The sequence below is a fragment of the Providencia sp. PROV141 genome (assembly GCF_028481645.1).
Taxonomy (GTDB): Bacteria; Pseudomonadota; Gammaproteobacteria; order Enterobacterales; family Enterobacteriaceae; genus Providencia; species Providencia rettgeri.
In genome coordinates this window covers 1-57,671 of sequence record NZ_JAMPPR010000005.1, presented here as the reverse complement: position 1 = coordinate 57,671, position 57,671 = coordinate 1, and the positions used below count along the sequence as shown (strand labels likewise).

General features: G+C 42.4%; 50 protein-coding genes and 8 tRNA genes (1 of these 58 running past the window's edge). 33 read left to right on the top strand and 25 right to left on the bottom strand.

From position 1 onward, the window contains the following. Positions 1-123 carry the beginning of an NUDIX hydrolase gene (locus PSF09_RS03915; RefSeq protein WP_272666439.1) on the bottom strand. The gene continues 591 nt to the left of window position 1, outside the view, so the window shows 123 of its 714 coding nt (coding positions 1-123); it begins with the start codon at positions 121-123; its stop codon lies beyond the left edge, outside the window. A 150-nt stretch (positions 124-273) separates the two neighbouring features. Here PSF09_RS03915 and PSF09_RS03910 point away from each other — a divergent pair, with 150 nt between their 5' ends. Further along, positions 274-1,287, top strand: a complete 1,014-nt coding sequence (locus tag PSF09_RS03910; protein ID WP_272666440.1) for an SPFH domain-containing protein — start codon at positions 274-276, stop codon at positions 1,285-1,287. Positions 1,288-1,291: 4 nt separating this feature from the next. Then, positions 1,292-2,215 carry a sugar kinase gene (locus PSF09_RS03905; RefSeq protein ID WP_272666441.1) on the top strand — a complete coding sequence of 308 codons (924 nt, stop codon included), beginning with the start codon at positions 1,292-1,294 and terminating at the stop codon, positions 2,213-2,215. Positions 2,216-2,262: 47 nt separating this feature from the next. Here the strand turns inward: PSF09_RS03905 and lnt are convergent, their stop codons facing one another. The 5 genes from lnt to miaB all read right to left on the bottom strand — a co-directional run bounded on the left by lnt (position 2,263) and on the right by miaB (position 8,033). Next, the gene (gene lnt / locus PSF09_RS03900) at positions 2,263-3,792 is read right to left on the bottom strand and encodes an apolipoprotein N-acyltransferase (protein WP_272666442.1); all 1,530 of its coding nucleotides are present in this window, start codon (positions 3,790-3,792) and stop codon (positions 2,263-2,265) included. Beyond that, entirely contained in the window at positions 3,792-4,676 is an 885-nt protein-coding gene (gene corC / locus PSF09_RS03895; RefSeq protein WP_004908986.1) for a CNNM family magnesium/cobalt transport protein CorC, read from the bottom strand. Before corC ends, lnt begins: the two co-directional genes overlap by 1 nt. 366 nt (positions 4,677-5,042) lie before the next feature. Continuing rightward, a complete protein-coding gene (gene ybeY / locus PSF09_RS03890) occupies positions 5,043-5,510 on the bottom strand; it encodes an rRNA maturation RNase YbeY (protein ID WP_210837069.1) in 468 nt (155 codons plus the stop codon). Then, positions 5,511-6,563 (bottom strand): PhoH family protein, encoded by a 1,053-nt coding sequence (locus PSF09_RS03885; protein WP_004908988.1) that lies wholly within the window; start codon positions 6,561-6,563, stop codon positions 5,511-5,513. Positions 6,564-6,602: 39 nt separating this feature from the next. Further along, a complete protein-coding gene (gene miaB / locus PSF09_RS03880; RefSeq protein ID WP_210837068.1) occupies positions 6,603-8,033 on the bottom strand; it encodes a tRNA (N6-isopentenyl adenosine(37)-C2)-methylthiotransferase MiaB in 1,431 nt (476 codons plus the stop codon). 460 nt (positions 8,034-8,493) lie between these two features. On the opposite strand from miaB, the gene ubiF reads away from it, so the two are divergent. Further along, positions 8,494-9,681, top strand: coding sequence for a 3-demethoxyubiquinol 3-hydroxylase (gene ubiF, locus PSF09_RS03875; protein WP_272683514.1), 1,188 nt, complete (start codon positions 8,494-8,496; stop codon positions 9,679-9,681). A 69-nt stretch (positions 9,682-9,750) separates the two neighbouring features. Here the strand turns inward: ubiF and PSF09_RS03870 are convergent, their stop codons facing one another. The 10 genes from PSF09_RS03870 to nagB all read right to left on the bottom strand — a co-directional run bounded on the left by PSF09_RS03870 (position 9,751) and on the right by nagB (position 15,891). Then, positions 9,751-11,094, bottom strand: a complete 1,344-nt coding sequence (locus PSF09_RS03870) for a dicarboxylate/amino acid:cation symporter (protein WP_210837094.1) — start codon at positions 11,092-11,094, stop codon at positions 9,751-9,753. Positions 11,095-11,651: 557 nt separating this feature from the next. Further along, positions 11,652-11,726 (bottom strand) — tRNA-Gln (locus tag PSF09_RS03865). A gap of 10 nt (positions 11,727-11,736) precedes the next feature. Continuing rightward, positions 11,737-11,813: transfer RNA gene (locus PSF09_RS03860), tRNA-Met, on the bottom strand. 50 nt (positions 11,814-11,863) lie between these two features. After that, positions 11,864-11,938 (bottom strand) — tRNA-Gln (locus PSF09_RS03855). 31 nt (positions 11,939-11,969) lie between these two features. Further along, positions 11,970-12,044: transfer RNA gene (locus PSF09_RS03850), tRNA-Gln, on the bottom strand. Between the two features lie 31 nt (positions 12,045-12,075). Further along, positions 12,076-12,160, bottom strand: a tRNA-Leu gene (locus PSF09_RS03845). 7 nt (positions 12,161-12,167) lie between these two features. Then, positions 12,168-12,244: transfer RNA gene (locus tag PSF09_RS03840), tRNA-Met, on the bottom strand. A gap of 369 nt (positions 12,245-12,613) precedes the next feature. Then, positions 12,614-13,837: a DNA-binding transcriptional regulator NagC gene (gene nagC / locus PSF09_RS03835; protein WP_272666444.1), complete on the bottom strand. Its 1,224-nt coding sequence runs from the start codon at positions 13,835-13,837 to the stop codon at positions 12,614-12,616. An 11-nt stretch (positions 13,838-13,848) separates the two neighbouring features. Next, complete coding sequence (nagA, locus tag PSF09_RS03830) at positions 13,849-15,012, bottom strand: N-acetylglucosamine-6-phosphate deacetylase (RefSeq protein ID WP_210840382.1); 1,164 nt, start codon at positions 15,010-15,012, stop codon at positions 13,849-13,851. A 75-nt stretch (positions 15,013-15,087) separates the two neighbouring features. Then, entirely contained in the window at positions 15,088-15,891 is an 804-nt protein-coding gene (gene nagB / locus PSF09_RS03825; RefSeq protein WP_272666445.1) for a glucosamine-6-phosphate deaminase, read from the bottom strand. 457 nt (positions 15,892-16,348) lie between these two features. Here nagB and nagE point away from each other — a divergent pair, with 457 nt between their 5' ends. From nagE to glnS, 6 genes are all read left to right on the top strand, one after another. After that, complete coding sequence (nagE, locus tag PSF09_RS03820) at positions 16,349-18,334, top strand: N-acetylglucosamine-specific PTS transporter subunit IIBC (RefSeq protein ID WP_371031506.1); 1,986 nt, start codon at positions 16,349-16,351, stop codon at positions 18,332-18,334. 207 nt (positions 18,335-18,541) lie between these two features. Then, entirely contained in the window at positions 18,542-19,213 is a 672-nt protein-coding gene (locus PSF09_RS03815; protein ID WP_272683513.1) for a hypothetical protein, read from the top strand. A 177-nt stretch (positions 19,214-19,390) separates the two neighbouring features. Continuing rightward, positions 19,391-19,900, top strand: coding sequence for a colicin E3/pyocin S6 family cytotoxin (locus PSF09_RS20425; protein WP_442959304.1), 510 nt, complete (start codon positions 19,391-19,393; stop codon positions 19,898-19,900). A gap of 13 nt (positions 19,901-19,913) precedes the next feature. Next, complete coding sequence (locus tag PSF09_RS03805) at positions 19,914-20,171, top strand: colicin E3-like toxin immunity protein (RefSeq protein ID WP_115167737.1); 258 nt, start codon at positions 19,914-19,916, stop codon at positions 20,169-20,171. 179 nt (positions 20,172-20,350) lie between these two features. Beyond that, on the top strand, positions 20,351-21,166 hold the full coding sequence (locus PSF09_RS03800) for a sulfite exporter TauE/SafE family protein (RefSeq protein ID WP_272666449.1): 816 nt from the start codon (positions 20,351-20,353) through the stop codon (positions 21,164-21,166). A 169-nt stretch (positions 21,167-21,335) separates the two neighbouring features. Continuing rightward, on the top strand, positions 21,336-23,003 hold the full coding sequence (gene glnS / locus PSF09_RS03795) for a glutamine--tRNA ligase (RefSeq protein ID WP_272666450.1): 1,668 nt from the start codon (positions 21,336-21,338) through the stop codon (positions 23,001-23,003). 207 nt (positions 23,004-23,210) lie between these two features. Here glnS and PSF09_RS03790 read toward each other — a convergent pair whose 3' ends face one another. The 7 genes from PSF09_RS03790 to kdpF form a co-directional block, all read right to left on the bottom strand. Next, on the bottom strand, positions 23,211-23,606 hold the full coding sequence (locus PSF09_RS03790; RefSeq protein ID WP_209101162.1) for a DUF5329 family protein: 396 nt from the start codon (positions 23,604-23,606) through the stop codon (positions 23,211-23,213). A 96-nt stretch (positions 23,607-23,702) separates the two neighbouring features. Further along, positions 23,703-24,389 (bottom strand): two-component system response regulator KdpE, encoded by a 687-nt coding sequence (gene kdpE / locus PSF09_RS03785; RefSeq protein WP_004909034.1) that lies wholly within the window; start codon positions 24,387-24,389, stop codon positions 23,703-23,705. Between the two features lie 16 nt (positions 24,390-24,405). Continuing rightward, complete coding sequence (gene kdpD, locus PSF09_RS03780; RefSeq protein WP_272666451.1) at positions 24,406-27,093, bottom strand: two-component system sensor histidine kinase KdpD; 2,688 nt, start codon at positions 27,091-27,093, stop codon at positions 24,406-24,408. An 8-nt stretch (positions 27,094-27,101) separates the two neighbouring features. Beyond that, on the bottom strand, positions 27,102-27,695 hold the full coding sequence (gene kdpC, locus PSF09_RS03775) for a potassium-transporting ATPase subunit KdpC (protein WP_272666452.1): 594 nt from the start codon (positions 27,693-27,695) through the stop codon (positions 27,102-27,104). Positions 27,696-27,705: 10 nt separating this feature from the next. Continuing rightward, positions 27,706-29,769 (bottom strand): potassium-transporting ATPase subunit KdpB, encoded by a 2,064-nt coding sequence (gene kdpB / locus PSF09_RS03770; RefSeq protein WP_210839361.1) that lies wholly within the window; start codon positions 29,767-29,769, stop codon positions 27,706-27,708. Between the two features lie 13 nt (positions 29,770-29,782). Then, positions 29,783-31,486, bottom strand: coding sequence for a potassium-transporting ATPase subunit KdpA (gene kdpA / locus PSF09_RS03765; protein WP_272683512.1), 1,704 nt, complete (start codon positions 31,484-31,486; stop codon positions 29,783-29,785). A 1-nt stretch (position 31,487) separates the two neighbouring features. After that, a complete protein-coding gene (kdpF, locus tag PSF09_RS20420; protein ID WP_071524535.1) occupies positions 31,488-31,577 on the bottom strand; it encodes a K(+)-transporting ATPase subunit F in 90 nt (29 codons plus the stop codon). 452 nt (positions 31,578-32,029) lie between these two features. Between kdpF and PSF09_RS03760 the strand changes: the two genes are divergently transcribed. Beyond that, positions 32,030-32,236 carry a YbfA family protein gene (locus tag PSF09_RS03760; RefSeq protein WP_036957942.1) on the top strand — a complete coding sequence of 69 codons (207 nt, stop codon included), beginning with the start codon at positions 32,030-32,032 and terminating at the stop codon, positions 32,234-32,236. Positions 32,237-32,435: 199 nt separating this feature from the next. Further along, the gene (locus PSF09_RS03755; protein WP_210837835.1) at positions 32,436-33,179 is read left to right on the top strand and encodes a type 2 GTP cyclohydrolase I; all 744 of its coding nucleotides are present in this window, start codon (positions 32,436-32,438) and stop codon (positions 33,177-33,179) included. Between the two features lie 297 nt (positions 33,180-33,476). On the opposite strand, the gene PSF09_RS03750 is transcribed toward PSF09_RS03755, so the two are convergent. After that, on the bottom strand, positions 33,477-34,604 hold the full coding sequence (locus PSF09_RS03750) for a multidrug effflux MFS transporter (RefSeq protein WP_272666454.1): 1,128 nt from the start codon (positions 34,602-34,604) through the stop codon (positions 33,477-33,479). 132 nt (positions 34,605-34,736) lie between these two features. On the opposite strand from PSF09_RS03750, the gene PSF09_RS03745 reads away from it, so the two are divergent. Further along, positions 34,737-35,495 (top strand): AraC family transcriptional regulator, encoded by a 759-nt coding sequence (locus PSF09_RS03745; RefSeq protein WP_272683511.1) that lies wholly within the window; start codon positions 34,737-34,739, stop codon positions 35,493-35,495. 76 nt (positions 35,496-35,571) lie between these two features. Here the strand turns inward: PSF09_RS03745 and PSF09_RS03740 are convergent, their stop codons facing one another. Continuing rightward, complete coding sequence (locus PSF09_RS03740) at positions 35,572-36,858, bottom strand: citrate synthase (protein ID WP_272666455.1); 1,287 nt, start codon at positions 36,856-36,858, stop codon at positions 35,572-35,574. A 670-nt stretch (positions 36,859-37,528) separates the two neighbouring features. On the opposite strand from PSF09_RS03740, the gene sdhC reads away from it, so the two are divergent. From sdhC to PSF09_RS03635, 21 genes are all read left to right on the top strand, one after another. Then, entirely contained in the window at positions 37,529-37,918 is a 390-nt protein-coding gene (sdhC, locus tag PSF09_RS03735; protein WP_004909059.1) for a succinate dehydrogenase cytochrome b556 subunit, read from the top strand. Then, positions 37,912-38,256, top strand: a complete 345-nt coding sequence (gene sdhD, locus PSF09_RS03730) for a succinate dehydrogenase membrane anchor subunit (protein WP_004909064.1) — start codon at positions 37,912-37,914, stop codon at positions 38,254-38,256. The genes sdhC and sdhD overlap by 7 nt, the downstream gene beginning before the upstream one ends. Next, the gene (gene sdhA, locus PSF09_RS03725; RefSeq protein ID WP_210837829.1) at positions 38,257-40,023 is read left to right on the top strand and encodes a succinate dehydrogenase flavoprotein subunit; all 1,767 of its coding nucleotides are present in this window, start codon (positions 38,257-38,259) and stop codon (positions 40,021-40,023) included. Between the two features lie 35 nt (positions 40,024-40,058). Then, positions 40,059-40,775, top strand: coding sequence for a succinate dehydrogenase iron-sulfur subunit (locus PSF09_RS03720; protein ID WP_004256824.1), 717 nt, complete (start codon positions 40,059-40,061; stop codon positions 40,773-40,775). 496 nt (positions 40,776-41,271) lie between these two features. Next, on the top strand, positions 41,272-44,085 hold the full coding sequence (gene sucA, locus PSF09_RS03715; RefSeq protein ID WP_272683510.1) for a 2-oxoglutarate dehydrogenase E1 component: 2,814 nt from the start codon (positions 41,272-41,274) through the stop codon (positions 44,083-44,085). Between the two features lie 14 nt (positions 44,086-44,099). Further along, complete coding sequence (gene odhB / locus PSF09_RS03710) at positions 44,100-45,311, top strand: 2-oxoglutarate dehydrogenase complex dihydrolipoyllysine-residue succinyltransferase (protein ID WP_004909074.1); 1,212 nt, start codon at positions 44,100-44,102, stop codon at positions 45,309-45,311. A 132-nt stretch (positions 45,312-45,443) separates the two neighbouring features. Next, positions 45,444-46,610, top strand: coding sequence for an ADP-forming succinate--CoA ligase subunit beta (gene sucC, locus PSF09_RS03705; RefSeq protein ID WP_272683509.1), 1,167 nt, complete (start codon positions 45,444-45,446; stop codon positions 46,608-46,610). Next, positions 46,610-47,482 carry a succinate--CoA ligase subunit alpha gene (gene sucD, locus PSF09_RS03700; RefSeq protein WP_004256808.1) on the top strand — a complete coding sequence of 291 codons (873 nt, stop codon included), beginning with the start codon at positions 46,610-46,612 and terminating at the stop codon, positions 47,480-47,482. The genes sucC and sucD overlap by 1 nt, the downstream gene beginning before the upstream one ends. An 842-nt stretch (positions 47,483-48,324) precedes the next feature. Beyond that, the gene (gene cydA, locus PSF09_RS03695) at positions 48,325-49,893 is read left to right on the top strand and encodes a cytochrome ubiquinol oxidase subunit I (protein ID WP_004256799.1); all 1,569 of its coding nucleotides are present in this window, start codon (positions 48,325-48,327) and stop codon (positions 49,891-49,893) included. Between the two features lie 14 nt (positions 49,894-49,907). Next, positions 49,908-51,047: a cytochrome d ubiquinol oxidase subunit II gene (cydB, locus tag PSF09_RS03690; protein ID WP_123382153.1), complete on the top strand. Its 1,140-nt coding sequence runs from the start codon at positions 49,908-49,910 to the stop codon at positions 51,045-51,047. Positions 51,048-51,058: 11 nt separating this feature from the next. Then, the gene (cydX, locus tag PSF09_RS03685) at positions 51,059-51,172 is read left to right on the top strand and encodes a cytochrome bd-I oxidase subunit CydX (RefSeq protein ID WP_004909083.1); all 114 of its coding nucleotides are present in this window, start codon (positions 51,059-51,061) and stop codon (positions 51,170-51,172) included. Between the two features lie 5 nt (positions 51,173-51,177). Next, a complete protein-coding gene (gene ybgE / locus PSF09_RS03680; protein ID WP_004256791.1) occupies positions 51,178-51,465 on the top strand; it encodes a cyd operon protein YbgE in 288 nt (95 codons plus the stop codon). Positions 51,466-51,599: 134 nt separating this feature from the next. Further along, the gene (ybgC, locus tag PSF09_RS03675) at positions 51,600-51,995 is read left to right on the top strand and encodes a tol-pal system-associated acyl-CoA thioesterase (RefSeq protein WP_004256789.1); all 396 of its coding nucleotides are present in this window, start codon (positions 51,600-51,602) and stop codon (positions 51,993-51,995) included. Next, the gene (gene tolQ, locus PSF09_RS03670; protein ID WP_004256787.1) at positions 51,992-52,675 is read left to right on the top strand and encodes a Tol-Pal system protein TolQ; all 684 of its coding nucleotides are present in this window, start codon (positions 51,992-51,994) and stop codon (positions 52,673-52,675) included. The genes ybgC and tolQ overlap by 4 nt, the downstream gene beginning before the upstream one ends. A 17-nt stretch (positions 52,676-52,692) precedes the next feature. Beyond that, positions 52,693-53,115: a colicin uptake protein TolR gene (gene tolR / locus PSF09_RS03665; protein WP_102138335.1), complete on the top strand. Its 423-nt coding sequence runs from the start codon at positions 52,693-52,695 to the stop codon at positions 53,113-53,115. Between the two features lie 51 nt (positions 53,116-53,166). Then, entirely contained in the window at positions 53,167-54,285 is a 1,119-nt protein-coding gene (tolA, locus tag PSF09_RS03660) for a cell envelope integrity protein TolA (RefSeq protein WP_198641779.1), read from the top strand. 146 nt (positions 54,286-54,431) lie between these two features. Beyond that, on the top strand, positions 54,432-55,724 hold the full coding sequence (gene tolB, locus PSF09_RS03655; RefSeq protein WP_004256782.1) for a Tol-Pal system beta propeller repeat protein TolB: 1,293 nt from the start codon (positions 54,432-54,434) through the stop codon (positions 55,722-55,724). A gap of 44 nt (positions 55,725-55,768) precedes the next feature. Further along, a complete protein-coding gene (gene pal, locus PSF09_RS03650; RefSeq protein ID WP_004909091.1) occupies positions 55,769-56,266 on the top strand; it encodes a peptidoglycan-associated lipoprotein Pal in 498 nt (165 codons plus the stop codon). A gap of 22 nt (positions 56,267-56,288) precedes the next feature. Next, entirely contained in the window at positions 56,289-57,080 is a 792-nt protein-coding gene (gene cpoB / locus PSF09_RS03645; RefSeq protein WP_272683508.1) for a cell division protein CpoB, read from the top strand. 184 nt (positions 57,081-57,264) lie between these two features. Then, a tRNA-Lys gene (locus PSF09_RS03640) sits at positions 57,265-57,340 on the top strand. Positions 57,341-57,377: 37 nt separating this feature from the next. Next, a tRNA-Lys gene (locus PSF09_RS03635) sits at positions 57,378-57,453 on the top strand. Positions 57,454-57,671: the final 218 nt, after the last annotated feature.

The window sequence follows — 57,671 nt, the reverse complement described above, 5'->3', positions numbered from 1 at the left end:
TCGTTCAACCAGTAATACCTTCAACGTGTTTTCATGGTAAGCAAACAAAACGGCATCGACAGTCAGTAAAGGCGATAAATAATCTTTTCTGTCATAGCTAGCAAGAAATTCTTTTTCATTCATATTGTTACCACTCAAATCAAAGATGAAGTTTAGGGGTAAATCATACAGATAAAAATAGTTATTGTCATTAAGACATTTAGCCCTTGACTTGTTTGTGTCTATAAGACAATAATTATTTAAGGTCTTAAAGACATTAACAAGGAATACACTATGTTTAACTTTAAATATTTCAAAGCAGACTCATCAACTTTTGTTATTCAATCAGTGAATGGAAAAGTGCGTAAACAAGGTAAAGGGCTCAGTTTTTGGTATAACTCGGACAAAACCTCCATTGCGGCGCTTCCATTGAATGCACAAGAAGCCCCCTTTATTTTTAATTTACAAACTTCTGATTTCCAAAGTTTACGTATTCAGGGACAAATTTCTTTTCAGGTGGTCGCCGCCGAAAAAACGGCGGATGTTTTAAACTTTAACTTAACTAAAGATGGAAAAAGTTATGCATCTGAAGATCCACTTAAACTGAGCGACAGGGTAGTGCGTGCAGCTCAAACAATTATCCAAGCTAAGGTACAAACTACTTCATTACGAGATGCATTATTGATTAGCCAATCATTGGTGACGTTAGTCAGCAAGCAACTTGCAGAACAAGCTGCAATAGAGTCATTAGGCATCGCTATTTTAGATGTTTCCATTGCGGCAATTGCACCTTCACCTGAAACCCTCAAAGCATTAGAAGCACAAGCGAGAGAATCCATTTTGAAAGAAGCGGATGATGCTATTTATGCCAGACGAAAGTTTTCTGTCGAACAAGAAAGGACGATTAAAGAAGCTGAGCTAGAAACGGACTTATCTGTGCAGGCCAAAGAGCAGCAAATTGAAGAAGCTCGCCTTGATAATGAGCGTAAGTTGTTACGTGAACGTGCAGAGATTAAGCAAGAAGAATTAACAGCACAGGTGAGTGCGGAAGCAAAACGTAATGAGCTGGTGGCACTTAGCGTGGAAAACCAACGGATCCAATCTGATGCAGATGCCTATGCGATTGAATCTAAAATGAAAGCTTATAGCCAATTACCAGTGGAGAACTTAAAAGCGCTTGCGTTAGCGAAAATGGGACCAGAGCAATTGATGGCAATGGCATTTGAATCATTAGCACAAAATGCAGGAAAAATTGGCGAGTTAAATATTTCCCCTGACTTATTTGGCCAGTTAATGAAAAAGGGGTGAAATAATGAATAAGATTGATGATGCTCGATTCATTCTCGTGATACGTAAAACTCGCTTACAGGAGCTCATTGAACGCTTCAATACATGGCCTCAGGCAAAATTTTATTTGGAACATAATCATGTGGAAGTCGATGATTACCTGAATGAACATGATTTATATCAGCGGCAATTAGTCCAAGCTGAATCAATTTTGAAGTCTTTAGGCCGATTTCAATTATTGGAAAGAAAATTATTACCAAGCTACCAATTTTCTAAGCAGGACATTATCGTTGTGATTGGGCAGGATGGCTTAGTGGCTAATACGTTAAAGTATTTAAAAGGTCAGCCCGTTATTGCGATTAACCCAGATCCTGCAAGGTGGGATGGAAAATTACTGCCATTTGAAATTAGTCAATTACAGGAGGTGGTAACGAAAACATTGAAAGGTCAGGCTGAGCAAAAATCAGTGACTTTTGCGCAGGCAACAACCAATGACGGGCAATCACTACTGGCGGTGAACGATTTATTTATTGGCCCGAAAAGCCACACATCGGCACGTTATTTATTGAACTGGAATGGAGAACAAGAGTTTCAGTCTTCTTCGGGGATCATTATATCGACAGGGTTAGGTTCAACGGGGTGGTTTCAATCTATCTTAGCAGGAGCGCAAGCCATTACAGGGGCAACGTCACATCCGCTTTCTAATGGATTCGGCTGGGGAGAAAGCAAACTACAGTTTAGTGTTAGGGAGCCATTTTTAAGTAAAACGACAGGAACCAGATGGGTATTTGGCACGATAGAGCCGAGTAACCCGTTAGCGGTTGAGTCATTAATGCCTGATAACGGCGTTATTTTTTCCGATGGTATTGAAGATGATTTCTTACAATTCAATGCAGGTTGTATTGTGACAGTGAAAATTGCAGATGTACGAGGGTTATTAGTTGCTTAGTCAATTTCCCCACCTCATTTATAGCTCTCGAGGTGGGGTTAACATCGTTACTTTTGACGTCTATTCATAGCAAAACCGAGAATACCAAATATAACGACCACTCCCCACATCGGATAATTACTCCAACGTGCGTAAGGAGTCAGCCCTGTTGTTGGGGTGACTTCGGTGGCAAGCGCCGCTGTTTTAAATTGTGGCAGCATATCTTGAATAGAGCCATCTGCACTGATCACTGCGGTGATACCATTATTGGTTGAGCGCAACAGTGGGCGACCTAACTCCAAGGAACGCATCCGTGCCATTTGGAAGTGTTGCCAAGGGCCTATAGATTTTCCAAACCACGCATCATTTGAAACAGTAAGTAAGTAGTCGCTATCAGGTTTAAAGTTATCTCTGACCTGTGTACCTAAAATAATTTCATAGCAAATAGCAGCAGTGAGATGAATATTACCAACTGCTAATTGCATTTGCTCATAATCGCCACGGCTAAAACCTGACATAGGCAAATTAAAGAACGGTGCGATAGGGCGCAGTAAATCTTCTAAAGGTACATATTCACCAAATGGCACTAAATGGTGTTTGTTATAGCGGTTTTTAGATGGATATAAATACGGTTTTTTATCTCCTAATACAATGATTGTATTATAAAAAGTGTATTCACCATCCATCGGGCGCGCATCCACAATACCCGTAATTAACTGAGTGTTCGACTCTGCCAGTAATTGGTCGAGAGATTTAAGCCATGCTTGGTTGTCGAGCTCAACGGAAGGTACTGCTGATTCAGGCCAAATAATCAAAGACGCTTTACCGATATAAGGGCGAGAGAGCTCCATATAGGTGTCTTTGGTTTGTTGTAAAAAGCTGGCTTCCCACTTCATTGATTGGGGAATATTGCCTTGAACCAGTGCGACTTCCATTTTCTTACCTTCAAGGGGGGTAAACCATTGTACATTTTTGGCAATTAATGGCGCAAAAATTAAGGCAGCAGCAACAGCGAGCGCGATAAAGCTGCGGCGTAGGATAGCGAGTACTAGCAGACCACTGATGCTAAATAATAGCAACGTAATCATTTCCACCCCAAATATAGGCGCGAATGCTTTCATCGGCCCATCAATTTGGCTATAACCAAATTGCAGCCATGGAAAACCAGTGAGAACCCAACCACGTAAAAACTCAGTAACCTGCCACAGCGCCGGGGCAAAAAAGACTAAACGCCAAATATTGGCATATGGGGCAAATTTGGCCATCAATGCGCCAAAAAGCCCGGTATAAAGAGAAAGGTATGCCGCTAAAAGAATAACAATAAATACGTTAACAGGGCCTGGCATGCCGCCAAAATCTGCAATGCTGACGTAAACCCAGTTAACGCCACTACCGAATAAGCCAAATCCCCAAGCAAAGCCGATAGCAAAAGATTGCTTGACCGTGCGCTGCAAGGTCAGTAATTGGAGGAAAAGGATAGAAAGTAGTGCGGCAGGCCAGATGTCAAAAGGCGAAAAAGCCAGCGTTCCACTGGCTCCGAAAATTAAAGCCAGCAGTAACCGCAACCGCTGACTTTGATAAATAGACGTTGAGTTCATTAAGTCTTTTCTTCTTCCAAAGTTGGAACTGGCGCGTCGTCTGGGATTTTTACGTGAAGCAGAAGGATCCGGCGACTATCTGCCATCGCAACTTTAAACTGATAGTTGTCTATGGTTATAGTTTCACCACGAGAAGGCAGATGACCAAAGGCTTGCATAACGAGGCCACCGACCGTATCAACTTCTTCATCACTAAAATGAGTCCCAAAGGCTTCATTGAAATCTTCAATCTGCGTAAGGGCGCGGACAGAATAAGAATGGCGGCTAAGCTGGCGAACATCAACATCGTCTTGGTCGTCATACTCGTCTTCGATTTCGCCTACGATGAGCTCTAAAATATCTTCAATGGTCACTAGACCAGAAACACCACCAAACTCATCAATAACGATAGCCATATGATAGCGTTGAGAGCGGAATTCTTTGAGTAGTCTGTCTACTCGTTTACTTTCAGGCACAACAACCGCTTGGCGTAATACCTTATCGATACTAAAAGGTTCTGCGTCGGTACGCATAAATGGCAGTAAATCTTTTGCCATCAATAACCCTTCGATATGGTCTTTGTCTTCACTAATAACAGGGAAGCGTGAGTGAGCAGAGTCAATAATGACATCAAGGCACTCATCAAGCGTTTGATTACGTTTTAAGGTAACAATTTGGGAACGCGGGATCATAATGTCGCGCACGCGTTGATCCGCGATATCCATTACCCCTTCAAGCATTTCGCGAGTATCAGGGTCAATCAAATCGTTTTGTTCAGAGTCGCGGATTAATTCGACCAAATCATCACGATTTTTAGGTTCACCATGGAATAGGTGATTTAACAGTGCAAAGAACCCTTTCTTAGGACCAGGGTTATCGCTACTCGAAGAGTTATCGTCGCTCATGGCGGTTAATTTTTTTTTCCTCAAAAAATACTCGTCATACATCGAACCGCAGCGTTGTTGGCTGCACTCGGCTACTCGAATCACATACTTATGTATGCTCATCGAGATATCCTCGCTGGCCGCCTAGCTGCAATTCGAATTATTTAGAGTATTCACTCGTCGTATTATCGAACCGCAGCGTTGTTGGCTGCACTTGGTACAAAAAGTAGCCCAAGTCAAAGTATTTGGAGATTAGGTTAGTTAATAAAAACAGTTTACTACATTCTTTTTTAGCACAAAACTGACGGTTTATCTGCAAAATAACCGTCAGTTTTTTGTAAAATAATGCTTTCTTTGAGAAAGATATCTCAAAAAATTATAGTAAGGTCACTCTTTTTCTGCAAGATATGGGTCTTCGTAGCCTAATTCAGCCAGAATTTCGGTTTCTAAACTTTCCATTTCTTCTGCTTCATCATCTTCAATATGGTCATAGCCTAAAAGATGAAGGCAACCATGAACAACCATATGAGCCCAGTGTTCTTCTGCTGTTTTTTGTTGCTCGATAGCTTCTTGTTCAACGACTTGGCGACAGATAATTAAATCACCAAGCAAAGGCAGCTCAATTTCTGGTGGAGCCTCAAAGGGGAATGACAACACGTTGGTTGGTTTGTCTTTGCCACGATAGGTTAAGTTTAAGTGATGGCTTTCTGGTTCATCAACCACTCGAATAGTGACTTCACTTTGCGCTTGAAATTTAGGTAAAACAGCGGTTAACCAACGCTGAAATTCGGCTTCAGAAGGTAAGCCTTCAGGGTTTTCGCACGCAATTTGTAAGTCGAGAATAATGTCACTCATTTATAGATTTTCCTGCTTTTCAAATTGCTTTTGCTGTTCTTTTTCTTCACGTAACTGTTGGCGACGTTTATTATCTTGTTCTTCCCATGCTTCATAAGCCATGACGACTTTTGCAACAACAGGATGGCGAACCACATCTTCACTGTGGAAGAAATTGAAGCTTAAATCATCGACTTCGGAAAGCACTTCAATGGCATGACGTAGGCCTGATTTACTACCGCGAGGCAAGTCAACCTGAGTAATATCTCCCGTCACAACCGCTTTAGAGTTAAAGCCAATACGTGTTAAAAACATCTTCATCTGTTCTATGGTGGTGTTTTGGCTCTCATCTAAAATAATAAAAGCATCATTCAACGTACGACCTCGCATATAGGCCAGCGGTGCGACTTCGATAACATTACGCTCAATCAGTTTTTCAACTTTTTCAAAGCCTAACATTTCGAATAGCGCATCATAAAGTGGGCGCAGGTAAGGGTCGACTTTTTGGCTGAGATCTCCTGGTAAAAAACCAAGTTTCTCACCGGCTTCAACAGCAGGGCGTGTAAGCAGAATGCGGCGAACTTCTTGGCGTTCTAAGGCATCAACTGCCGCGGCTACCGCTAAATAGGTTTTCCCAGTTCCTGCTGGGCCAATGCCAAACGTAATATCATGGTCTAAAATATTGGCGATATATTGCGCTTGGTTTGGGGTACGTGGTTTGATCACACCACGTTTAGTCTTAATATTCACCGCTTTACCGTAGTCAGGAACGCTATCGGCAGATTGCTCTAAAACACGGCTATCCAGAATGGCTAAGTGAATATTTTCAGGGTCGATATCAGGGATAACACCGCGCACAGGTGCGGTATCAACATACAGTTGACGCAAAATTTTGCTGGCCGCTTGAACATTCAGCGGCTTACCCGATAACTTAAAACGGTTATCACGGCGATTAATTTCGATAGCAAGGCGGCGTTCTAGCTGCTTGATATTATCGTCAAATGGCCCGCAGAGGCTCATTAAACGTTGGTTATCTGCGGGTTCTAGAAAGATTTCTTGTGTTGCGATTTGCAAATTTTTTGTCTCGGTCACTGAATATCCTATGGTTGTGGCTTAGGGCTGAAAACTACCAACACCTAGCTCATCTTCTTTACGGGTGCGTGCAATAACAGACTCTGGTGATTCATGAACGCGAAGACCCATTTGGTCTTCTGTACGAATGACTTTACCGCGTAATGAGTTGGTATAGACATCTACAATTTCGACATCCACAAATTTACCAATCATATCCGGTGTGCCTTCAAAGTTCACGACACGGTTATTTTCAGTACGTCCAGACAGCTCCATAACGTTTTTACGTGATGTTCCTTCAACTAAGATACGTTGAATGGTTCCCACCATTTGGCGGCTGAAGCTTAATGCCTGCTGATTAATACGCTGTTGCAGTAAGTATAGACGCTGTTTTTTTTCATCTTCCGTTACGTCGTCAGGTAAATCTGCAGCTGGCGTACCAGGACGCGCGGAATAAACAAAGCTGTAGCTCATGTCAAAATTCACGTCAGCAATCAGTTTCATGGTTTTTTCGAAGTCTTCGGTTGTTTCACCGGGGAAGCCCACGATAAAGTCTGAACTAATAAGAATACCAGGGCGTGCTTCGCGTAGTTTACGAATAATGGCTTTGTATTCAAGTGCCGTATGAGCACGTTTCATCATCGTTAGAACGCGGTCTGAGCCACTTTGCACAGGTAGATGCAAGAAGCTGACTAATTCTGGAGTATCGCGGTAAACTTCGATGATATCGTCAGTAAATTCAATTGGGTGGCTAGTGGTAAAGCGAACACGGTCTATACCATCAATAGCGGCGACTAAACGCAGTAATTCTGCAAATGAGCAAATTTCACCATCAAAAGTTGCGCCACGGTAGGCATTCACATTTTGACCCAGTAAGTTAACTTCACGTACACCTTGTGCAGCTAACTGTGCGATTTCAAATAGAATATCATCACAAGGGCGGCTAACTTCTTCACCACGGGTATAAGGCACTACGCAGAAGGTGCAATACTTGTTACAGCCTTCCATAATCGAAACGAAAGCCGTTGGCCCTTCGGCACGAGGTTCAGGTAAACGGTCAAACTTTTCAATTTCAGGGAAGCTGATATCAATAACTGGGCTGCGGGTACCTTGAACTTGATTAATCATCTCAGGCAAACGGTGCAAAGTTTGCGGGCCGAAAACGATGTCAACGCTTGGCGCACGTTGGCGAATAAAATCCCCTTCTTGTGAAGCGACACAGCCGCCTACACCAATAATAATGTCAGGGTTTTTGTCTTTAAAAAACTTCCAACGACCAAGTTGATGGAAGACTTTTTCTTGTGCTTTTTCACGAATTGAACAGGTATTAAGCAGTAATAAATCGGCTTCTTCTGCAATTTCAGTGAGTTGATAACCATGGGTATTTTCTAATAAAGAAACCATTTTGGATGAGTCATACTCATTCATCTGGCAACCCCAAGTTTTAATGTATAGCTTTTTATTCGTCGACATGTCGTATATCCGGTGTTTTCGAAGCGGCTAGTGTAATGGACTCCGAAACGCGTTGTAAATCCAAAGTCCTACCCCTTATATTTGGGAACTCGCATGCATTTTGATTAAGGACATCATTGTATGATGGGATAAATGCAAAGATATTTAAAATAATATCACCACACGAAATCTAAGGGCAGGCAATTTGCCTATTGTTTTAAAATTAGCACGTATTGTATTCATTTGCGGCATCAGTGACCAGAGGATGTTGCAAAATTGTGGTTATTTTTTGTGCGAATTAAAGTATTTTCAGCAAAATACACTGTTTGTAAGGTTATAAAGATGAAGGACGCGAATAACCTCTAAGCCTTCAATGTCTTATTTCCTGTGAGAATCATCATTTTTCGGTACAATACCTTTATCAACGTGGTCACTGTTATCAAACAACAACCTTTATTAAACAATAAATAGTAGCGAACGTATGAATAAATTAATCGAATCTTATGATGTTGTCGTCGTTGGCGCAGGTATGACTGGCGCGGCAGCAGCATTGGGCTTTGCTCAAGAAGGCATGCGAGTCGCTTTGCTTGAAAAAGCACAACCTGCGGCCTTTGACCCACAAAGTGCTCCAGATGTTCGTATTTCTGCGATTAGCCGTGCTTCTGTTGAATTGTTGGAGCAATTAGGGGCTTGGCAACATGTTAAGGCAATGCGAAGTGCTCCATATCGCCAGTTAGAAACATGGGAAGAGCCAGAGAGCAATGTGGTTTTTGATGCTCAGAGTCTTGGGTTGCCTGAACTTGGGTTTATGGTAGAAAACCGTGTGTTACAACTTGCATTATGGCAGGAATGTGAAAAATACAGCAATCTAGACCTTGTCTGCCCTGTGAGACTTATCAATTTATACCAACCTAAGTCGCAAGAAGAGTGGATATTAGCATTAGATGATGGCCGAACTCTGCAAGCTAAGCTTGTTATTGGAGCTGATGGCGCGAATTCGCAGGTCCGCAAAATGGCAGGAATTGGTAGCCGTGGCTGGCAGTATCGCCAATCATGTATGTTGATTAGCATTCAAACACAGCAGTCTCAGCAAGATAAAACATGGCAGCAGTTTTTTCCATCAGGGCCTAGGGCATTTTTACCGTTGTATGATAATTGGGCTTCATTAGTCTGGTATGACAGCCCTGCAAAGATTAGGCGTTTACAAGGCATGTCAATGGAACAGTTGACGGGAGCGATTTCTGAAGCTTTTCCTGAACGTTTAGGGCCTGTTACCGCAATTGCAGCAGGGGCATTTCCACTGACTCGTCATCATGCACGTCGCTATGTGATAGATGGATTAGCATTGATTGGTGATGCTGCTCATACCATTAACCCATTAGCGGGGCAGGGAGTGAATTTAGGCTACCGAGATGTTGATGCTTTGTTGAAAGAAGTGATTTACGCTCGTGAATATATACAGCCTTGGCATTCTCTTGATGTATTGAAACGTTATCAACGCCGTCGTTTGCCTGATAATTTAATTATGCAAGCTGGAATGGACGTATTTTATATGGCATTTAGTGAAAAGTTACCGGGATTGAAAATAGTTAGGAATCTCGGGTTGATGGCGGCACAACGCGCCGGAGAAGCGAAAAAACTGGCGTTGAAGTATGCTTTAGGGTTATAGAACTTATCTTAGATATATAAATAGGCCGCTAATTAGCGGCCTATTTATTATTAAGTGAAGAAGTTATTGTTATTTATTATTGGCTAAATCAATCGGTTGAATGTGATTTGTATCCGTATTGCTGTTGTCATCTTCAGTAATCACTGAATCTAATGTTTCATTTTTTGCTGAAAATGCATGAGCCAGTTTTTCTGTGTCGAGTTCTTTTTCCCAACGCGCAACAACGATACACGCACATGCGTTACCAACTAAGTTAGTTAATGCACGGCACTCAGACATAAAACGGTCGATACCTAAAATAAGCGCCATACCTGCTACAGGAACGCTTGGCACCACCATCAGTGTGGCTGCTAAGGTAATAAACCCTGCACCCGTCACACCCGCTGCACCTTTTGAGCTTATCATCGCAACCAACAGCAACGAAATTTGTTGCCAAATAGTGAGCTCAATATTAGTGGCTTGGGCAATAAATAATGCGGCCATCGTCATATAGATGTTAGTACCGTCAAGGTTGAAAGAATAGCCTGTAGGGATCACTAACCCGACAACCGATTTTTCACACCCAGCATGCTCCATTTTGCGCATTAAGCTTGGCAGTGCCGCTTCGGAAGAAGAGGTACCTAAAACTAACCATAGCTCGTCTTTGATATATTTAATTAGCGCAATGATTGAGAAGCCGTTGTATTTAGCAACTGCACCCAGAACAAGTAAGACGAACAACAGTGAGGTAATATAGAACGTCATTATCAGCATCATTAAGTTGCCAATAGATGAAATTCCATATTTACCAATGGTAAATGCCATTGCCCCAAATGCCCCAATAGGTGCGAGTTTCATGAGCATCGCAACCATTTTGAACACAGGTTCAGAAAAGTTTTGCAGTAGCTTAACAATAGGCTCGCCGTGTTTACCTGTTGCCGCCAATGCTAATCCGAAAATGACAGCAATAAATAGAACTTGCAGAATGTTGCCGTTTACTAATGGACTAATGACGGTATCAGGGATGATATTCATCAAGAAGCCAACTATCGAAGATTCGTGTGCTTTTTCAACGTAGGTGGCAACTTTAGTGCTATCAAGGGTTGCCGGATCAATGTTAAGGCCTGATCCTGGGCGAATGATATTTGCGACGATAAGACCGATGATGAGAGCGATGGTCGAGAAAGTGATGAAGTAGAGCATCGCTTTACCTGCGACGCTACCAACGGCCTTCATGTTTGACATGCCTGATATACCAGTGACTACAGTTAAGAAGATAACTGGCGCGATAATCATTTTAACGATTTTGATGAATGCATCACCAAGCGGTTTTAATGACTCTCCAATGTCTGGAAAAAAGTGGCCAAGTGCGATACCCAGAACGATGGCTACGATTACCTGAACATATAAGATCTTATATATTGGTTGCTTTATCATGTTTCGCATAAATTTTCTCTGTAAAAATGTTGCGTTTGGCAATTTATAATTATTAGGTTTAAAACTTTTATTAGAGTTTCTGAGAACTAATTTAGTTGGAATGGAAGAAGGGGCTGAATTTATTAGTACCAGAGGTTGATAATAATTTAACTGGTAATAATCATACCTAACTACAATTCGAGCGCAGGTTAACACTTTCAGCGGTTATAGAGAAATGATTGAAGTCACATATTTGATAGAAAAGTTATGCAAACGTAAATTTTATGAGCTAAATGTTGCTTTAACATCACTTTAAACGATTAAGCTATTGGTTAATCGGTAATATTGGGATTAAATAAATAAGTAAATCACTAAAAAGTCATCATTTAAGCTAAAAATAGGGATGGAAATATAGAAAACAGTAGAGATGAAGCCTCAACTTATTAAAAAATAGAGTTATCTGCTATTTTTTTATTTTTCATTTAATTTATCAATAAAATCGATAAGCAAAATTAAGATAGTTTAGGCAGAGAAAGAGAGAATAGGAGTTAATTTAAGTGATATTGAAAAGAGAATGGCTGGGGTACCAGGATTCGAACCTGGGGATGCCAGGATCAAAACCTGGTGCCTTACCGCTTGGCGATACCCCAACAAAAGAAATGGTAGCTACGACGGGATTCGAACCTGTGACCCCAACATTATGAGTGTTGTGCTCTAACCAACTGAGCTACATAGCCATATATAATTTCTTTGAAATGAATTGTGCAACTCTAGGTAGGATAGTAGATGGCTGGGGTACCAGGATTCGAACCTGGGAATGCCAGGATCAAAACCTGGTGCCTTACCGCTTGGCGATACCCCATCCGGGAATTCTACTATTGATTGTTTTAAGATGGCTGGGGTACCAGGATTCGAACCTGGGAATGCCAGGATCAAAACCTGGTGCCTTACCGCTTGGCGATACCCCAATCTTAAATTCAATGCTACCGAGAAGGAAAATGGTGCGGGAGACAAGACTTGAACTTGCACACCTTGCGGCGCCAGAACCTAAATCTGGTGCGTCTACCAATTTCGCCACTCCCGCAAAATAATGGTGGCTATGACGGGATTCGAACCTGTGACCCCAACATTATGAGTGTTGTGCTCTAACCAGCTGAGCTACATAGCCATCTTTTTTTGCATAACCTTCGTCGGCGTTGCGGGGCGCATTATGCTAATTACAGACCCGACAGTCAACAGCTTTTTGCACTATTTTTCAGAAAACGTGACTGTTTGTTTGTTGAATAATCATTTTGTCGATAAAGCCAGCAAAAAACAAGCCCGTATTTGAAAAAAATCACTTTTTGTCTTAGACGCTAGATAAATGTAATTTGTTAAGGGGAGGAAATAATACAGCGAAAGAGCTCAAAAATTTGTGCGGGGAACAACGTGGAGGAATGGGGAGTATGCTAAAAATGATATATGAAATGAAAATATTCAGTTTATAGACAATAAAAAAGCAGGTGTCTCTACCTGCTTTAAAAAAACACGCCAAAAATTAGCTTTCAAACAGTTTTTGCAATAATTCACCATTGAGCATCGCGCGTTTAGTGAGTGCGAAAGCGCCTATTGCCGAGTTATGAACCAACTGCGATGTGACGATGGGGAGATTCTCCCTAAATCCTTTTAAGGCTTGTGTGTCAATGCAGCTTTGAATCGCGGGTAACAGAATGTGTTCTGCTTCCGTGATATCGCCTGCAATAACGACTTTTTCAGGGTTAAATAAGTTTATAGAGATAGCTATCGCTTTACCGATTTGCCGGCCAACGTGCTGGATAACTTCCGTAGCAAGTGGATCTCCCTTATTAGCGGCTTGGCAAATATGGGAAATCGTACAAGTTTCCAATGTAAGGGAGCTCGAATAGCCTTGTTCTAAACGTTGTTTTACACGGGCTTCAATCGCTTGGTTTGAGGCAATGGTTTCTAAACAACCAAAATTACCACAATGGCAAAGTTCGCCAAGAGGGTCAACTTGGATATGGCCGATTTCCCCGAGGTTACCTCGATGGTTGAGCAATATCTCTTTATTGATGACTAAACCCGCCCCTGCGCCTCTGTGGATGCGTACTAGCAGAGAGTCTTCGCAATCACGAGTAGCACCAAAATAGCTCTCAGCAAGGGCTAGGCTGCGAATATCATGCCCTGCATAACAGGTAATTTTAAAGTGTGCTTGTAAATTATCGATGAGATGCCAATTGTCGACCTTGATATGTGGCATGTAGTAAACAATCCCACTATTTGGGTTAACTAACCCAGGGAGAATAATAGAAATCGCAATCAGCTCTTTTAAGCGCTTATGATTGTGCTCAATAAAATCATCTATAGCGGCAATCAATTTTTGTTCTATGGCTTGCTGAGAAGGCTCTGTGATAGGGTAATGAGCATCAACAATCATTTTGCCACCTAAGTCGTATAAGGCGATGGTGGCATCATAGCGCCCTAAGCGGACGCCAATCGTGTGAAAATTTTTGTGTTCAGAAACAATAGATATGGCACGACGGCCTCCAGTAGAGGCCTGTTGGTCAACTTCTTTAATTAAACCACGTTCGAGTAACTGGCGAGTGATTTTAGTCACACTGGCTGGGGCAAGTTGGCTTTGCTCCGCGATTTGAATTCTTGATATCGGGCCATGTTGGTCAATTAAACTATAGACGACAGCGCTATTTAGTTGTTTGACGAGATCAATATTACCAATTTGCTTCAGCGAGTGGCTTTGATTCATTAGCTAGTTACTCATTTTTTGTAGACTTCTGCTCCGTTCACATAGGTTGCAAGGACGTCGAAGTCGTGGTTAAACGCGGTTAAATTCGCAATTTTACCCGGAGCAATAGACCCTAAAGTCTCATCAACTCCAATGGCTCTTGCGGGGTAGAGCGTTGCCATTCTCAGTGTTTCATCTAATGGAATACCCACGTACTCTACACTGTTTCTCACGGCTTCTATCATGGTGAGTGATGAGCCGCTGAGTGTGCCATTTTCATCTACACATAATCCATCGCGGTAGTATATGGTTTTACCCGCGAAGATAAAATGATCCATTTCACCAGTTTGAGGATCTATTCCTGCCGGCGCTGTGGCATCAGTCACTAAAATTAATTTATCACCTTTTAAGTGCTTACTATTACGGATATTTGCCCACTGAACATGTAAGCCATCAGCGATAATTCCCGCATACACTTCAGGAGTGTCATAAATAGCACCAACTAAACCCGGGCCACGGCCTGAAATATATGGCATGGCGTTGAAAAGATGCGTTGAAAAGCGAATTCCGGCTTTAAAGCCCAGTTTGGCCTCTTCATACGTTGCATTTGAATGCCCTGCAGAAATAACAATGCCGGAATCTTTCAGTTGGTGAATGTAATCTAGTTCAACCATTTCAGGCGCTAAAGTGATTTTAGTGATGGAGTCTGCATGAGCAGCTAAATAATCAATCATCTGCGCGGATGGTTGGCGGATAAATTCAGGGTTATGTGTGCCTTTTTTAATAACATTAATATATGGGCCTTCTAAATGAAGCCCGAGAGCTTGGTTCTTGTGGTCTTTTAAGTACTCCGTCATGACCTCAATACCATGCTTCATCAATTCGTCAGAGCACGTAATCAGCGTTGGCAGGTAACTGGTACATCCTGTACGCTCATTGGCTTTTTGCATGATATCCAAATTCTTTAATGTGACATTTTCTTTATTATCATTGAATTGGACACCACCACAGCCGTTGACTTGCAGGTCAATAAACCCTGCAGATAACGTCGCACCTTGTAGGTCATGTTGTGGAATATCGGAAGGTAATTCAGAGACAGGACAAACATCTTTGATGATTTCACCATCAATGACGACCGCATGGTTATCCAGTCTTTCATGACCTGTATAAATAATGCAATTTGTTAATGCATACATGGCTTAAAACTCCTGACCTCTGGAAGGTGGGTCACCGATCAGCCTTCGCTGATCGGGTGATTGATAAATATAATCTTAGTTAAACTTTTCAATAATTTCAGATTCTAGCTGTTTGAAATATTTAAGCGTTTTAACTTTTAATTCGAGTGTTGCTGGTTCATCACAGACAACCAGTGCTTTTGGGTGCATTTGCACGCAGCTCACTGTCCACATATGGTTAATTGAACCTTCAACTGCGGCATGAACTGCGTTTGCTTTATTCGCACCTGTTGCAAGTACCATTAACTCTTCAGCATCCATTAATGTGGCGACACCGACAGTTAAAGCAAATTTTGGTACTTGATTGATATCGTTATCAAAGAAACGTGAGTTAGCTTGGCGCGTTTCTGGTGTTAATGTTTTAATGCGGGTCCGCGAGTTCAGTGAAGAACCGGGTTCATTAAAAGCAATGTGACCGTCGTTACCAACGCCGCCCATAAATAAATTAATTTTGCCGTAAGATTTAATTTTATCTTCATAACGTTGGCATTCCGCATCAACATCTGGGGCATTACCATTCAGTAAATTAATATTTTGCGCTTGAATGTCGATGTAGTTAAAGAAATTTTCATGCATAAATGTGTGATAGCTTTGAGGATGATTAGCTGGAATACCAATATATTCATCCATATTAAATGTTACCACATGCTTAAAACTGACTTTTCCTGCATTATATAAAGCAATCAGTGCTTTATAAGTCGCAAGAGGGGTACCGCCTGTTGGTAACCCAAGAACGAAAGGGCGATCAGCTGTAGGGTTGAATGCGTTGATTTTGTCAGCGATATACTGTGCGGACCAAATGCCGACATCATGCGCATTGTTAAGTGGAATTAGCCTCATGTCTCAATTACCTCTAATAAGTCTGTGAAATCTTTCATGTATATATGTATCCCCGATGTTATTTATTAGATATAGGAATACTCGTTATACTTCAAATTTATTGTGCATTATCACTTGGTTGACATGCTGTTTTTTTTCAGGACATGCACTCAAGTGTGCTGAGAATATACAGGTTAATAGTACAAATAAGTTATTTTTAATCATAAAATAAGTTTTCATTAATAGCTAGTAATTTAGTCATATCAGTAACTCTTTCGTTGACATTTATCACAAATCGAACCTATTTATTTTGCATCGCGAAACAATTAATTTAGACTATGAAATTGATACTCTCAATAACCTAAATTATGATTTAGGTGTGTGAACAATAAGATCCCGTAAATGGGGCAAAAATAGGGCGATAAAGGGGGAGTTTGTGAATATTCTTAGCTACTTACAGCGGATTGGTAGGGCACTTATGGTGCCAGTTGCTGTACTACCAGCCGCAGCAATCCTGATGGGGATTGGCTATTGGATTGATCCAGATGGTTGGGGAGCCAATAGTGCAATCGCGGCGTTACTGATTAAATCGGGTGCGGCCATTATTGATAATATGTCCGTACTGTTTGCTATTGGTGTTGCTTATGGAATGTCAAAAGATAAGGACGGTGCGGCTGCGCTGACCGGTTTTGTTGGCTTTTTAGTGGTGACAACACTGTGTTCTCCTGCATCTTATTCCATGATCATGAATGTTCCGTTGGAAAGCGTTCCTGCGGCATTCGGTAAAATAAATAACCAGTTTGTGGGTATCTTAGTTGGGGTATTGTCTGCTGAATTGTACAACCGCTACAGTGGCGTAGAGCTACCAAAAGCGTTGTCTTTCTTTAGCGGTCGTCGCCTCGTGCCGATTTTGACATCGTTCTTAATGATCATTTTAGCCTTCATTCTGATGTATGTTTGGCCGGTGGTTTACAACGGTTTAGTCTCTTTCGGTGAAAGTATTAAAGATTTAGGCTCTGTGGGAGCGGGTATCTACGCATTCTTCAACCGTTTATTAATTCCAGTTGGTTTGCACCACGCGCTCAACTCGGTATTCTGGTTTGACGTTGCGGGTATCAATGATATTCCAAACTTCTTAGGCGGTGCTAAGTCTATTGAAGCAGGTCTGGCGACAGTGGGTATCACTGGTCGTTACCAAGCTGGTTTCTTCCCAATCATGATGTTTGGTTTGCCAGGTGCGGCATTAGCAATTTACCACTGCGCTCGCCCGGAAAATAAAGCCAAAGTGGCTGGTATTATGATTGCCGGTGCGTTTGCGGCATTCTTCACCGGTATCACTGAACCACTTGAATTCTCATTCATGTTCGTGGCTCCGATTCTGTATGTGATCCACGCATTGTTAACAGGTATTTCGGTTTATATCGCAGCAACAATGGAATGGATTTCAGGGTTCGGTTTCAGCGCAGGTTTAGTCGATATGTTATTGCAATCACGTAACCCATTAGCCGTTCAGTGGTATATGTTGATTGTTCAAGGCTTAGTCTTCTTCTGCATTTACTATGTCATTTTCCGTTTTATGATCCGTAAATTCAACCTGTTAACACCAGGCCGTGAAGAGAGCGCAGGTGATGAAACGATTGATGGTTATGACGAAAGCATTAGCCCTGCCGATAACAGTGACAGCGATATTCAAAAAGAAGCTCGCCAATATGTTGCAGCGGTTGGTGGTAGTGAAAATATCGTCAGTATTGATGCCTGTATTACACGTTTACGTTTAGGCGTTAAAGATTCCGCGGTTGTTAACGATGCGATGACTAAACGTTTAGGCGCTTCAGGTGTTATCCGCTTAAGCAAACAAAATGTGCAAGTGATTGTCGGTACACGTGCTGAATTGGTCGCAAAAGCAATGACTGAAGTAATTGCAAAAGGCCCTATTGCCGGTTCTGCACCAGTTGCAGTAGCAGAAGAGAAAAAAGCCGCAGAGCCAGCGAAAGCAAAAGGTAATGTGATTTTATCTCTGGTTGCGCCAGTCAGCGGCCAAGTGTTCTCCCTTGACGATGTGCCAGATGAAGCGTTTTCTAGCCGCATTGTGGGCGATGGTATTGCCATCAAACCAACAAGCAGCGAAGTGTTAGCGCCGGCATCAGGTACGGTGGTGAAAATTTTTGAAACTAACCACGCATTCTGCCTTGAAACAGAAAACGGTGTCGAACTCATTGTTCATATGGGGATCGATACGGTTGCACTGAAAGGGGAAGGTTGTGCACGTTTAGTGGAAGAAGGGGCGGGAGTGACTGCTGGTACACCAATCCTGAACTTAGACCTCGCGTTCCTTGAAGCCAATGCTAAATCAATGATTAGCCCTGTCATCATCAGCAATATTGATGATTTTGCTGGCATCGAAATTTTAGTTGAAGGTGACGTGAAAGCAGGTGAAACCGTTATTTATAATGTTCTGAAATAATTCAGTTTAATATTATAAGTGAGTAAGAGGGGGGCTTAGGCCACCCTCTTTGTTTATGCAGTTTAAATAAGAAAAAGATAATCATATAGGGCATAACAAATAATGATAATCAGTATCAACTGAGTCCAGTGTATAAAGAAAATATAATTAATTGTTAGCTTTGTGGGCAGTGTTTGGGATAACACACTCTTTTGATAAGGAACATCCATGCAGCAAAATGATGATATCATGAACATATTGAAGTGTAACCTTTGCCCTAGGTGTGGGGAACAAGATTGCCCTTTTCTGACATATGATAAGCGTGCTAAACAGATGATGGATGCATTTAGGCGAGGTGATTTTTTAGAAGCACAAAAAATATATATAAAAACATTTGCACAAACACTATCTATGCTCAGGGAGGATTTTAAAAGTAAAATCAAAATATATGAGTCAGTAACAGACAGCCTAAGATATAAAATTTTTGATAATCAAGCAGTAACAATTCCTCCTGCACTAACTTCAGCATTAAATGCTTCTTTATCAACCTTAAAACCGTCCCCTCTAATAATCAGCCATGCTGCACCAGTCAGTACTTTCAAACTCGGTGTCACCCCTCTTTCTAACAGTGACCCTCTAGGTATTGTTATTGGGCGGTCGGTGGGATTAGGTATTGGATTACTAACATATTCGCCACCAGCGGGTGCACCCGGAATAGATACATTACATGGCTTTTCAAAACATGATTTTGATTATTTAACAAGGAATACAAATACAGCAAGGACACCCGTTGGGGAACAATTAAGAGTACCAGAGGAACGAATATTAAGAGAGGTGAGTCGTAACAAGGGCATTGTTGAAACTTATGCCGTTCCTACAGAGCATATAAGTAATGGATAAAAAATTATTGAATTAACACCAACAAATTCACCAGTCGAGACTCAAGTTATACCAACAATCCCCACTGAACAAAAAGGGCTTTTTAGTTATTCACTGCCAAATGAACAAAAAGATAGATATATACAGATAGGAAAACCTGAGGTTTTCACAGGTACTCCCTTACCTAACCCGAAGAGATTGAAATCGTTACCTGGTGAAATATATGATATTCAACGGCCTTCAGGCATCCCGATTAATTCACCTTCTTTTCCAACTTCCGTTATAAATTCAAGTTCTAACCCGCAATCTCCTTTTATTATTGTTTTTTCTGAGAACATCGGTGTCAAGCCAATTTATATTGCGGCAAGTAAAGGCGGTAAGAAAAATAAAGGGAAGGGAAAAGATGATGAAAGAAAAGGTGTTAAAGAAAAAGGTCATTCTTATCATCCTGCACCTAAAGTTGATGAAATAAAAGGCTTAGGTGAATTAAAGCCAGTGCAAGGAAAAACGCCAAAACAAGGTGGTGGGGGACGGCGTAATCGGTGGGTTGGTGACAAAGGGCGTAAAATCTATGAGTGGGATTCTCAACATGGAGAATTGGAGGGATATAGAGGTAGTGATGGGCAGCATATAGGTGCATTCGATCCAAAAAGTGGTAAACAATTGAAACCAGCAGATCCTAAACGTAATATAAAAAAATATCTATGAAGAGGAATAAACAATGGGATTAAAACTACATACTCAATGGTTTGATAAGCAAACTGGTGAATTTATGGGTGAAGAATATTCAGAAGATTTTGGAGATGATGATTTTCTGATAGATAAAACAATTGATCCTAAAGATGAAAATATTATTAACAACGGAGTATTTGATTTGCAAAAAGAATGGGTAATTGAAATTCAAAGTCATGTCATTCATCAAATTGATTTAGATAAATTTGTGTATCAAGTTTCATTTGATTATCGGGACGAATGGTAATTATTATTCATGTTTGAATGATGTTAAATAAAGGGAGTTGAGCTCCCTTTATTTGTATTCATCAATTTGCATTTATTAATAACATTGGCGAAATCTCAAACAAGGTTGTCAAATCTGCATAAGCAAGGCGCTTTTTTCATCGATAAGATATTTTCTCAATGACTGATGAGGAATTTTCTGTGGAACTGCTTCTGTGCTTATTTGGCTTTATTTCGGGGATCACCACCGCACTATTTGGTTTTGGCGGTGGGTTTATCACGGTTCCACTGTTGTATGCGTTAATTACCTTAGTATGGGGGCCGCAAAGCGATGCAGGAACTGTGGCGATGCAAATCGCGGTGGCAACATCCACTTGCGTGATGATTTTTTCATCAACATTATCAAGTCGCGCTCATTATTTAAAAGGAAATCTCAGCTGGCCAATTATAAAGCCATTTATTATCCCTATTTCAGTGGGGGGGATATTTGGGGCGATTGTGGCGTTATCAGTAGATAGTGCATTAATTCGTTGGATATTTATTGGTTATCTCATCATCACTATTTTAGATTGCTTTATTCGCCCTGGTTTTATGAAGATAGAATCTACGGGGATACAATCCTCTCATGGCGGTATTTTTGCAGATACTCCGATTGGTGTGGTGATTGGCGCGGTAGCGGCATTTTTAGGGGTTGGCGGCAGTGTGATGACGGTTCCACTAATGCGACGCCGTGGTGCCAGTATGATCCAAGCTGCTGCCTTTGCGAACCCATTGACATTACCAATGGCGATCACGGGTACATTAACCTATTTTTATTTCGCTATTGATAAACACATTGACCTCGGAGCGGGCTTTCTGGGGATGATCTATATCAAAGGGGCATTAATTTTAATTGTGACATCGTGGCTAGGGATCCGTTTTGCTTCATTATTAATGCCTTACCTTAGCGATAAACGTCATGCCCAAAGTTATCCACTACTGTTACTCGTGGTTTTAGCTGTTATGTTGCTGGTTTAAAATCGCGTATTTCGGTGGGCAAAAATGAGGTTTTTGCCCTAAATTCCTTCTGTTCATCGCTTTTGCCGCACTTGGCGCAATCAAACGGTTGTTTCCTGATTGATTATGGTAGAATATATTTAGTTACTACACGCTTTTAGCGCGCTTTTGGCATTGAGGAATGATGACAATGAATGAGGCAGATGCTCGCCCAACAAATTTTATCCGTCAGATCATAGATGAAGATCTGGCGACCGGGAAACACACGTCAGTGCATACGCGTTTTCCACCTGAACCGAATGGCTATTTACATATTGGTCATGCGAAATCAATCTGCTTGAATTTTGGCATTGCCAAGGACTATCAAGGCCAATGTAATTTGCGTTTTGATGATACAAACCCGGTAAAAGAAGATGTCGAATACGTTAACTCGATTCAAGAAGATGTTAAATGGCTTGGTTTTGAGTGGAGCGGCAATGTTCGTTATTCCTCTGACTATTTTGATACCTTGTATCAATATGCAATTGAGCTGATCAAAAAAGGCTTAGCTTACGTTGACGAGCTCAGCCCAGATGAAATTCGCGAATATCGTGGAACATTGAAAGAGCCGGGTAAAAATAGCCCATACCGTGAGCGCCTTATTGAAGATAACTTAGCATTATTCGAAAAAATGCGTGCGGGTGGCTTCGAAGAAGGAAAAGCGTGTTTACGTGCGAAAATCGATATGGCATCCCCATTTATGGTGATGCGCGATCCGGTTTTATATCGCATTAAATTTGCGGAACATCACCAATCTGGCAATAAATGGTGCATTTACCCAATGTATGACTTCACGCATTGTATTTCTGATGCATTAGAAGGTATTACACACTCTTTATGTACCTTAGAATTCCAAGACAACCGTCGTTTATATGATTGGGTATTAGATAATATCACCATCGATTGCCATCCACGTCAGTACGAGTTCTCTCGTCTGAATTTGGAATACACGGTGATGTCTAAGCGTAAACTGAACCAATTAGTCACCGAAAAACACGTCAATGGTTGGGATGATCCACGTATGTTAACCATTTCGGGTTTACGTCGTCGTGGTTATACTGCGGCATCTATTCGTGAATTTTGCCAACGTATTGGTGTGACAAAACAAGACAACAACGTTGAAATGGCCTCTTTAGAGTCCTGTATTCGTGATGACCTAAATGAGTCGGCACCACGTGCTATGGCGGTTATCGACCCAGTTCGTATTGTCATTGAAAACATGCCCGCTGGCGAAGAAATTTTAACGGCGCCAAACCATCCAAATAAACCGGAGATGGGAACTCGCCAAGTGCCATTTAGCAACGAAATTTATATTGACCGTGCAGATTTCCGTGAAGAAGCAAATCGTCAATATAAACGTTTAGTATTAGGCAAAGAAGTTCGTTTACGTAATGCTTATATCATTAAGGCTGAGCGTGTTGAAAAAGACGCCGATGGTAATATTACAACCATTTACTGTACTTATGATGCAGGCACATTAAATAAAGACCCAGCAGATGGTCGTAAAGTGAAAGGTGTTATTCATTGGGTGAGTGTTGCACACGCATTACCCGCAGAAATTCGCCTGTATGACCGTTTATTTACGGTGCCAAACCCGGGCGCAGAAGATGATTTCTTATCCGTTATCAACTCTGAATCGCTGATTATCCGGCAAGGTTTTGTTGAACCAAGCTTGAAATATGCGGTAGCAGAAAAAGCCTATCAGTTTGAGCGCGAAGGGTATTTCTGTGCAGATAATAAATTAAGCAGTGCGGATCACCTGGTGTTTAACCGGACTGTTGGGTTGCGTGATACTTGGGCGAAACTCGAAAATTCTTAATTTGATGTCCCCGTCATACTTTGCACCACAGGGGTGTTGGCTTCATTAAGTTACCCGAGTCACATACTTATGTATGCTCACGGGATAACTTAATTTGCCGCCTACCTGTGGTACAAATTATTTAGGGGCCAGATCGAGTATTAGCACAAAAAACGCTGACAAATAAATGTCAGCGTTTTTTATAGTAATCTACAAAGCCTACAGAACCTACTCGTGTTTGTTATCCACTTTTTCTTTTAATAATTCATGCAGATATTCATTCGCGGAAGTCACATTACCTTGCGCATCTTTAACTTGATACTCTTCGCCAGTAATGGACGATTTTGAAGCTACGTTATCAATAAATTGTTCTACAGTTTTGAGGCGTTTTTCTGTTTTACGCAGTTTTAATCGCAAATGAGATTCTGCGTCAGCGGCAGAATATTCAGTGCCATTACGTGTAAAAGTAAGATTTTGTTGTTTACCAAGCTCTGCTAATAATGATTCAGTACGCATTTTTTCTTCAGGGCTTAGCGCAAGGGCTTGAGTAGTCACAAAAACGCTTAAAAAAAGGACTAAAGCAGATGAAAAACGGTTTGATAGTTGGGCTGTGAGTGATTGCACGAATTTCTCTCCATAGAAAAAAGGTGAGTAAATTATAAGCAGTCTTTTAATTTAAACTATCGGTAAGATTCCTAGAATTCAATAAATGGTCATCTGTTAAGGCATAAACCGATAACCAATTCCTGTTTCGGTTAATAAGTGAATAGGGCGTGCTGGGTCATTTTCTAATTTTTGCCGTAGATGGCCCATGTAGATGCGTAAGTAATGATTATGTTCCACATAATTAGGCCCCCAGACTTGCAGTAATAAGTGCCTCTGAGTTAATACTTTACCGCTGTTAGCCACGAGTTCACTGAGTAAACGAAATTCAATCGGGGTTAGATGAAGTTCTTCATTTTGTTTGGTCACGACACGATTAATAAAGTCGATGGTAATATCCCCAAACTGGCATTTTGAGTTTTCTTGAGTGGCTTTGCCGAAGCGCCGTAAAGCCACTCTAACTCGAGCCAGTAACTCACTAATTCCGAAGGGTTTTGTGAGGTAATCATCAGCACCTGCATCCAATGCTGCCACTTTTTGTGATTCTTCTTCACGAGCGGATAAAACAATAATCGGAATACTACTCCACTGACGTAGATCACGAATTAAATCAAGCCCATCACCATCGGGTAAGCCAAGGTCTAAAATTAACAAATCAGGTTGTCGCGTACCGGATTCAATGAGGCCGCGCTGGTAATTTTCCGCCTCAAATACCTTCCAGCCTTCGCCTTCCAGCGCTAAGCGAACAAAGCGGCGGATTTCTTTTTCATCTTCAACAACCAGAATTTGATGGCTAGTACTCACAATATTGCTGATCCTTTTATGTTTCTACTTCGATATCAGGGTGTTGCTTTAAAGGTAAGACAAAATGGAAACTCGCTCCACCTTTATTATTGTTCTGCGCCCAAATTTCGCCTTCATGTAACTGAATAATAGCACGACAAATGGCGAGCCCTAAGCCAACACCTGGAATTGCGGACTCTTTTTGTGCTCGAGAAAATTTATCAAAAATGGTTTTTTCTTGCCCGTTTGGAATCGCATTGCTGGCATCCCATATTTCAATATGAATTTTTTGCCCTTCAACTGTAGCTCGAATACCAATCGGGGTATCGTCATGACTGTATTTTACGGCATTTTCTAATAGGTTGATTAACACCCGTTCAATCAAGTTAGCATCACAATAAAGTAATAAGTCTGCTGGAATATCAATTTCTAAAGGATGGCTGTGTAAGGTGTAATCTAAGGTTCTAACAGCACTACTGGTAATTTCTTGCAGTGATTCCCAGGCTAAATTGGGCTGAATACTGCCAGATTGTAAGCGAGCCATATCCAGTAAATTATTCACCAAGCGCGAAGTGCTAAGTACTTGCTGGCGCATTTGGTTCACTTGTTCTGTTAGTGGTGAGTTTTCCGCAGACAAATTCAACATTAAGATTTCGGTTTGGCCGAATAAAACGGTGAGCGGTGTTTTTAGGTCATGAGACAGTGCGGCAAGTAAGGAGTTTCTTAGTTGTTCACGTTCAATATCTAATTTGGCTGATTCAGCTTGTTTGGTCAGTTGCAGACGCGCAAGAGCGCTCGCTATCAGCCCCGTAAAGGTTTGCAGCATGCGTTGTTGTTCTGGGATCAATAACTGGCGCATGTTTCTTGGTTCAATGGCAAGAACAGCAAGGGTTTGATCGGCAGTGGTGATAGGTTGCAATTGATAGGGAACGCTTGGTAGTGTATCCGTGCCAGCACCGGCGGGTTGGCGCTTATCAAAACACCATTTAGCAATGGCTTTATCAATCAGCATTTCACTGTGACCTTCACATTTTAATGGTGATAACTGGCTGTTTTCATCGGGGAGTAGCAAGCAGCTTTTGGCTTGAAATGCATTATTCAGGAAATGGTACCCAGTTCTCCCGATATCATCTGTCGTGATAGCTTGTCCTAATTCTTTTGTCATTTCATATAGGTGACGTGTTCGCTGCTCTCGATACCGAGCGATACGAGCTTGGTAGCGCATACCTGCAGTTAAATTCCCCACAACAACCCCCACAATTAACATCACTGTAAACGTGACTAAATATTGCATATCCATGATAGCAAGGGAGAAATGGGGCTGAACAAAGAACAGATCAAAACTGATCACGTTGACCAGAGCGGCGAAAACAGAGGGGCGTCGGCCATAAAATAATGCGATTAACACGACACCTAATAGATAGAGTGTCACGAGGTTGGCTTTATCGAGAGCCAGTAAAAAGGTGCGTGAAAATAAGGTGATAGCGGCACACATCACAATAGCCATTAAATAGCCATTCATATCCGATCGCCATTTTTCAGAGAACGGCTTTCTTTCTGGTTCTTTGTCCCACTCGCTTTTCTCTTCAAGCGCGACAATCACTAAATCCAGATCAGGGCCGAGCTTACCAAGACGATCGGCAAAACCGGGACGTAAATTGAGCTTAAACCATTTGTTTGCTTTATTCCGCCGACCAATCAATATCTTCCCTAAATTATGTTCTCGAGCATAACGTAATATCGCTTTTTCTTCCGAAGGATCAGATAAAGTTGCCGTTTCAGCACCTAAGTCTTGAGCAAGACGTAACGCTTTTAAGATAGCTCTACGCTGGGGTTCAGGTAGCTGATGAAGCGAGGGAGTTTCAACATAAACAGCATGCCAGACACTACCGAATTTTGCGGCAAGTCGTGCGGCTGTACGGACTAATTTTTCATTTCCGGTATTATGGCCAATGCATAGCAATAGCCCATCCCGAGTGTGCCATACAGGGGCTTGGCCTTTACCGTCGCGAAATTCACGCATCTGGTCATCAACCCGGTCAGCAGTACGCCGCAGAGCAAGCTCACGCAGTGCAATTAAATTTCCTTTGCGGAAAAAATGCTCAATAGCGCGTTCGGCTTGCCCCGGTATGTACACTTTGCCTTCTTTAAGGCGTTGTCGTAGGTCGTCAGGAGGAAGATCAACTAATACCACCTCATCAGCCGCATCAAAAATATGGTCTGGAACCGTTTCACGTACATGAATACCTGTAATGCTCCCCACAATATCATTAAGGCTTTCAATGTGTTGAACGTTGATGGTTGTTAGTACGTCAATTCCAGCATCAAGGAGTTCTTCGACATCTTGCCAACGTTTAGGGTGGCGGCTGCCATGGGGGTTACTAAATGCTAATTCATCCATTAAAATTATGGCTGGATGCCTAGCAATTGCCGCATCAATATCGAAACCATTTAGGCGGCGACCGTGATGAGTTATGCGCCTAGGTGGCAACAGAGAAAGGCCGTCAAGTAGCGCGGCCGTTTCTTCTCTTTCATGGGTTTCTACTACGCCAATCAGCACATCTAGCCCTTGAGCTCTGAGTCTCTGTGCTTCTTGCAGCATGGCATACGTTTTTCCAACACCAGCACAGGCACCGAAAAAAATCTTTAATTTGCCACGCCCAATTTCATTGGCTTTGACCAAGAGTTCATCAGGGTTAGGGCGAATAGGTTCTTGATTGTCCATCACAGCCCCTAGTGAGTTTGACTGTTTATTTGTTGTTGATATTCATCAAGTGCTAAGTTCAGTTTTAGCACATTAATGACAGGTTCACCTAAAAAGGACAACAATGCCTGTTCAGTATGCGTTTCTATCAATGATTTTACCGCATCCAATGGAATTTGCCTGCTTTTTGCAATACGCGGAGCTTGGTATAACGCGGCCTCAATAGAAATATTGGGGTCTAAGCCGCTGGCAGATGTTGTGAGTAAATCTACAGGAATGGCGTTAGGGGCATCGGGGTTTTCTACGCGCAGTTGCTCGCTACGCTCAGCCATAGCGCGTTGTAACAATGGGTTACTGACGGCTAAATTACTGCCACCTGAGGCTAAGGTATTATAAGGTACGTTAGCTGTTGCAGAAGGGCGGCCATGAAAGTAGCCACTACCTTGTTCATTTTGCCCAATTAAGGCTGAACCAACAATGCGCTCATCTTGTGTGAGCAAAGAACCGTGAGCCTGCCATGGAAAAAAAATATTAGCGAGGCCAGTCACCATTAATGGGTAAGCAATGCCTGTAAAAATGGTGAGTATAAATAGCATAATTATCGACGAACGGATCATATTCATAATCAATTCCTTATATCCCAAAGAGGCTAATAAATAGATCAATCAGTTTGATCCCAATAAATGGCACGAGCAGCCCACCTAAACCATAAATGCCTAAGTTACGTTGCAATAATGATTGAGAGCTCATTGGCCGATAATTAACCCCTTTAATCGCGAGTGGGATCAAGAAGATAATGATCAATGCGTTAAAGATAACCGCAGAGAGGATAGCGGATGCAGGTGAGTGTAATTGCATAATATTTAACGCATTTAACTGTGGCCAAGTCACTGCAAAAGCTGCAGGGATAATGGCAAAATATTTAGCAATATCGTTAGCAATACTGAATGTGGTTAATGAGCCACGGGTCATCAGCATTTGTTTACCAATATGCACTACTTCAATCAACTTGGTTGGGTTGGAGTCTAAATCCACCATGTTACCGGCTTCTTTTGCAGCTTGAGTGCCAGAGTTCATTGCCACTGCGACATCCGCTTGCGCGAGTGCTGGCGCATCGTTGGTGCCGTCACCCGTCATGGCAACCAAGCGACCCTCGGATTGATATTGGCGGATCAGTGCCAGTTTGGCTTCTGGTGTCGCTTCTGCAAGAAAATCATCGACGCCAGCTTCGGCTGCAATTGCAGCTGCTGTTAAATGGTTATCTCCGGTGATCATCACGGTTTTGATGCCCATACTACGCATTTGAGAGAAGCGTTCTTTCATGCCCCCTTTGACGATATCTTTTAATGCTACGACACCTAAAACCGTTTTATTATCAACCACCACAAGTGGCGTTCCACCTAAATGGGCGACTTTTTCGACCAGTTGATCCGCTTCGACAGGAAATTTACTGTGGTTGGCTTCGATATAACGGCGGATGGCATCCGCAGAGCCCTTGCGGATCATTCGTTCGCCAATATTGACACCACTCATACGTGTCATTGCGGAGAAAGGAACAAAAGTTGCATTCAGGGCATGAATGTCTCTTTCACGTAAATTGAATTTTTGTTTTGCCAGTACCACAATACTGCGGCCTTCTGGCGTTTCATCCGCTAAAGATGATAATTGTGCGGCATCCGCCAGTTGCTGCTCTGTAATACCCGTTAGTGGTAAAAATTCAGAGGCTTGGCGGTTTCCCAGTGTAATGGTCCCCGTTTTATCGAGTAATAGGACGTCAACATCTCCTGCTGCTTCCACGGCACGGCCGCTGGTGGCAATCACATTCGCACCTAGCATGCGACTCATTCCTGCCACACCGATGGATGACAGCAATCCACCAATGGTTGTTGGAATCAAGCAGACTAATAACGCTATCAACACTAAAATAGAAACGGCACTGCCTGCACCTGCATGCTCTGCGGCAAAAACGGTGAATGGGTATAAGGTGGCACAAACTAAAACAAAGATAATAGTCAGCGCGGTTAACAAAATAGTTAAGGCAATTTCATTTGGCGTTTTACGGCGTTGTGCGCCTTCAACCATGGAAATCATTCTATCTAAGAAGGTTTCACCGGGATTGACGGTACACTCGACTATCAGCCAATCGGAAAGTACGCGAGTTCCGCCTGTCACTGAAGAGAAATCACCACCAGATTCGCGGATCACGGGAGCGGATTCCCCCGTGATGGCACTTTCATCCACGGAAGCACCACCTTCGATGACTTCGCCATCACAAGGAATGGTTTCTCCGGCACGGATCAACACAATATCGCCTTTGCGTAACTGATCTGAACTCACGATATCTTGGTTCGCCTCCAATGAGGCCGAAGCTAACCGTGTGGCGCTACTTTGTTGTTTAACACCTTTTAAGCTCTGTGCTTGGGCTTTGCTTCGCCCTTCGGCAAGCGCTTCTGCAAAGTTGGCAAAAATCACTGTGAACCACAGCCAAAGGGTGATCATTCCACTGAACCAAGCACTGCCTTGTGTGTAATCCATTACCATAGCTAGCCAGAGTAACGTGGTGATCATACTGCCAATATAGACCACAAACATGACTGGATTACGCCATTGCGCTTGTGGTGTACATTTTTTGATAGATTCAATAATGGATTGTTTAATTAATTGATTATTAAATAATTTAGTTTGTTTATTTTTCATTTTTCTTTCCTCATTATCCGGCAAAACCAATGTGTAATTGCTCAGCGATAGGGCCTAATGCAAGAGCGGGTACAAAGGTCAGTGCGCCAATGAGAAGTACGGTGAAAACCAGTAAGCCAATAAATAATGGGCCAGTTGTCGGTAATGTGGCATGGCTTTGGGCTTGGGGTTTCTTATTGGCCATGGAACCTGCGATAGCCAAGACAGGAAGAATGACACCAAAGCGGCCTATAAACATCGCAATGGCAAGTAGCACATTGTAAAACGGAGTGTTAGCGCTGAGCCCAGCAAAAGCGCTACCGTTATTATTAGCCGCAGAAGAAAAGGCGTATAACACTTCACTAAACCCATGCGCTCCGGGGTTTAAAATTCCTGCACGGCCCGCTTCGGTCATTAATGAAATAGTGGTACCAAGTAGCACTAAGGTTGGGGTGACTAAAATCGCCAGTGCCACCATTTTCATTTCCCGAACTTCGATTTTTTTACCGAGGTATTCAGGTGTACGGCCAATCATCAAGCCAGCAAGGAAAACGGCGAGTAACACAAACAGCAACATGCCGTATAAACCGGAACCGACACCACCAAAAACCACTTCACCAATTTGCATTAACCACATCGGTACCATTCCGCCCATCGCGGTAAAGGAGTCATGCATGGCGTTGACTGCCCCACAAGATGCTGCGGTTGTCACAACCGCAAATAAAGCGGAACCGACAATCCCAAAGCGGCTCTCTTTTCCTTCCATATTGGCGGTACTTGTCGTGTGTAAGTCTGCTAAAAATGGGTTCCCCACATACTCTGCTTTAACTACGACAATGGCAGCAACCACAAAAATGATCCCCATAACCCAGAGCAAGGTGTGGCCTTGTTTGTTGTTGCCAACCACACGGCCAAAAGCAAAGCAAAGTGCGGTAGGGATCAGGAAAATAGCAAACATTTGCACAAAATTACTCAGTGCGGTTGGGTTTTCAAAAGGATGTGATGAGTTAGCACCAAAGAAGCCGCCACCATTGGTGCCGAGCAATTTTATCGCTTCTTGGGAAGCTACTGGCCCCATGGGTAATAATTGCTCACTGCTATCTAAAGGGTGAATAATTAAATAGCCGGAGAAATTTTGAATAACCCCTTGGCTAACAAAAAAGAGAGCGAAAACTAGGGCTAAAGGGAAGAGTAAATACACGGTGATGCGGTATATATCTAACCACGCATTACCTACAGTTTTACTGCCATGGCGTGAAAAAGCGCGGATCAATGCGAAAACAACCGCAATACCGGTGGTAGCAGAAAGGAAGTTTTGTACCGTCAACCCGGCCATTTGGCTCAAATAACTTAATGTATTTTCGCCACTATAAGCTTGCCAGTTGGTATTGGAAATAAAACTAATGGCGGTATTAAAGGCTAAATCCCAGCTCATCCCTTCAAAGTGTTGAGGGTTAAGGGGTAAACGGCCTTGGCAGACTAAAATAACGAATAATAAAATAAAACCTAAAACATTAAATAATACAATCGCTAAGGCATATTGCCGCCAATTCATCTCAGCCATGTCTCTTCCTGGCTGTTTGACTCCGGTTAAACGCCAAAGTAGGGACTCACTGCTTGCTAACCGACGAGGTATATCATTGTCGATTAACCGGGCAATACCATTGCCTAAAGGCTTTGCTAAGATGAATAAGATCAGTAAAAAACTACCTAAAAATAGCAATGTGGTGGTAGTCATATCAGAAATCCTCCGCGTTAAGCAGGGCATAAATCAGATACGTCAGCAGCAAAACAACGAGAACTGCCCCAATAATGGAAAGTAATGACACAGTATTTTCTCCTTATTATTTCCATGTGATAAGGCTAAAGAGTTCGTTGTAAAGAAGCTGATAAAAAGCACGGGTAGGGTGTAAAAAAAGTATAAAAATGGCTGTTTACTTAGCAAAAAGAGAGTGCTTAATAGAAAAAGTGGCGTGGTATTTTATTGATTCATTTGTTATTTAATTGTAATTAAAATGTATGAATAAAACGTTAATTGGTTAAGAAATGTAATAAAAATACGAAATAAGCAGATTATTTTGAGAAATTTACAGATTAAGTGGTCAGATGAGTAGTTTTATTACACAATTTGCGATATCCTATCTACAGTCAATATATTTCATATTATCTGTCCGGTTTTAGTCGCTCTTTACTACTGTGTTAATGGGAAATGTGTGTTAATTGGGAATAATAGAGCAAAGCTGGAATCGACAAATAAAGTGGCAACTGAAGGAGGATACCGATGTCCACATATCGCGAATATTCCCGTAATCAGGTACTTGCACGCCGCACTGCTGCTGTAACAGCTGGCATTATTGCGTTTCCGGTTATGGTTTTTTATCCAAAAAGAGCAAAGTTTTATAGTCATTTACATAAGGTTTGGGCGAAAACCAGTGATAAACCTGTTTGGCTAGAACGTTCAGAAACAACCTTAGAAAGCCATCGCTAATTTAGTGCTTAATGGTGAGTAGTAACCCCTGCAATATTGAATTGTGGGGGTTTTGTTTTTAATCCCGCCTATTTTTATTCTATATACTTCAAATAACACAGAAAAAAATCATGTTTCCGTTTATGCTTATTGATTATCAGTCAATTACGTTCAAACTGGTGGATAAACCGTTTAGCTGTGCAGTAAAAAGGACAACATAATGCATAACTTAAGATTAGAAGAAATCATTAATGACGAATTGAAAGTTAGTGAGTTCCAAGATTTTGCACCGAATGGATTGCAAGTTGAAGGGCGACCACATGTACATAAAATCATCACTGGTGTGACAGCTTGCCAAGCATTATTGGATGTTGCCGTTGAAAAGAAAGCCGATGCCATTATTGTTCATCATGGCTATTTTTGGAAAAATGAGCCCGCCATTATCAAAGGGATGAAGAAAAATCGCTTAAAAACATTATTAGCGAATGATATCAACCTGTATGGTTATCATCTCCCATTAGATGCACACCATCAATTAGGCAATAATACACAACTTGCTTATATTATGGGGGTGCAGGTAAATGGCCAAATCGACCCATTAATGCCATTTGGTTTTTTTGATCAACCGATTACTCCTTCAGAGTTAACGTCTCGTTTAGAAACTCGCCTTGGTCGTAAAGTCCTACATTGTGGTGATAATGCAAAAGAAGAAATTCGTCAAATCGCATGGTGTACAGGGGGAGGGCAAGGCTTTATCCTACAAGCGGCTGAATTTGGTGTAGATGCCTTTGTAACGGGGGAAGTTTCGGAACAAACCATTCATATAGCAAGGGAAATGGGGATCCATTTCTACAGTGCAGGGCATCATGCAACGGAACGTTATGGGATTAAAGCGCTGACTAAGTGGCTTGTAGATGAACATGGGTTAGATGCGGAGTTTATCGATATCGATAACCCTGCCTAAATTCTCGTCATATTTCGAACTGTGGCTGTGTTGGCTTCACTCGGCTACTTGGGTCACATACTTTTGTATGCTCCCCAAGATACCCTTATTCGCCGCCTAGCCACAACTCGAACTATTTAGAGAATTAAATTTTTGCCGCCTTTTACATCAAAGCGTTGTTGGCTGCATTCACGAACCCTAGTCACATACTTATATATGCTCCTAGGGCTTCACTCTTTTGCCGCCTAGCGGTGATTCGAAATACTTAGAAGATTGATAATCTATTGAAAATAAAAATAAAAATAAAAATAAAAATAGCTATTGGGTTCGGTATTTTAACGATGCGAAAACCAATACTGCACTTGAAATAGTTAACACTAAACCTAAGTGCTGGCTCCAACCTGCAACCATCAAACCAATGGCGAGCCCGATGTAGTAAAATAACCCTAAAATGGCGCCGGCAGTGCCTTTTTGCTCACCATAACGGTTTAATGCATGGGCAAGTATGTTCGGGATCGCAATTCCATAACCAATAACAATGCCAATAACGGGTAAAACAAACCAAATTGAATCCATTAGCACAAAAACTAAACAACCACTCACCAATGAAATGAGGCTGGCAAGCTTAACAAGTTGTTCAGATGTGTGTTTTTTAGCCAATAAATAGCGATTTGATATCGAACCTAAACCGACTCCAAGTGCTAATAAAATCCCAGTAAATCCAAACTGTTGTTGAGTGAGCATTAATTGTTCAAAACTGAATGGTGCCAGCTGATAATAGCTAAATAAATTAATGTTGAAAAATGCTATCAAGATCACATTTCTAACAATTTCTTTATCTGCGATCATCCGTAAAAATGTCTTAATAAATGAGATATGAGTCACGGTTTTAGGCTTGGTCTCGGGTAAACGACAGATTGACCAGAGAAAAAGCACCACAGCTAAAATCGCTAAGCCGATAAAAACGGTTTGATAACCACCAAAATTAACGAGTCCAGCACCAAATAACATCCCTAAAGCGGGGCTGACAGCCAAAGCAACGCCCATAATAGAAAAAACTTTGGCTAATTCATGGCCTTGGTAGCTATCGCGCATGGCGGTTTGTGTACCAATTGAACCTACGGCAGCGCCAAAGGCTGACAACATTCTCATTAGTAATAATAAATAAAAATGTGTGACAAATAACGCGCCAATAGACGCAATACCATATATCAATAAACCCGCCAGAATCGTCGGGCGGCGCCCTAAGGTGTCACACATGCGGCCCCAAAACACCACGCCTAATGCAAAAGCAAAGAAATAAAGCGACAGCGTTTGTGAAGCTTTCTCCGCATTTACTGAGAAGGCACTGGCGATATCAGTGAGTGCGGGGCTGTATATGGTTTCCACAATTTGTGGAAACATCATCAAGGCAACAGCAAGCCATAATGAAAGAGGGTGTTTCATACTTTTTTTCCTGCCAATCTACTAAAAATAAAGGGTCTAATTAGATACAACGATTCAATGGCAGGCAGTTTAGTGTTATTTTTATTGTCTTATTACAATAATAAAGACTATAAATATCAAAAAAGAGACATTATGGCTTGGCTAAATCAAACAGATGAATTTCAAACTCACTGGTATCCCGCGCCAGTATTGGGAATTGCAGCAAAAATGGGGCAGCATGACTCTGGCTTTCATAAACATGAAATGGGACAGCTTTTGTTTACACAACAAGGATGTATACGAATTTCACTGAAAAACCGTCTGTCTTTACTTCCTCCGGGTAGAGTGGCTTGGATCCCACCATTTGTTCTTCATCGAGCTCAAATGCGAGCATCAGTGGGCTACCGTTCGGTTTATTTAGCGCAAGAATACGCTGACAGAATAGGGAATGAGGTGGTGATATTAAGTATTTCATCGTTATTGAGAGAAGTGCTTGAACGCATTGCGATTGCACCATTTGATAGTGATTGGCAACAAGGGCATTTGGCTAATTTATTGCCCGTATTTATCGATGAGTTACAAAGTGCAACTTTAGAGCCAACACTGCTACCATTACCGCAAGATAGGCGTTTTAAAGGGGTTAATATCGAACAATTACCTCCAAATTTAAACCAATTAGCACAAACGGTTGGTGCGAGTGAGAAGACGATTACCCGGATTTTTTTTAAAGAAACAGGAATGAATTATCAAGCATGGCGTCAACAATGGCGTTACATTAAAGCGATTGAATTACTCGCACAAGAAAAACCCTATCACTATATTACTCAAGAACTTGGTCTAACCAGCGATAGCGCATTTATTAGTTTTTTCCGCAAAATGAGCGGGGTCACACCGAGGGAATACCAACAGTAATACGGCGTGAAAGAACGAAAAAAGCCTCGATTTTTCGAGGCTTTAAGACTTGTAGGGTTTTAGATTTAACTAAATATTATTTTTTTGTTAATTCTGAGTTGAATTCACGTTTGTCATAACCCGTGTACAGCTGACGAGGACGGGCAATTTTCAGGCCGTCATCGTGCATTTCATTCCAATGTGCAATCCAGCCAATAGTACGTGCAATGGCAAAAATAACAGTAAACATTGAAGAAGGAATACCCATTGCTTTCAAGATGATACCTGAATAGAAGTCAACGTTCGGGTACAGTTTTTTCTCAATGAAGTACGGGTCGTTCAATGCGATACGTTCCAGCTCCATTGCGACTTCCAGCAAACTGTCATTCAGGCCAAGTTCGTTTAGAACTTCATGGCAAGTTTCACGCATTACTGTTGCACGTGGGTCATGGTTTTTATAAACACGGTGACCGAAGCCCATTAAGCGGAAAGAGTCATTTTTGTCTTTAGCACGCTCAATAAACGCAGGGATGTGCTCAACGGTTTGGATTTCTTCCAACATACGCAAGCAAGCTTCGTTAGCACCACCGTGAGCAGGCCCCCACAGTGAAGCAATACCCGCTGCGATACAAGCAAATGGGTTTGCACCAGATGAACCCGCAGTACGAACTGTCGATGTTGAAGCGTTTTGCTCGTGGTCAGCGTGCAGAATCAAAATACGATCCATTGCGCGCTCTAAAACAGGATTAACCGTGTATTCTTCACAAGGTGTAGAGAACATCATGTGCAAGAAATTACCCGCGTATGACAGATCATTACGTGGATAAACAAAAGGTTGGCCAATTGAATATTTGTAACACATCGCTGCAACTGTTGGCATTTTTGACAGCAGGCGATAAGCCGTAATTTCACGGTGACGTGGGTTGTTAACATCCAGCGCATCGTGATAGAACGCGGCTAATGCCCCCGTAACACCACATAAAACTGCCATTGGGTGTGAGTCACGGCGGAAACCATTAAGCATGCGTGTAATTTGCTCATGGATCATGGTATGGCGAGTCACCGTATTTTTAAATACGTCATATTGTTCTTGAGTCGGTGCTTCACCGTATAGCAGGATATAACAAACTTCGAGATAAGAGGCTTCAGTGGCGAGTTGATCGATAGGGAAACCACGGTGCAACAGAATGCCTTGATCACCATCGATATAGGTGATTTTTGATTCACAGGATGCAGTAGAAGTAAAACCAGGGTCGTAGGTAAAGAACCCTTTAGAACCTAAAGTTCGGACATCGATAACGTCTTGACCAATCGTTGGGCTTAAAATATCTAGGTCAATATCACCCTTACTACCAGTCGTTAGCTTAGCTTTGTTATCAGCCATTACGGTCTCCTTAGCGCTTGATAATCGACACCCAACAACCCAGAAGCTCAGCGTTATACTGTGTCTTCGTGCATTGTTCTACCGGTATGCTTTGGAAATCAGCTCGCTATCACATAAAACCTGAAATCTGAGACCGACGACAATGTAATTAGGTTGTTTATGAGTGTGTAGATGTTATGTTCTTTTTGTTGTTTTCCCTACAATATCATTATTTGTGGTAAGAGGAACAACTTTCATAACTTTTGTTATTAATACCCATCATAGTTCAAATTGAAGAGTATTTAACATTGCAACATTCACGTTTTTTCTTTTCCGATGAAGGGTAAACAGCACCGTTAAGATAATTCTGCCAGACCTATATGTAAGATAAATGTTGAATCATTGTCAAATAAGATAAGCACATTTATACAAAATGTTTAAATCGTGATCCTTCTCACTGTTCGGGCTAAATGTCTCCAAACATTTTGTGTGGGAATTGTAATGGCATTGTGAAGACTTTATACTAGCGGCAGGTCTCCGGATTACCCTGTAGTAGGAGTTCCCAGCGTGATCAGTATGCAACTTTATTTAAACATGATGGATTAGAGTTTGTGTTAAGTTGCATTTTGTACCCCTGTCGCTGTCTGATTTCCACCCCAGGTCCGGAGGATGGAAAATAATAAAGAGCTGTGTGGGCAAAATTGTGAAAAAACAAAGACCTGTCAACCTTGATTTGCAGACGATTCACTTCCCGATCACTGCAATATCTTCGATCTTGCACCGTGTCTCTGGCGTCATTACTCTCATCGCAGTTGGTATTCTGCTTTGGTTGTTAGGGACATCTCTCTCCTCTCCAGAAGGTTTTCAATACGCGTCTGAAATAATGACTGGCTTTTTTGCTAAGTTCATTCTTTGGGGCATCTTGACTGCTTTGGCTTACCACATCTGTGGTGGTATTCGTCATATGCTAATGGATTTCGGTTGTGTTGATGAAACGCTTGCTGCTGGTAACTCATCTGCAAAAATTACATTTGTCATTACCGTGATTTTAGCAATTCTGGCGGGGATTTTAGTATGGTAAGTAATGCTTCAGCTTTAGGCCGTACTGGTATCCAGGACTGGCTATTAATCCGTGGTTCTGCGATTGTTATCGCACTCTACGTGCTCTACATTGTTGGTTTTGTTGCTATTAACGACATTACCTATGAAGTCTGGCGTGGCTTTTTCGCCTCTTCTGTGACGAAAGTATTCACAATCCTCACCTTGTTCTCGATTCTTGTCCATGCGTGGATTGGCATGTGGCAAGTGCTGACTGACTACGTTAAACCTTTAGCAATTCGTTTAGTATTGCAGCTGGCTATCGTTGTAGGTCTGTTGGCTTATTTAATTTACGGAACAATTGTTGTGTGGGGTGCATAAATGAATCTGCCAATCAGAGAGTTTGACGCTATCGTTATCGGTGCGGGTGGCGCAGGTATGCGTGCCGCATTACAAATTTCACAGATGGGCCTATCTTGCGCGCTTCTGTCAAAAGTCTTCCCAACCCGTTCTCATACTGTATCAGCACAAGGCGGTATTACTGTTGCTTTAGGTAATACTCACCCTGATAACTGGGAATGGCACATGTACGATACCGTGAAAGGTTCCGACTACATCGGTGACCAAGATGCTATTGAATATATGTGTAAAACAGGGCCAGAAGCTATCCTCGAATTAGAGCATATGGGGTTGCCATTCTCTCGCCTTGATGACGGAAGTATTTATCAACGTCCATTTGGTGGCCAGTCTAAAAACTTCGGTGGTGAGCAAGCTGCACGTACTGCTGCTGCGGCAGACCGTACTGGCCACGCACTGTTGCATACGTTGTATCAGCAGAACTTAAAAAACCACACAACCATTTTTTCTGAATGGTATGCCCTTGATTTAGTTAAAAACCAAGATGGCGATGTTGTAGGTTGTACTGCGATTTGTATGGAAACAGGTGAACTGGTTTATTTCAAAGCGAAAGCCACTATTTTAGCAACAGGTGGTGCGGGTCGTATTTACCAATCAACCACTAACGCACACATCAATACGGGTGATGGTGTAGGGATGGCTGCTCGTGCAGGTGTTCCACTACAAGATATGGAAATGTGGCAATTCCACCCAACAGGTATCGCAGGTGCGGGTGTTCTCGTCACTGAAGGTTGCCGTGGTGAAGGCGGTTACTTGCTGAATAAAGATGGCGAGCGCTTTATGGAACGTTATGCGCCGAATGCGAAAGACCTTGCAGGTCGTGATGTTGTCGCGCGTTCTATCATGATTGAAATTCGTGAAGGTCGTGGTTGCGATGGTCCATGGGGCCCACATGCCAAACTGAAACTGGATCACTTAGGAAAAGAAGTTCTGGAATCACGTTTACCAGGTATTCTTGAATTATCTCGCACTTTTGCTCACGTTGATCCAATCAAAGAGCCAATTCCAGTTATTCCTACTTGTCACTACATGATGGGCGGTATTCCGACTAAAGTCACTGGTCAAGCTATTCGTTATAACGAAAAAGGCGAAGATGAAGTTATTCCGGGTCTGTTTGCTGTGGGTGAGATTGCCTGTGTATCTGTACACGGCGCTAACCGTTTAGGCGGTAACTCACTCCTCGACTTAGTCGTATTTGGTCGTTCAGCGGGTCTGCATTTGAAAGAGTCCATCATGGAACAAGGTTCAATGCGTGATGCCTCTGAATCTGATATCGATGCAGCGATGACTCGCTTTAACCGTTGGGAAGGGGCGCGTACTGGCGAAGACCCAACTGAAATCCGTAAGGCACTGCAAACCTGTATGCAGCACAACTTCTCGGTATTCCGTGAAGGTGATGCGATGGCGAAAGGTTTAGAAGAGCTGAAAGTGATTCGTGAACGCTTGCAAAATGCGCGTCTTGATGATACCTCGACTGAGTTTAATACTCAGCGTATCGAATGTTTAGAACTGGATAACCTGATGGAAACGGCTTATGCAACTGCACAAGCTGCAAACTTCCGTACAGAAAGTCGTGGTGCGCATAGCCGCTTTGACTACCCAGAGCGAGATGATGCGAATTGGTTATGTCACTCATTATATTTACCGCAATCTGAAACGATGACGCGTCGTGAAGTCAACATGCAGCCAAAACTGCGTGAAGCCTTCCCACCGAAAATTCGTACCTACTAATGCGTGGTGTTAATCCAGTTGCGGAGAAATAAACTATGAAATTACAATTTTCGATTTATCGCTACAATCCTGATGTGGACAACGCACCACGTATGCAAGATTACACGCTAGAAGTTCCTGAAGGGCGTGACATGATGTTGCTGGATGCGTTAATCCAAATCAAAGAGCAAGATCCAACATTATCCTTCCGTCGTTCTTGTCGTGAAGGGGTGTGCGGTTCTGATGGTCTGAACATGAACGGTAAAAACGGGTTGGCATGTATTACGCCATTATCTGCTTTAATCCGTGGTGGAAAGAAAATTGTCATTCGTCCATTGCCGGGTCTGCCTGTTGTGCGTGACCTGATTATCGACATGACACAATTCTATACCCAATACGAAAAAATTCGTCCATATCTTATTAATGATAACAAGAATCCACCGGCGCGTGAGAATTTACAAACTCCTGCACAACGTGAAAAACTCGATGGTTTATATGAGTGTATTTTGTGTGCATGTTGTTCGACTTCTTGCCCATCTTTCTGGTGGAATCCGGACAAGTTTATCGGGCCTGCAGGCTTGTTGGCAGCGTATCGCTTCTTAATTGATAGCCGTGATACTGAAACCGATTCACGATTAGATGATCTGAACGACGCTTTTAGTGTCTTCCGCTGTCATAGCATTATGAATTGTGTCAATGTATGCCCTAAAGGACTAAATCCAACGAAAGCTATCGGTCATATTAAATCTATGTTACTAAAACATAGCGCTTAATGATGAATATTTAACCCGCAGTGCTCAGGTGCTGTGGGTTAAAATGGAAATAGCACAAAATAAAAACATAAGTTAAAAGAAACGCGTAAAGTAAAAACAATGACATGATTTTAATGCGCGGAAGCTCACAAAAGCGCGAAAACGAAATACCAACAATGAGCATCAGAAAGTAACATTGTCACCCATAAAAAGTAGTATTTATTAAAACGTTGTCATTACAAAAGCGTAAAAAAGTGAAAGCAAAGAAAGTAACAGTAAAAAGTAGAAAAAATAGCCAACTGCAAAAGATGAAGACGACAGCCCAAGCATAGGGGCCTTTAAAAACCGCAGCCAGTTTTTAAAGGTTCCTTAAAAGGGAAACCCTTATTGATAAAGGGCCTCCCAAAGAGAGAACATGCATAAAGCACGTCCAAGAGAACCTTTATCGAGGTCGCTTAAATGCGGCGATTAGTTAACCACGGCGAAAACTAAAGCTTTAAAAGCTTAAGGGATCACAATGCAGAACGGCGTAATGAAGGACTGGCTGGATTCAAGCTTTCTGGCAGGCGCGAACCAGACTTATATAGAACAGCTCTATGAAGATTATCTGACTGACCCTAACTCTGTCGATGCCGAGTGGAAAGCAATTTTTGAGCAACTCCCTGGTGCAGCATTAGGCACTAGCGGTGAACAATTCCACTCCCAAGCGCGCGATTACTTCCGTCGCTTAGCAAAAGACTCTACACGTTATCACACCTCTGTTAGCGATCCAGCTATCGACGCAAAACAAGTTAAAGTTTTGCAATTAATCAATGCGTTCCGCTTCCGCGGGCACCAAAATGCGAATCTTGACCCGTTAGGTCTTTGGAAACGTGAATCTGTTCCAGATTTAGACCCAGCATTCCACAACCTGACGAAAGAAGACTTCAACGAAACCTTCAACGTGGGTTCATTTGCTATTGGCAAAGAAACCATGAAGCTTAGTGAGCTATATGAGCACTTGAAACGTATTTATTGCGGTTCTATTGGTGCTGAATATATGCATATCACGAATACAGAAGAAAAACGTTGGATCCAACAGCGTCTTGAGTCTGTTGACGTTTCTAAGGTTTTCTCTGCAGAAGATAAAAAACGCTTCTTAGCTGAATTAACGGCGGCTGAAGGGCTTGAGCGTTACATTGGGGCTAAATTCCCAGGCGCCAAGCGATTCTCATTGGAAGGTGGTGACTCACTGATCCCAATGCTGAAAGATTTAATCCACCACGCAGGCAAGCAAGATACCCGTGAAGTTGTTTTGGGTATGGCTCACCGTGGGCGTTTAAACGTTCTAGTGAATATCTTAGGTAAAAAACCTGGCGAACTGTTTGATGAATTCGCGGGCAAACATAAAGACCACTCTAGTGCGGGTGACGTTAAATATCACCAAGGTTTCTCTTCTGACTTTGAAACCGCAGGTTCTCGTGTTCACTTGGCATTAGCATTTAACCCATCTCACCTTGAGATTGTTAGCCCTGTGGTTATTGGTTCAGTACGTGCTCGTCGTGACCGTCTGGACGAAGGCCGCAGTAACATGGTTCTGCCAATTACTATTCACGGTGACTCCGCAGTCACAGGTCAAGGTGTTGTACAAGAAACACTGAACATGTCTCAAGCTCGTGGTTACGAAGTTGGCGGTACAATGCGTATCGTGATTAATAACCAAATTGGTTTTACCACTTCTAACCCGAAAGACACCCGTTCTACAGAATACTGTACTGATATCGTGAAGATGGTACAGGCACCAATTTTCCACGTGAATGCCGATGACCCTGAAGCGGTTTCTTTTGTGACACGTTTGGCACTGGATTTCCGTAACACGTTCAAACGCGACGTGATGATTGATTTAGTATGTTATCGCCGTCATGGTCATAACGAAGCGGATGAGCCAAGTGCAACTCAGCCAGTGATGTATCAAAAAATCAAGCAGCACCCAACACCACGTAAAATTTATGCAGACCGTTTAATTGCAGAAAATGTGTTAAGTGCCAATGATGTCACTGAAATGGTCAATCTGTATCGCGATGCGCTAGATGCAGGTAACTGTGTGGTTGAAGAGTACCGTGAAATGGGGCTGAACTCATACACATGGGCTCCATATTTAAACCATGAATGGGATGCATCATATAAATCAACCGTTGATATTAAACGCTTAACTGAACTGGCAACTAAAGTCAGTACGATTCCAGAAGGCGTGGTTGCACAATCTCGTGTTGAGAAAATCTATGCTGACCGTGCCGAAATGGCGAAAGGTGAAAAACTTCTCGACTGGGGTGCAGCTGAAACTTTAGCGTACGCAACATTGGTTGACGAAGGTATTCCTGTTCGTTTATCGGGTGAAGATGCGGGCCGTGGTACATTCTTCCATCGTCATGCAGTGGTCCACAATCAAACGAATGGTTCGGTTTATGTTCCACTGCAAAATATTCATAACGGCCAAGGTGTGTTTAATGTTTGGGACTCTGTTCTGACCGAAAATGCCGTATTAGCATTCGAATATGGTTATGCAACCACAGAACCTCGTGCATTGACTATCTGGGAAGCGCAATTTGGTGACTTCGCTAACTGTGCTCAAGTGGTTATCGACCAATTCATTAGCTCTGGTGAGCAAAAATGGGGTCGTATGTGCGGTCTGGTCATGTTACTGCCTCATGGTTATGAAGGTCAGGGTCCAGAGCACTCATCTGCACGTTTAGAGCGCTACTTGCAACTGTGTGCTGACCAAAACATGCAAGTGTGTGTGCCGTCAACACCTGCTCAGGTTTACCACATGTTACGTCGCCAAGCCCTACGTGGCATGCGCCGTCCTCTGATTGTGATGTCACCAAAATCTCTGCTACGTCACCCATTAGCGGTCTCTAGCATGGAAGAATTGGCAAATGGTACATTTGAGCCAGTTATCGGTGAAATCGATGAAATCAATCCGAAAAGTGTGAAACGCGTCGTTATGTGTTCAGGGAAAGTCTATTACGATCTGTTAGAACAACGTCGTAAAAATGAACAAACTGACGTTGCTATCGTGCGTATCGAACAGCTATATCCGTTCCCACACGAAGATATCCAAAAAGCGTTGGCGCAATTTACTGATGTAAAAGACTTTGTATGGTGTCAAGAAGAGCCATTAAACCAAGGTGCTTGGTATTGCAGTCAACATAACTTCCGTGAAGCTATCCCAGCAGGGGCAACTTTACGTTATGCAGGTCGAGCTGCTTCTTCATCTCCAGCAGTTGGCTATACGTCCGTACACCAGGAACAACAAAAAGCCCTGGTTAATGACGCTTTGAACATTGAATAATTAAAGGATAGAAAATGAGTAGCGTAGAAATTCTTGTTCCCGATCTTCCTGAGTCCGTTGCAGATGCTACGGTTGCCACATGGCATAAAAAACCAGGTGACAGTGTTCAGCGTGATGAAGTACTGGTTGAGATCGAAACAGATAAAGTCGTATTAGAAGTTCCTGCAAGCGAAGCGGGTGTATTAGAAGCTATCGTTGAAGATGAAGGTGCAACGGTATTATCTAAGCAATTACTGGGGCGCATTCGTTTAGGCGATAGCACTGGTATCCCAGCTGAAGTGAAAGAAGCACAAGAATCAACACCTGCACAACGTCAAACAGCAAGTCTAGAAACAGAAAGCAACGATGCGCTGACTCCAGCTATTCGTCGTCTAATTGCAGAGCACGATTTAAACCCTGCGGATATCAAAGGGACTGGTGTTGGTGGACGCTTAACTCGCGAAGATGTTGAAAAACATTTAGCGGCAAATAAATCTGCGGCACCTGCGGCGAAAGCACCAGAAGCGCCACAAGCGCCTTTAGCGCATCGTAGCGAAAAACGTGTTCCAATGACGCGTTTACGTAAACGTATCGCAGAGCGTCTGTTAGAAGCGAAAAACACTACTGCAATGTTGACGACGTTTAACGAAGTCAATATGCAACCAATCAAAGACTTACGTAAACAATATGGCGAAGTATTCGAAAAACGTCATGGTGTTCGTTTAGGCTTTATGTCTTTCTATGTGAAAGCTGCTGTTGAAGCACTGAAACGCTACCCAGAAGTGAATGCTTCTATCGATGGCGATGATGTGGTTTACCATAACTATTTCGATATTAGTATTGCAGTTTCAACACCACGTGGTCTGGTAACACCTGTTCTACGTGATGTCGATGCAATGAGCATGGCTGATATCGAGAAGAAAATTAAAGAACTGGCTGTCAAAGGTCGTGATGGTAAATTAACTGTTGAAGACTTAAGTGGCGGTAACTTCACTATCACTAACGGTGGCGTATTCGGTTCTCTGATGTCTACACCTATCATTAACCCACCACAGAGCGCGATTTTAGGCATGCATGCGATTAAAGACCGCCCTATGGCTGTAAATGGTAAGGTAGAGATTCTTCCTATGATGTATTTAGCACTGTCTTACGACCACCGTTTAATCGATGGTAGTGAGTCAGTTGGCTTCTTAGTCGCTATCAAAGATATGCTGGAAGATCCAACTCGTTTACTGCTGGACGTATAGCAACATAACAGGGCAGGGTACAACTTGTCCGGTCTGAAGTAACCGATGCAGCCCGTTCGCGGGTTGCTAAATCAGTAACAATTGCAGGAGGCGAATAAACGCCTCTTCAGACTCAATTATGGATAGAACATCATGAATTTACACGAGTACCAGGCAAAACAGTTGTTTGCACGTTATGGGATGCCTGCACCGACAGGTTATGCCTGTTCATCAGTCGCTGAAACCGTCGATGCTGCTAAAAAAATTGGTGACGGCCCATGGGTAATTAAATGCCAAGTTCACGCAGGTGGACGTGGTAAAGCTGGCGGCGTAAAAGTCACTAGTGATATCAATGAAGTGAAAGCATTTGCAGAACACTGGTTAGGTAAAAACTTAGTTACCTATCAAACTGATGCAAACGGCCAGCCTGTTAACCAAATTCTGGTTGAAACGGCAACTGATATTGCTAAAGAACTCTATTTAGGTGCGGTTGTAGACCGTAGCACTCGTCGCGTTGTATTCATGGCATCTACCGAAGGTGGCGTGGAAATCGAGAAAGTAGCAGAAGAGACTCCAGAGTTAATTCATAAAGCGATTATCGACCCACTGACTGGCCCAATGCCTTTCCAAGGCCGTGAATTAGCATTCAAATTAGGCTTAACCGGTAAACAAGTTAGCCAATTCGCGAAAATTTTCATTGGTCTGGCAACGTTATTCCTAGAACGCGATTTAGCATTAGCTGAAATCAATCCACTGGTTATTAGTACTGCGGGTGATTTAGTTTGTTTAGATGGTAAATTAGGTATCGATAGCAACGCGTTATATCGCCAACCAGAAATTCGTGAACTGCGTGATGAATCACAAGAAGATGCACGTGAAGCACAAGCCGCTCAGTGGGAACTGAACTACGTTGCGTTAGATGGCAATATCGGCTGTATGGTTAACGGTGCGGGCCTTGCAATGGGTACCATGGATATCGTTAAGCTGCACGGTGGTGCACCAGCTAACTTCTTAGATGTTGGCGGCGGCGCGACAAAAGAGCGTGTAACTGAAGCATTTAAAATCATTCTTTCTGATGAAAACGTGAAAGCAGTTTTTGTTAACATCTTTGGTGGTATCGTTCGCTGCGACCTGATTGCAGACGGCATCATTGGTGCAGTTGAAGAAGTTGGCGTAAATGTACCAGTAGTTGTGCGTTTAGAAGGTAACAATGCAGAGTTAGGTGCTAAAAAACTGGCAGACAGCGGCTTGAATATTATAGCTGCGAACAGCCTGACAGATGCAGCTAAGAAAGCAGTAGCAGCAGCGGAGGCTAAATAATGTCTATTTTAATCGATAAAAACACCAAAGTAATTTGCCAAGGTTTCACAGGTGGCCAAGGTACATTCCACTCAGAACAAGCGATTGCTTATGGCACGCAAATGGTGGGTGGTGTGACTCCAGGTAAAGGTGGCACTGTACACTTAGGTTTACCTGTATTTAACACCGTTCGTGAAGCTGTAGAAGCTACGGGTGCAACCGCTTCTGTTATCTATGTTCCAGCACCATTTTGTAAAGATTCTATCTTAGAAGCTATCGATGCTGGCATTAAACTGATTATCACCATCACTGAAGGTATCCCAACGTTGGATATGCTGACAGTGAAAGTGAAATTAGACGAAGCAGGCGTTCGTATGATTGGCCCTAACTGCCCTGGTGTTATCACTCCGGGTGAATGTAAGATTGGTATCCAACCTGGTCATATCCATATGCCGGGTAAAGTGGGTATCGTTTCACGTTCAGGTACGTTGACTTATGAAGCGGTTAAACAAACCACTGATGCAGGTTTAGGCCAATCAACGTGTGTTGGTATCGGTGGTGACCCAATCCCCGGTTCAAACTTTATTGATATCCTAAAATTATTCCAAGCGGATCCACAAACTGAAGCTATCGTCATGATCGGTGAAATCGGTGGTAACGCAGAGGAAGAAGCAGCGGCTTATATTAAAGAGCACGTCACTAAACCTGTTGTCGGTTACATCGCAGGTGTAACTGCACCAAAAGGCAAACGTATGGGCCACGCAGGTGCAATCATCGCAGGCGGTAAAGGAACTGCTGATGAGAAATTTGCTGCATTAGAAGCGGCTGGTGTGAAAACCGTTCGTAGTCTTGCAGACATCGGCGATGCAGTAAAATCACTGTTGAACAAATAAGTGATTCGCTAGGTAACTAGCAAGAGTAAGAGACGAAAGCCCGTGCTCATGTGAGCGCGGGTTTTTTTATGCCTTGTGAAAATGTTTCAAACAATTTTTGTATGGTTATGCGGTTTTCTGAAAAGTATGTCTATACTTAAAATTGCGAACTATAGGCTTATATGAAAGAAAATTGATAATGAAATGGCAATTGGCTGAACAAAAGAGGGGGGGATAGCATTTTATGCAAAAAATAGCGAAATTGCGGCATATCAATTTTATAATATTGACGGTAATTCAATTAAGCCAATATAACCGTTTAGTAGAGAAATATGCCTATATTAATAAAATTCATAATAAGTTTAAAATAAGATACTATTACAAATTAAATATTCTTTTTTCGAGGCTTTAATTCACAGATTATATTTTTTGTTAATCTTTGGAAAAATTAAGAACATTTATGTCATTATCAATAACAGCATTTTAACAAGTGAATAACTATTAATTGACTGGCAGGTATAGCAATTAACAACAGGAAAAAAATTGACGTAAATCAATTCATTGCCTCTGGCTTTATTTGTTTAAATTGCTTAAATTGGTGCTCGATCAAATACTCGGTTTTCTATTAAAGGGTATAATTATTGATGTAAATTCAGAATTCAAATCTGAGTCACGTAAAAGAAGTTTATTGTGTGTGAAGATAGGCGTACTATTATTATAGTAACGTTCGTTCTTTTAATTTTGTTAATTATTTGTTGTTTTGAGGCATTTTTTGCTGGTAGTTAAGAGGCTTTCTAAGTATTAAAAACTGGAAGCTGGGTTGCCGCAAGTCGGTGTCTTCCTGCTAGGAGCAAGGAGTCAAGATGTTTGATATTGTCGAACTGTCACGATTACAGTTTGCCTTAACTGCGATGTATCACTTCCTGTTCGTACCATTAACGCTAGGTATGGCGTTTTTGCTTGCGATCATGGAAACGGTATATGTACTGTCAGGCAAGCAAATTTATAAAGATATGACTAAGTTCTGGGGTAAGTTATTCGGTATTAACTTTGCTCTGGGTGTTGCAACGGGTTTGACCATGGAGTTCCAATTCGGTACTAACTGGTCTTACTACGCTCACTACGTTGGAGATATCTTCGGTGCACCTCTTGCAATCGAAGGTTTGATGGCGTTCTTCTTAGAATCTACCTTTGTTGGTTTATTCTTCTTTGGTTGGGATCGTTTAAGCAAAAAACAACACCTTGCTGTAACATGGTTAGTTGCTTTAGGTTCTAACTTCTCTGCTCTGTGGATTTTGGTTGCGAACGGCTGGATGCAAAACCCAATCGCTGCTGATTTCAACTTTGAAACTATGCGTATGGAAATGGTTAGCTTCTCTGAGCTAGTCTTGAACCCAGTTGCACAAGTTAAGTTCGTCCACACAGTTGCTGCGGGTTATTGTACCGGTGCAATGTTTATCTTAGGTATTAGCTCTTACTACCTGCTTAAAGGTCGTGATGTTGCTTTTGCTAAGCGTTCTTTTGCAATTGCAGCAAGTTTTGGTATTGCAGCGGTTCTATCTGTTATCGTTCTTGGTGATGAATCAGGTTACGAAATGGGTGACGTGCAAAAAACGAAACTTGCAGCGGTTGAAGCTGAGTGGGAAACTCATGCTCCTCCTGCCGCGTTTAACTTAATCGCTTGGCCAGATACCGAGAAACAAGAAAATAAATTTGCGATCTCGATTCCTTGGGCGATGGGTATTATTGCAACCCGCTCGGTTGACACTCCTGTTTTAGGCCTGAAAGACCTAATGAAACAACATGAAGTTCGCATTCGTAACGGTATGATTGCGTACGGTCAGTTACAAGAACTTCTTGCTGGTAACAAAGATCCTGAATTGCGTGCAGCATTTGAAGCAAGCAAAAAAGATCTTGGGTATGGTCTTCTGTTAAAACAATATGCACCAAATGTTGTTGATGCAACTGAAGCTCAAATCCAAAAAGCAGTGAAAGATAGTATTCCTAACGTTGGGCCTCTGTTCTGGGCATTCCGTATCATGGTTGGTGTTGGCTTCCTGTTACTGTTAATTATTGGCTGGGCATTCCTGTCAGTAGTTCGTAACCGTATTGGTCAAAATAAACTGTTGCTGCGTATTGCACTACTCGGCATTCCACTACCATGGATTGCAATTGAGTCAGGTTGGTTCGTTGCAGAGTATGGTCGCCAGCCATGGGCAATTGGTGAAGTGTTACCTGTTTCGGTTGCACACTCCAACTTGACGACTCATGACCTGATCTTCTCTATGGTATTGATCTGTGGTCTGTACACACTGTTCTTAATTGCTGAAATGTTCTTAATGTTCAAATTCGCTCGTAAAGGGCCAAGTAGCCTGAAAACCGGTCGTTATCACTTTGAACAGAAAAACACTTCTGCACACGACGTTCAGTAAATAGGAGTCCACTTATGTTTGATTATGAAGTTCTTCGATTTGTGTGGTGGATCCTTATCGGTGTATTACTGATTGGGTTTGCTGTCACAGATGGCTTTGACATGGGCGTTGGCTTCTTATTACCTATTTTAGGTAAAACAGATACTGAACGCCGTATCATGATTAATGCTGTTGCACCGCACTGGGATGGTAACCAAGTTTGGTTAATCACTGCGGGTGGTGCAATGTTTGCTGCATGGCCACAAGTTTATGCTGCGGCATTCTCTGGTTTCTATGTCGCTATGATTTTGGTATTAGCTGCATTGTTCTTCCGTCCGGTTGGTTTCGACTACCGTTCAAAACTGGAGAACCCAAAATGGCGTAACATGTGGGACTGGGGTCTGTTTATCGGTGGTTTCGTTCCGCCATTAGTAATCGGTGTTGCGTTTGGTAACCTGTTGTTGGGTGTTCCACTGCAAATCGATAACCAGCAGTACCTGACGTATACTGGTAACCTGTTTGGTCTACTGAACCCATATGGTCTGTTAGCGGGTGTTGTCAGCTTAATGATGATTGTGACGCAAGGTGCAACTTATTTGCAAATGCGTACCACTGGTGAACTGTACTTACGTGTTCGTAAAGCAACTTATATCTGTGCATTAGTCACTTTAGTTGCTTTCGCAGGCGCAGGTGTTTGGTTAGTGATGGGTATTGATGGTTATGTTGTTACTTCAACTATCGATACATTGAGCGTATCTAACCCACTAAACAAAACTGTTGCCGTTGAATCTGGTGCTTGGTTAACTAACTTCAATACTTACCCAATCCTGTGGGCGTTGCCTGCTCTGGGTGTAGCACTGCCGTTAGTGACAATGCTGTTTAGTAAAGCAGACAAAAATGGTTTGGCGTTTGTGAGTTCTTCATTAACCATCGCTTGTATCATTTTAACCTGTGGTGTAGCAATGTTCCCATTCATCATGCCTTCAAGCATCATGCCAAACGCAAGTTTGACCATGTGGGATGCAACATCTAGCTTGTTCACACTGCAAGTAATGACTGTGGTTGCTATTATCTTTGTACCAATCGTACTGGCATACACCGCATGGTGTTACTACAAAATGTTCGGTCGTTTGGACAAAAACTTCATCGAAGGCAACAAGCATTCACTGTATTAAGGAGCATAACTATGTGGTATTTCGCCTGGATCCTCGGCACGCTGTTAGCTTGTAGTTTTGCAGTGATCGCAGCATTAGCGTTAGAGCACTCTGAAGACTCTAAAGCCGCTAAAGATGGTGAGTAATAAAAATGCTGGTGGATAAAACCTATCAGCTATTGGATAAGGGGCCGATAAGGGCCCTTATCCTTATTTTAGCTTTAGTTACTGCAGGTGCAGTCATGTGGGATCCAACCCTATTTGCTGCAAAAACTAGTTCATTTCAAATATGGCAAGGGCTGCTGTTAATATGGGCAACGTGTACCGCGATGATTTTTGGTGTGGGTTTTAAACCTAAAAAAGTTATCTTTCGTGCAATTTTTCATCCATTGCCTGCTGCCATCATTCTTATTTGGGGACTTTTTCAGGTCTTTAGATAATTCTAATTGCTAATTATGGGTCAATGGACCCATAATTATTTTTGATATCTTTACTTTCAAAGTGATTCCAAACTGGCACTGTCTTGCGTATAGTGGCACCGTTAATTAATTTAACCTAAGACGGAGTGATTGTTATGTTATTTCGCTGGCCTGTTCGCGTGTATTATGAAGATACAGATGCGGGCGGTGTTGTTTATCATGCACGCTATTTAGCCTTTTTTGAGCGAGCAAGAACCGAAATGTTGCGAAATAAAGGTATCAATCAACAAAGTATGCTTGCTGAGAACCTTGGTTTCGTTGTGCGAAGCATGACAATTGATTTTGTCAAAGGGGCGAAGCTGGATGACCTGCTGGAAGTTGAAACACAAATTATTGAAATGAAACGTGCTTCATTAACTTTTCAGCAAAGGTTAGTTGATTCGCAAGGTAACCTGCTTTGTGGGGCAAATGCCCTTATTGCTTGTGTGGACACATCAAAAATGAAGCCAATTGCGCTTCCTAAGTCTATTGTCGCGGAGTTTAAACAGTGACTGACATGAATATCCTGGATTTATTCCTTAAAGCGAGCCTTTTGGTTCAGCTCATTATGTTCGTTTTGATCGGTTTTTCTATCGCATCATGGGCGATCATTATTCAAAGAACGAAAATTTTAAATGCGGCAACTCGTGAGGCTGAAGCATTTGAAGATAAGTTCTGGTCAGGTATTGAGCTATCGCGCTTATATAAAGAAAGCCAAGCTCGCCGTGATGAATTGAGTGGTGCCGAACAAATTTTCCATTCTGGTTTTAAAGAGTTCGTTCGTTTACACCAAGCGAATATTCATGCGCCAGATGCAGTAGTGACGGGAGCTTCCCGTGCAATGCGCATTTCAATGAATCGTGAACTCGAATCAGTTGAAGCACATATCCCATTTTTAGGAACTGTTGGTTCAATTAGCCCATATATTGGTTTATTTGGTACTGTTTGGGGGATTATGCATGCGTTTATTGCCTTGGGAGCAGTAAAACAAGCAACATTACAAATGGTAGCACCGGGTATTGCTGAAGCGCTGATTGCAACCGCAATTGGTTTGTTTGCAGCGATCCCTGCAGTTATGGCATTTAACCGTTTGAACTTACGTGTCAGCAAATTAGAGCAAAACTACGATAACTTTATGGAAGAGTTTTTAGCCATCTTGCATCGTCAAGCCTTCTCTGCTGATAAGAAATAAGACGGGGAGATAAGCGAATGGCGCGCACAAGTCGCAGACGTGAGCTGAAATCCGAAATCAACATTGTTCCATTACTGGACGTATTGTTGGTACTGTTGCTGATATTTATGGCAACAGCACCGATTATTTCTCAAAGTGTGGAAGTTGAATTGCCGGATGCAACAGATACACAAACCGTATCATCAAGTGATAACCCACCGATTATTTTAGAAGTGTCGGGGGTAGGCCAATATAACATGCGCCTTGATGGTGAGGTTTTAGAATTGCTGCCACCAGAGCAAATTGCTGCAGAGGCAAAATCTCAACTAGAGAAAAATCCAAAAGCAGTTTTCTTGATTGGTGGTGCAAAAGAAGTCCCTTATGAAGAAGTGATTAAGGCGCTGAATATATTACACAGCGCAGGGATAAAATCGGTTGGCTTGATGACTCAGCCTATATAGGCTGGGTTATTGTCGTTTGAATAAGTCACAATTCTTTTTTTGGATACCAGAGTGGGAAAGACAAAAGAGAAAAAAGATAACTTAAATCGCTCGTTAGTGATGTCAATCGTATTGCACGTCCTATTGATTGGTTTGATTGTTATAGGCTCTTTAGTTTCCGTCGTCAAACTTGGTGGTGGCGGGGAAGAGGGAACTGTCATCGATGCGGTGATGGTTGACCCTGGCGTGGTTGTTGAGCAGTATGAAGAAATGCAAAGACAGCAAAATAACGTCAGACAAGCGGCAAAAGAGCGCAAAGAGCAAGAACAAAAGCAAGAGGCTGAGCTTAGAGAACAGCAAGAAAAGGAACAAAAGCGTCTTCAGCAGCTTGAAGAAGAGCGTATTAAAACTGAACGCGATACAGCTGAGCAACAAAAGCAAGCTGAGGAACAACAGAAAAAAGCATTAGACGCTGCTAAAAAAGCGAAGGAAGAGCAAAAAATAGCGGAAGAAGCTGCTGCAAAAGCGAAAGCTGAAAAAGAAAAGCTAATTAAAGAGCAAGCGGCTGAGAAGGCGAAGGCCGAGGCACAAGCGCAGAAAGAAGCGGAAGCGGCGAAAGCCAAAGCGGAAAAAGAAGCTAAAGAAAAAGCAGAAAAAGAAGCCAAGGAAAAAGCCGATAAAGAAGCTAAGGTAAAAGCCGAAAAAGAAGCGAAAGCTAAAGCGGATAAAGAAGCTAAAGAGAAAGCCGATAAAGAAGCGAAAGCAAAAGCGGCGAAAGCCAAAGCTGAAGCGGCTAAAAATGCGGCTTCCGTGGATGATTTGCTTGGTGATTTAACGGCATCAGGCCCAAGCAAACAAGGTGGTGAAGCCGCAGCTGGAAAAGGTGGTGGTAAAAAATCGGGCGCTTCCAATGCGGATGTGGACAGCTATGCTGGTAAAGTCAAAGCGGCTATCCAAAGTAAATTTTATGATTCAGATACTTTCCGTGGGCGTACTTGTGAACTTCAATTAAAGCTGGCGCCTGATGGGTTATTGGTGAGTATTACACCAAAAAATAGCCCAGCTAATGACGCGGCACTCTGTGATGCAGCAATCCGAGCAGCAAAACTTGCAACGATGCCTAAACCACCGAGCAGAGAAGTCTATGATACGTTTAATAAAGCGGGTAGCACAGTTGTGTTTAAGCCTTGATTTTCAATAACTCAGAGCAGTCTGTATTGATATTATTAAGGCAATAGCATAAATAGTTTGTGTGGTATCTAGTTTTGTTATTATACCTTTGTTAAAATTCAGCGAATTATTGCGGTAGTAAATAATCCGCAGTAAGGGAGATAAGAATGAAGCAGGCTTTTAAAGTAGTTTTAGGGTTCCTAATGCTATGGGCGACAGTGGCTCAGGCTGAAATACGTATTGAGATCACTGAAGGGGTTAATTCAGCTCAACCTATTGGTGTTGTGCCGTTTAAATGGTCAGGTGCTGGTGCACCACCACAAGAGGTCGGCCAAATAGTCGGCGCTGATTTACGCAATAGCGGGAAATTTAATCCTATCGAGCCAAGCCGCATGCCTCAGCAACCTGGTACAGCTTCTGAAGTGATTCCTGAAGCGTGGACAGCGTTAGGTATTAACGCCGTGGTTGTGGGTCAGGTGCAGCCTGCTGCTGATGGTAGTTTTGTTGTTAGCTATCAGTTAGTTGATGTCGCGGCTAACCCAGGTGCTGTTTTATCTCAAAACCAATATAAAGTAACCAAAGAATGGTTACGTTATGCAGCGCATACTGCAAGTGACGAAGTCTTTGAAAAATTGACGGGTATTCGTGGCGCATTCCGTACGCGTATTGCTTATATTGTTGTTAACAAAGGCGGTCAGTATCCATATGAATTACGAGTTTCTGATTATGACGGTTTTAACCAATTTACGGTTCACCGTTCACCAGAACCTCTGATGTCGCCAGCTTGGTCACCAGATGGTGAAAAACTGGCATACGTGACTTTTGAAAGCGGTAGTTCAGCACTTGTCATTCAAACGTTATCAACAGGAGCAGTTCGTCAGGTCGCATCTTTCCCACGTCATAATGGGGCACCTGCATTCTCTCCAGATGGCACAAAATTGGCATTTGCACTGTCTAAAACTGGCAGCCTGAATTTATATGTTATGGACTTAGCGAGTGGGCAAATTCGCCAGGTGACCGATGGTCGTAGTAACAATACGGAACCAAGCTGGATGCCTGATAGCCAAACTTTAGTCTATACTTCAGATCAGGCGGGACGTCCGCAGATTTATAAAATGAATATTAATGGTGGCAGCCCTGAACGTGTGTCTTGGGAAGGAACACAAAATCAGGACGCTGATGTTAGCCCGGATGGTACTTTCTTAGTGATGGTCAGCTCCGGCGGCGGTCAGCAACATGTCGCCAAACAAGATCTGGCAACGAACAACGTTGAGTTTTTAACGAAAACGTTCCTAGATGAAACGCCGAGTATCGCACCTAACGGCACTATGGTAATTTATAGCTCCTCTCAAGGCTTGGGGACTATATTGCAGCTAGTTTCGACCGACGGGCGTTTCAAAGCGCGTCTTCCGGCTACCGATGGACAGGTTAAATTCCCTGCCTGGTCGCCGTATCTGTGATGCATAATAATAATGTGTGGCAAAAAATATTAAGGATCAAAACGATGCAACTGAATAAAGTGCTTAAAGGGCTGATGATCGCGTTACCAATCATGGCAGTCGCAGCTTGTAGCTCTAACAAAAACAATGACCAAGATGGCGTAGATACTTCTACTAACCAAACTAACACTGGTCTGTCTGCGGAAGAGCTGGCACGTCAGCAAATGGAACAGCTGCAACAAAACAACACTGTTTACTTTGGCTTTGACAAATACAACGTATCTCCAGAATACGCTGAAATGTTAGATGCACACGCAGCATTCCTGCGTAGCAACCCATCTGTACGTGTTGTTGTTGAAGGTCATGCGGATGAGCGTGGTACTCCAGAATACAACATCGCGCTGGGCGAGCGTCGTGCTAATGCAGTTAAAATGTACCTGCAAAGCAAAGGTGTTTCTGGTGACCAAGTTTCACTGGTTTCTTACGGTAAAGAAAAACCAGCTGTGTTAGGTCACACTGAAGCAGACTACGCGAAAAACCGTCGTGCAGTCATTGCATACTAATAGATAAGCGAAATTATCTATTATGAACAGTAACTTCAGACACTTACTAGTCGGTCTGTCGTTATTGGTTGGCGTAGCGGCCCCTTGGGCCGCTATTGCCCAAGCGCCAATCAACAATGTCGGATCTGGTTCAACAACAGACCGCCTTACTCAACTTGAGACAGCAGTTAGCTCTCAAGGTCAAATCATGTATCAAATCCAACAACAACTCGCTGACAACCAACGCGACATCGACATGTTACGTGGTCAGATTCAAGAAAGTGAATACAAATTGAATCAAGTTATTGAGCGCCAGAAAGATTTATACATGCAATTAGACAATGCAGGCGGTGGAAACTCAGCAACTTCAGGTGATACAACAACACCTGACTCTAGTGCATCAAACACATCATCTTCCTCAGCGGCACCTACGGCAGCTGCTAATACAGGTGGAAATGAGAAAGATGATTACAATGCTGCAGTTAAATTAGCGATGGAAAGCAAATCCAAAGCTCAAATTGATCAGGCAATAGGGGTATTACAAGGCTTTGTTAAAGCCTACCCTAAGTCTGGGTATCAATCTAACGCCAATTATTGGTTAGGGCAGTTAAACTACAATAAAGGTAGCAAAGACGATGCTGCTTTTTATTTCGCGACTGTAGTTAAGCAATATCCTAAATCCCAAAAAAGCAGCGAAGCCTTATATAAAGTTGGGCTGATCATGCAAGATAAGGGACAAAAAGATAAAGCAAAAGCTGTTTACCAACAGGTGCTGAAACAATATCCAAACAGTGCTGGTTCAAAATTAGCCGAAAAAAAGCTGAGTACACTTTAATTTATAACCCCGAAGCCATATTACCGAATATTTCGGGGTTATCAGTATGATAAGTGTGCATTTAATCTTTTTTTGCAAAAAAATCATTGCACCCTCGTCAGAAATCAGTAATATAAGCCGCCGTTGATACGAGAATACGGTTAGCCAAAAATCTCGAAAGACAAAAAGAAATTTAGTTTTAGATGGGTCGTTAGCTCAGTTGGTAGAGCAGTTGACTTTTAATCAATTGGTCGCAGGTTCGAATCCTGCACGACCCACCATCTAAAACCGATAGTAGCAAAAAGAAGTAACCCAGATGGGTCGTTAGCTCAGTTGGTAGAGCAGTTGACTTTTAATCAATTGGTCGCAGGTTCGAATCCTGCACGACCCACCATCTAAAACCGATAGTAGCAAAAAGAAGTAATCCAGATAGGTCGTTAGCTCAGTCGGTAGAATATTTGAGTTTTACAAGATGGTTGCAGGTTCGGCCCGTAAGGGTAAGTTCGAAGAATTTAAATCCTGCACAAGCAAGTAATTAAGTAATCCCAAAGATGGGTCGTTAGCTCAGTCGGTAGAGCAGTTGACTTTTAATCAATTGGTCGCAGGTTCGAA

Excerpts from the sequence above, each read along its gene's own strand:
- PSF09_RS03760 (WP_036957942.1), top strand. The coding sequence starts at position 32,030 with ATGTCCACATATCGCGAATATTCCCGTAATCAGGTACTTGCACGCCGC.
- ybgC (WP_004256789.1), top strand. The coding sequence starts at position 51,600 with ATGTTATTTCGCTGGCCTGTTCGCGTGTATTATGAAGATACAGATGCG.
- nagC (WP_272666444.1), bottom strand. The coding sequence starts at position 13,837 with ATGAATCAAAGCCACTCGCTGAAGCAAATTGGTAATATTGATCTCGTC.
- PSF09_RS03815 (WP_272683513.1), top strand. The coding sequence starts at position 18,542 with ATGCAGCAAAATGATGATATCATGAACATATTGAAGTGTAACCTTTGC.
- cydX (WP_004909083.1), top strand. The coding sequence starts at position 51,059 with ATGTGGTATTTCGCCTGGATCCTCGGCACGCTGTTAGCTTGTAGTTTT.
- kdpA (WP_272683512.1), bottom strand. The coding sequence starts at position 31,486 with ATGACTACCACCACATTGCTATTTTTAGGTAGTTTTTTACTGATCTTA.
- ybeY (WP_210837069.1), bottom strand. The coding sequence starts at position 5,510 with ATGAGTGACATTATTCTCGACTTACAAATTGCGTGCGAAAACCCTGAA.
- nagB (WP_272666445.1), bottom strand. The coding sequence starts at position 15,891 with ATGAGGCTAATTCCACTTAACAATGCGCATGATGTCGGCATTTGGTCC.
- miaB (WP_210837068.1), bottom strand. The coding sequence starts at position 8,033 with ATGTCGACGAATAAAAAGCTATACATTAAAACTTGGGGTTGCCAGATG.
- ubiF (WP_272683514.1), top strand. The coding sequence starts at position 8,494 with ATGAATAAATTAATCGAATCTTATGATGTTGTCGTCGTTGGCGCAGGT.
- PSF09_RS03805 (WP_115167737.1), top strand. The coding sequence starts at position 19,914 with ATGGGATTAAAACTACATACTCAATGGTTTGATAAGCAAACTGGTGAA.
- cydA (WP_004256799.1), top strand. The coding sequence starts at position 48,325 with ATGTTTGATATTGTCGAACTGTCACGATTACAGTTTGCCTTAACTGCG.
- ybgE (WP_004256791.1), top strand. The coding sequence starts at position 51,178 with ATGCTGGTGGATAAAACCTATCAGCTATTGGATAAGGGGCCGATAAGG.
- cpoB (WP_272683508.1), top strand. The coding sequence starts at position 56,289 with ATGAACAGTAACTTCAGACACTTACTAGTCGGTCTGTCGTTATTGGTT.
- tolB (WP_004256782.1), top strand. The coding sequence starts at position 54,432 with ATGAAGCAGGCTTTTAAAGTAGTTTTAGGGTTCCTAATGCTATGGGCG.
- pal (WP_004909091.1), top strand. The coding sequence starts at position 55,769 with ATGCAACTGAATAAAGTGCTTAAAGGGCTGATGATCGCGTTACCAATC.
- PSF09_RS03745 (WP_272683511.1), top strand. The coding sequence starts at position 34,737 with ATGGCTTGGCTAAATCAAACAGATGAATTTCAAACTCACTGGTATCCC.
- sdhD (WP_004909064.1), top strand. The coding sequence starts at position 37,912 with ATGGTAAGTAATGCTTCAGCTTTAGGCCGTACTGGTATCCAGGACTGG.
- nagA (WP_210840382.1), bottom strand. The coding sequence starts at position 15,012 with ATGTATGCATTAACAAATTGCATTATTTATACAGGTCATGAAAGACTG.
- PSF09_RS03755 (WP_210837835.1), top strand. The coding sequence starts at position 32,436 with ATGCATAACTTAAGATTAGAAGAAATCATTAATGACGAATTGAAAGTT.
- glnS (WP_272666450.1), top strand. The coding sequence starts at position 21,336 with ATGAATGAGGCAGATGCTCGCCCAACAAATTTTATCCGTCAGATCATA.
- sucC (WP_272683509.1), top strand. The coding sequence starts at position 45,444 with ATGAATTTACACGAGTACCAGGCAAAACAGTTGTTTGCACGTTATGGG.
- PSF09_RS03720 (WP_004256824.1), top strand. The coding sequence starts at position 40,059 with ATGAAATTACAATTTTCGATTTATCGCTACAATCCTGATGTGGACAAC.
- PSF09_RS03750 (WP_272666454.1), bottom strand. The coding sequence starts at position 34,604 with ATGAAACACCCTCTTTCATTATGGCTTGCTGTTGCCTTGATGATGTTT.
- odhB (WP_004909074.1), top strand. The coding sequence starts at position 44,100 with ATGAGTAGCGTAGAAATTCTTGTTCCCGATCTTCCTGAGTCCGTTGCA.
- PSF09_RS03905 (WP_272666441.1), top strand. The coding sequence starts at position 1,292 with ATGAATAAGATTGATGATGCTCGATTCATTCTCGTGATACGTAAAACT.
- kdpB (WP_210839361.1), bottom strand. The coding sequence starts at position 29,769 with ATGAAAAATAAACAAACTAAATTATTTAATAATCAATTAATTAAACAA.
- cydB (WP_123382153.1), top strand. The coding sequence starts at position 49,908 with ATGTTTGATTATGAAGTTCTTCGATTTGTGTGGTGGATCCTTATCGGT.
- corC (WP_004908986.1), bottom strand. The coding sequence starts at position 4,676 with ATGAGCGACGATAACTCTTCGAGTAGCGATAACCCTGGTCCTAAGAAA.
- PSF09_RS03740 (WP_272666455.1), bottom strand. The coding sequence starts at position 36,858 with ATGGCTGATAACAAAGCTAAGCTAACGACTGGTAGTAAGGGTGATATT.
- kdpD (WP_272666451.1), bottom strand. The coding sequence starts at position 27,093 with ATGGACAATCAAGAACCTATTCGCCCTAACCCTGATGAACTCTTGGTC.
- lnt (WP_272666442.1), bottom strand. The coding sequence starts at position 3,792 with ATGAACTCAACGTCTATTTATCAAAGTCAGCGGTTGCGGTTACTGCTG.
- sucD (WP_004256808.1), top strand. The coding sequence starts at position 46,610 with ATGTCTATTTTAATCGATAAAAACACCAAAGTAATTTGCCAAGGTTTC.
- nagE (WP_371031506.1), top strand. The coding sequence starts at position 16,349 with ATGGTGCCAGTTGCTGTACTACCAGCCGCAGCAATCCTGATGGGGATT.
- tolR (WP_102138335.1), top strand. The coding sequence starts at position 52,693 with ATGGCGCGCACAAGTCGCAGACGTGAGCTGAAATCCGAAATCAACATT.
- kdpC (WP_272666452.1), bottom strand. The coding sequence starts at position 27,695 with ATGAATATGATCCGTTCGTCGATAATTATGCTATTTATACTCACCATT.
- PSF09_RS03910 (WP_272666440.1), top strand. The coding sequence starts at position 274 with ATGTTTAACTTTAAATATTTCAAAGCAGACTCATCAACTTTTGTTATT.
- sdhA (WP_210837829.1), top strand. The coding sequence starts at position 38,257 with ATGAATCTGCCAATCAGAGAGTTTGACGCTATCGTTATCGGTGCGGGT.
- sucA (WP_272683510.1), top strand. The coding sequence starts at position 41,272 with ATGCAGAACGGCGTAATGAAGGACTGGCTGGATTCAAGCTTTCTGGCA.